Annotated in this window: 64 protein-coding genes and 1 tRNA gene (1 of these 65 only partly in view); 46 read left to right on the top strand and 19 right to left on the bottom strand. The window is 55.5% G+C overall.

Features of this window, described 5'->3' with window-relative positions; translation table 11 throughout:
• Positions 1 to 17: 17 nt before the first annotated feature.
• On the bottom strand, positions 18 to 1,892 hold the full coding sequence (locus tag CI070_RS09295) for an SLC13 family permease (RefSeq protein ID WP_094135296.1): 1,875 nt from the start codon (positions 1,890 to 1,892) through the stop codon (positions 18 to 20).
• A 131-nt stretch (positions 1,893 to 2,023) separates the two neighbouring features.
• On the opposite strand from CI070_RS09295, the gene gluQRS reads away from it, so the two are divergent.
• The gene (gene gluQRS, locus CI070_RS09290; RefSeq protein ID WP_094135398.1) at positions 2,024 to 2,869 is read left to right on the top strand and encodes a tRNA glutamyl-Q(34) synthetase GluQRS; all 846 of its coding nucleotides are present in this window, start codon (positions 2,024 to 2,026) and stop codon (positions 2,867 to 2,869) included.
• Positions 2,870 to 2,946: 77 nt separating this feature from the next.
• Here the strand turns inward: gluQRS and CI070_RS09285 are convergent, their stop codons facing one another.
• The 4 genes from CI070_RS09285 to CI070_RS09270 are packed head-to-tail and all read right to left on the bottom strand — an operon-like array spanning position 2,947 to position 5,533.
• Positions 2,947 to 3,402, bottom strand: coding sequence for a hypothetical protein (locus tag CI070_RS09285; protein ID WP_094135295.1), 456 nt, complete (start codon positions 3,400 to 3,402; stop codon positions 2,947 to 2,949).
• 5 nt (positions 3,403 to 3,407) lie between these two features.
• Positions 3,408 to 3,839, bottom strand: a complete 432-nt coding sequence (locus CI070_RS09280; protein ID WP_094135294.1) for a hypothetical protein — start codon at positions 3,837 to 3,839, stop codon at positions 3,408 to 3,410.
• A 40-nt stretch (positions 3,840 to 3,879) separates the two neighbouring features.
• Positions 3,880 to 4,806 carry a 1,4-dihydroxy-2-naphthoate octaprenyltransferase gene (menA, locus tag CI070_RS09275; RefSeq protein WP_094135293.1) on the bottom strand — a complete coding sequence of 309 codons (927 nt, stop codon included), beginning with the start codon at positions 4,804 to 4,806 and terminating at the stop codon, positions 3,880 to 3,882.
• A 19-nt stretch (positions 4,807 to 4,825) separates the two neighbouring features.
• Positions 4,826 to 5,533, bottom strand: coding sequence for a type I 3-dehydroquinate dehydratase (locus CI070_RS09270; RefSeq protein ID WP_094135292.1), 708 nt, complete (start codon positions 5,531 to 5,533; stop codon positions 4,826 to 4,828).
• Positions 5,534 to 5,607: 74 nt separating this feature from the next.
• On the opposite strand from CI070_RS09270, the gene CI070_RS13640 reads away from it, so the two are divergent.
• Positions 5,608 to 5,775 carry a hypothetical protein gene (locus CI070_RS13640; protein ID WP_179218283.1) on the top strand — a complete coding sequence of 56 codons (168 nt, stop codon included), beginning with the start codon at positions 5,608 to 5,610 and terminating at the stop codon, positions 5,773 to 5,775.
• A 158-nt stretch (positions 5,776 to 5,933) separates the two neighbouring features.
• Here the strand turns inward: CI070_RS13640 and CI070_RS09265 are convergent, their stop codons facing one another.
• Positions 5,934 to 6,854, bottom strand: coding sequence for a phage capsid protein (locus CI070_RS09265; protein ID WP_143245492.1), 921 nt, complete (start codon positions 6,852 to 6,854; stop codon positions 5,934 to 5,936).
• 225 nt (positions 6,855 to 7,079) lie between these two features.
• Positions 7,080 to 7,769 carry a polyphenol oxidase family protein gene (locus CI070_RS09260; RefSeq protein WP_094135290.1) on the bottom strand — a complete coding sequence of 230 codons (690 nt, stop codon included), beginning with the start codon at positions 7,767 to 7,769 and terminating at the stop codon, positions 7,080 to 7,082.
• Positions 7,770 to 7,957: 188 nt separating this feature from the next.
• Here CI070_RS09260 and CI070_RS09255 point away from each other — a divergent pair, with 188 nt between their 5' ends.
• From CI070_RS09255 to CI070_RS09240, 4 genes are all read left to right on the top strand, one after another.
• On the top strand, positions 7,958 to 8,647 hold the full coding sequence (locus CI070_RS09255) for an outer membrane lipoprotein-sorting protein (RefSeq protein ID WP_179218282.1): 690 nt from the start codon (positions 7,958 to 7,960) through the stop codon (positions 8,645 to 8,647).
• A gap of 146 nt (positions 8,648 to 8,793) precedes the next feature.
• Positions 8,794 to 9,756 (top strand): polysaccharide deacetylase family protein, encoded by a 963-nt coding sequence (locus CI070_RS09250; protein WP_094135288.1) that lies wholly within the window; start codon positions 8,794 to 8,796, stop codon positions 9,754 to 9,756.
• A 248-nt stretch (positions 9,757 to 10,004) separates the two neighbouring features.
• The gene (gene secD, locus CI070_RS09245) at positions 10,005 to 12,386 is read left to right on the top strand and encodes a protein translocase subunit SecD (protein ID WP_179218281.1); all 2,382 of its coding nucleotides are present in this window, start codon (positions 10,005 to 10,007) and stop codon (positions 12,384 to 12,386) included.
• A 212-nt stretch (positions 12,387 to 12,598) separates the two neighbouring features.
• Positions 12,599 to 13,615, top strand: coding sequence for a tyrosine-type recombinase/integrase (locus CI070_RS09240; RefSeq protein WP_164917349.1), 1,017 nt, complete (start codon positions 12,599 to 12,601; stop codon positions 13,613 to 13,615).
• Here the strand turns inward: CI070_RS09240 and CI070_RS09235 are convergent.
• The 8 genes from CI070_RS09235 to CI070_RS09195 all read right to left on the bottom strand — a co-directional run bounded on the left by CI070_RS09235 (position 13,594) and on the right by CI070_RS09195 (position 17,136).
• Complete coding sequence (locus tag CI070_RS09235) at positions 13,594 to 13,878, bottom strand: hypothetical protein (protein ID WP_094135285.1); 285 nt, start codon at positions 13,876 to 13,878, stop codon at positions 13,594 to 13,596. The two genes, CI070_RS09240 and CI070_RS09235, sit on opposite strands and share 22 nt — an antisense overlap.
• Positions 13,879 to 13,892: 14 nt before the next feature.
• The gene (locus tag CI070_RS09230) at positions 13,893 to 14,237 is read right to left on the bottom strand and encodes a hypothetical protein (protein WP_094135284.1); all 345 of its coding nucleotides are present in this window, start codon (positions 14,235 to 14,237) and stop codon (positions 13,893 to 13,895) included.
• A 73-nt stretch (positions 14,238 to 14,310) separates the two neighbouring features.
• Positions 14,311 to 14,637 (bottom strand): HNH endonuclease, encoded by a 327-nt coding sequence (locus CI070_RS14610; RefSeq protein ID WP_094135283.1) that lies wholly within the window; start codon positions 14,635 to 14,637, stop codon positions 14,311 to 14,313.
• Between the two features lie 3 nt (positions 14,638 to 14,640).
• A complete protein-coding gene (locus CI070_RS09220) occupies positions 14,641 to 15,378 on the bottom strand; it encodes a hypothetical protein (protein WP_143245491.1) in 738 nt (245 codons plus the stop codon).
• Between the two features lie 412 nt (positions 15,379 to 15,790).
• Positions 15,791 to 15,979 (bottom strand): hypothetical protein, encoded by a 189-nt coding sequence (locus tag CI070_RS09210; RefSeq protein WP_094135280.1) that lies wholly within the window; start codon positions 15,977 to 15,979, stop codon positions 15,791 to 15,793.
• The gene (locus tag CI070_RS09205) at positions 15,980 to 16,363 is read right to left on the bottom strand and encodes a hypothetical protein (protein WP_094135279.1); all 384 of its coding nucleotides are present in this window, start codon (positions 16,361 to 16,363) and stop codon (positions 15,980 to 15,982) included.
• Between the two features lie 12 nt (positions 16,364 to 16,375).
• Positions 16,376 to 16,903, bottom strand: coding sequence for a hypothetical protein (locus CI070_RS09200; protein WP_094135278.1), 528 nt, complete (start codon positions 16,901 to 16,903; stop codon positions 16,376 to 16,378).
• A gap of 29 nt (positions 16,904 to 16,932) precedes the next feature.
• Positions 16,933 to 17,136: a hypothetical protein gene (locus tag CI070_RS09195; RefSeq protein WP_143245490.1), complete on the bottom strand. Its 204-nt coding sequence runs from the start codon at positions 17,134 to 17,136 to the stop codon at positions 16,933 to 16,935.
• A 111-nt stretch (positions 17,137 to 17,247) separates the two neighbouring features.
• Here CI070_RS09195 and CI070_RS09190 point away from each other — a divergent pair, with 111 nt between their 5' ends.
• A complete protein-coding gene (locus CI070_RS09190; RefSeq protein WP_094135276.1) occupies positions 17,248 to 17,592 on the top strand; it encodes a hypothetical protein in 345 nt (114 codons plus the stop codon).
• 118 nt (positions 17,593 to 17,710) lie between these two features.
• Here CI070_RS09190 and CI070_RS13190 read toward each other — a convergent pair whose 3' ends face one another.
• Together CI070_RS13190 and CI070_RS09180 are read right to left on the bottom strand one after the other, a co-directional pair.
• Complete coding sequence (locus tag CI070_RS13190) at positions 17,711 to 18,634, bottom strand: hypothetical protein (RefSeq protein WP_143245489.1); 924 nt, start codon at positions 18,632 to 18,634, stop codon at positions 17,711 to 17,713.
• Between the two features lie 13 nt (positions 18,635 to 18,647).
• A complete protein-coding gene (locus CI070_RS09180) occupies positions 18,648 to 19,046 on the bottom strand; it encodes a hypothetical protein (protein ID WP_094135274.1) in 399 nt (132 codons plus the stop codon).
• A gap of 136 nt (positions 19,047 to 19,182) precedes the next feature.
• Between CI070_RS09180 and CI070_RS09175 the strand changes: the two genes are divergently transcribed.
• The 5 genes from CI070_RS09175 to CI070_RS09150 all read left to right on the top strand — a co-directional run bounded on the left by CI070_RS09175 (position 19,183) and on the right by CI070_RS09150 (position 23,450).
• Entirely contained in the window at positions 19,183 to 19,611 is a 429-nt protein-coding gene (locus CI070_RS09175; RefSeq protein ID WP_143247163.1) for a hypothetical protein, read from the top strand.
• Positions 19,612 to 19,711: 100 nt separating this feature from the next.
• Positions 19,712 to 19,787: transfer RNA gene (locus CI070_RS09170), tRNA-Glu, on the top strand.
• A 943-nt stretch (positions 19,788 to 20,730) separates the two neighbouring features.
• A complete protein-coding gene (locus CI070_RS09160) occupies positions 20,731 to 21,339 on the top strand; it encodes a hypothetical protein (protein ID WP_094135271.1) in 609 nt (202 codons plus the stop codon).
• Complete coding sequence (locus CI070_RS09155) at positions 21,332 to 23,077, top strand: terminase gpA endonuclease subunit (RefSeq protein ID WP_094135270.1); 1,746 nt, start codon at positions 21,332 to 21,334, stop codon at positions 23,075 to 23,077. Before CI070_RS09160 ends, CI070_RS09155 begins: the two co-directional genes overlap by 8 nt.
• Entirely contained in the window at positions 23,055 to 23,450 is a 396-nt protein-coding gene (locus CI070_RS09150; protein ID WP_094135269.1) for a hypothetical protein, read from the top strand. The genes CI070_RS09155 and CI070_RS09150 overlap by 23 nt, the downstream gene beginning before the upstream one ends.
• Before the next feature lie 391 nt (positions 23,451 to 23,841).
• On the opposite strand, the gene CI070_RS09145 is transcribed toward CI070_RS09150, so the two are convergent.
• Entirely contained in the window at positions 23,842 to 24,684 is an 843-nt protein-coding gene (locus CI070_RS09145) for a DUF2971 domain-containing protein (protein ID WP_179218280.1), read from the bottom strand.
• A gap of 150 nt (positions 24,685 to 24,834) precedes the next feature.
• On the opposite strand from CI070_RS09145, the gene CI070_RS09140 reads away from it, so the two are divergent.
• From CI070_RS09140 to CI070_RS09090, 11 genes are all read left to right on the top strand, one after another.
• Positions 24,835 to 25,125 carry a hypothetical protein gene (locus CI070_RS09140; protein ID WP_094135267.1) on the top strand — a complete coding sequence of 97 codons (291 nt, stop codon included), beginning with the start codon at positions 24,835 to 24,837 and terminating at the stop codon, positions 25,123 to 25,125.
• 2 nt (positions 25,126 to 25,127) lie between these two features.
• Positions 25,128 to 26,654, top strand: a complete 1,527-nt coding sequence (locus CI070_RS09135) for a phage portal protein (protein WP_094135266.1) — start codon at positions 25,128 to 25,130, stop codon at positions 26,652 to 26,654.
• A gap of 44 nt (positions 26,655 to 26,698) precedes the next feature.
• Complete coding sequence (locus tag CI070_RS09130; protein ID WP_094135265.1) at positions 26,699 to 27,817, top strand: head maturation protease, ClpP-related; 1,119 nt, start codon at positions 26,699 to 26,701, stop codon at positions 27,815 to 27,817.
• Between the two features lie 55 nt (positions 27,818 to 27,872).
• On the top strand, positions 27,873 to 28,835 hold the full coding sequence (locus tag CI070_RS09125; protein WP_094135264.1) for a hypothetical protein: 963 nt from the start codon (positions 27,873 to 27,875) through the stop codon (positions 28,833 to 28,835).
• Between the two features lie 89 nt (positions 28,836 to 28,924).
• Positions 28,925 to 29,245: a hypothetical protein gene (locus tag CI070_RS09120; protein WP_094135263.1), complete on the top strand. Its 321-nt coding sequence runs from the start codon at positions 28,925 to 28,927 to the stop codon at positions 29,243 to 29,245.
• A gap of 17 nt (positions 29,246 to 29,262) precedes the next feature.
• Entirely contained in the window at positions 29,263 to 30,039 is a 777-nt protein-coding gene (locus CI070_RS09115; RefSeq protein WP_094135262.1) for a hypothetical protein, read from the top strand.
• On the top strand, positions 30,036 to 30,500 hold the full coding sequence (locus CI070_RS09110) for a hypothetical protein (RefSeq protein ID WP_094135261.1): 465 nt from the start codon (positions 30,036 to 30,038) through the stop codon (positions 30,498 to 30,500). Before CI070_RS09115 ends, CI070_RS09110 begins: the two co-directional genes overlap by 4 nt.
• Positions 30,501 to 30,554: 54 nt before the next feature.
• The gene (locus tag CI070_RS09105; protein WP_094135260.1) at positions 30,555 to 30,932 is read left to right on the top strand and encodes a hypothetical protein; all 378 of its coding nucleotides are present in this window, start codon (positions 30,555 to 30,557) and stop codon (positions 30,930 to 30,932) included.
• A 31-nt stretch (positions 30,933 to 30,963) separates the two neighbouring features.
• Entirely contained in the window at positions 30,964 to 31,437 is a 474-nt protein-coding gene (locus tag CI070_RS09100) for a hypothetical protein (protein ID WP_094135259.1), read from the top strand.
• A gap of 26 nt (positions 31,438 to 31,463) precedes the next feature.
• Positions 31,464 to 31,961, top strand: coding sequence for a hypothetical protein (locus tag CI070_RS09095; protein WP_094167849.1), 498 nt, complete (start codon positions 31,464 to 31,466; stop codon positions 31,959 to 31,961).
• Positions 31,955 to 32,170, top strand: a complete 216-nt coding sequence (locus CI070_RS09090) for a hypothetical protein (protein WP_094135257.1) — start codon at positions 31,955 to 31,957, stop codon at positions 32,168 to 32,170. The genes CI070_RS09095 and CI070_RS09090 overlap by 7 nt, the downstream gene beginning before the upstream one ends.
• Positions 32,171 to 32,180: 10 nt before the next feature.
• Here the strand turns inward: CI070_RS09090 and CI070_RS09085 are convergent, their stop codons facing one another.
• Positions 32,181 to 32,357, bottom strand: coding sequence for a hypothetical protein (locus CI070_RS09085; protein ID WP_179218279.1), 177 nt, complete (start codon positions 32,355 to 32,357; stop codon positions 32,181 to 32,183).
• Positions 32,358 to 32,419: 62 nt separating this feature from the next.
• Between CI070_RS09085 and CI070_RS09080 the strand changes: the two genes are divergently transcribed.
• The 23 genes from CI070_RS09080 to CI070_RS08970 all read left to right on the top strand — a co-directional run.
• Positions 32,420 to 35,047, top strand: coding sequence for a tape measure protein (locus CI070_RS09080; RefSeq protein WP_094135255.1), 2,628 nt, complete (start codon positions 32,420 to 32,422; stop codon positions 35,045 to 35,047).
• Between the two features lie 35 nt (positions 35,048 to 35,082).
• Positions 35,083 to 35,814 (top strand): hypothetical protein, encoded by a 732-nt coding sequence (locus tag CI070_RS09075; protein ID WP_094135254.1) that lies wholly within the window; start codon positions 35,083 to 35,085, stop codon positions 35,812 to 35,814.
• Between the two features lie 3 nt (positions 35,815 to 35,817).
• Positions 35,818 to 37,677, top strand: a complete 1,860-nt coding sequence (locus tag CI070_RS09070) for a hypothetical protein (RefSeq protein ID WP_143245488.1) — start codon at positions 35,818 to 35,820, stop codon at positions 37,675 to 37,677.
• Positions 37,678 to 37,835: 158 nt separating this feature from the next.
• A complete protein-coding gene (locus CI070_RS09065; protein WP_143245487.1) occupies positions 37,836 to 38,456 on the top strand; it encodes a hypothetical protein in 621 nt (206 codons plus the stop codon).
• Positions 38,457 to 38,562: 106 nt separating this feature from the next.
• Entirely contained in the window at positions 38,563 to 40,632 is a 2,070-nt protein-coding gene (locus tag CI070_RS09060) for a hypothetical protein (protein ID WP_143245486.1), read from the top strand.
• Positions 40,633 to 40,634: 2 nt separating this feature from the next.
• Complete coding sequence (locus CI070_RS09055) at positions 40,635 to 41,042, top strand: hypothetical protein (protein WP_094135250.1); 408 nt, start codon at positions 40,635 to 40,637, stop codon at positions 41,040 to 41,042.
• On the top strand, positions 41,035 to 41,352 hold the full coding sequence (locus CI070_RS09050; RefSeq protein ID WP_094135249.1) for a hypothetical protein: 318 nt from the start codon (positions 41,035 to 41,037) through the stop codon (positions 41,350 to 41,352). The genes CI070_RS09055 and CI070_RS09050 overlap by 8 nt, the downstream gene beginning before the upstream one ends.
• A gap of 4 nt (positions 41,353 to 41,356) precedes the next feature.
• Positions 41,357 to 41,635: a hypothetical protein gene (locus tag CI070_RS09045; protein ID WP_094135248.1), complete on the top strand. Its 279-nt coding sequence runs from the start codon at positions 41,357 to 41,359 to the stop codon at positions 41,633 to 41,635.
• Between the two features lie 61 nt (positions 41,636 to 41,696).
• Positions 41,697 to 42,278, top strand: coding sequence for a putative peptidoglycan-binding domain-containing protein (locus CI070_RS09040; protein WP_232315860.1), 582 nt, complete (start codon positions 41,697 to 41,699; stop codon positions 42,276 to 42,278).
• Positions 42,279 to 42,297: 19 nt separating this feature from the next.
• Positions 42,298 to 43,668, top strand: a complete 1,371-nt coding sequence (locus tag CI070_RS09035) for a phage portal protein family protein (protein WP_179218278.1) — start codon at positions 42,298 to 42,300, stop codon at positions 43,666 to 43,668.
• A gap of 92 nt (positions 43,669 to 43,760) precedes the next feature.
• Positions 43,761 to 43,961, top strand: coding sequence for a hypothetical protein (locus CI070_RS09030; RefSeq protein ID WP_065529067.1), 201 nt, complete (start codon positions 43,761 to 43,763; stop codon positions 43,959 to 43,961).
• A gap of 6 nt (positions 43,962 to 43,967) precedes the next feature.
• A complete protein-coding gene (locus CI070_RS09025) occupies positions 43,968 to 44,570 on the top strand; it encodes a hypothetical protein (RefSeq protein ID WP_065529068.1) in 603 nt (200 codons plus the stop codon).
• 56 nt (positions 44,571 to 44,626) lie between these two features.
• Entirely contained in the window at positions 44,627 to 45,715 is a 1,089-nt protein-coding gene (locus CI070_RS09020; protein ID WP_065529069.1) for a phage protease, read from the top strand.
• 3 nt (positions 45,716 to 45,718) lie between these two features.
• On the top strand, positions 45,719 to 46,750 hold the full coding sequence (locus tag CI070_RS09015) for a hypothetical protein (protein WP_065529070.1): 1,032 nt from the start codon (positions 45,719 to 45,721) through the stop codon (positions 46,748 to 46,750).
• 21 nt (positions 46,751 to 46,771) lie between these two features.
• Positions 46,772 to 47,170: a hypothetical protein gene (locus CI070_RS09010; protein ID WP_065529071.1), complete on the top strand. Its 399-nt coding sequence runs from the start codon at positions 46,772 to 46,774 to the stop codon at positions 47,168 to 47,170.
• Between the two features lie 5 nt (positions 47,171 to 47,175).
• On the top strand, positions 47,176 to 47,610 hold the full coding sequence (locus CI070_RS09005) for a hypothetical protein (protein ID WP_065529072.1): 435 nt from the start codon (positions 47,176 to 47,178) through the stop codon (positions 47,608 to 47,610).
• Entirely contained in the window at positions 47,607 to 48,092 is a 486-nt protein-coding gene (locus tag CI070_RS09000; protein ID WP_065529073.1) for a hypothetical protein, read from the top strand. The genes CI070_RS09005 and CI070_RS09000 overlap by 4 nt, the downstream gene beginning before the upstream one ends.
• Complete coding sequence (locus CI070_RS08995; protein ID WP_065529074.1) at positions 48,082 to 48,288, top strand: hypothetical protein; 207 nt, start codon at positions 48,082 to 48,084, stop codon at positions 48,286 to 48,288. The genes CI070_RS09000 and CI070_RS08995 overlap by 11 nt, the downstream gene beginning before the upstream one ends.
• Positions 48,289 to 48,293: 5 nt before the next feature.
• A complete protein-coding gene (locus CI070_RS08990) occupies positions 48,294 to 48,875 on the top strand; it encodes a hypothetical protein (RefSeq protein WP_065529075.1) in 582 nt (193 codons plus the stop codon).
• A 67-nt stretch (positions 48,876 to 48,942) separates the two neighbouring features.
• Positions 48,943 to 49,350, top strand: coding sequence for a hypothetical protein (locus CI070_RS08985; protein WP_065529076.1), 408 nt, complete (start codon positions 48,943 to 48,945; stop codon positions 49,348 to 49,350).
• On the top strand, positions 49,347 to 51,554 hold the full coding sequence (locus CI070_RS08980; protein ID WP_065529077.1) for a hypothetical protein: 2,208 nt from the start codon (positions 49,347 to 49,349) through the stop codon (positions 51,552 to 51,554). The genes CI070_RS08985 and CI070_RS08980 overlap by 4 nt, the downstream gene beginning before the upstream one ends.
• On the top strand, positions 51,551 to 52,324 hold the full coding sequence (locus CI070_RS08975) for a hypothetical protein (RefSeq protein ID WP_065529078.1): 774 nt from the start codon (positions 51,551 to 51,553) through the stop codon (positions 52,322 to 52,324). The genes CI070_RS08980 and CI070_RS08975 overlap by 4 nt, the downstream gene beginning before the upstream one ends.
• On the top strand, positions 52,306 to 53,654 hold the 5' portion of the coding sequence (locus tag CI070_RS08970) for a hypothetical protein (RefSeq protein WP_065529079.1). 1,168 nt of this gene lie beyond the right edge of the window; 1,349 of the gene's 2,517 nt are visible here — the first part of the coding sequence; the start codon lies at positions 52,306 to 52,308; its stop codon lies beyond the right edge, outside the window. The genes CI070_RS08975 and CI070_RS08970 overlap by 19 nt, the downstream gene beginning before the upstream one ends.

Below are 53,654 nucleotides of genomic sequence, written 5' to 3'. Positions count from 1 at the left end.
TGGCCGGGAAGTATTTTTTACTTGAACGGATACAGCCAGCCGATAGCGCAGGTGAAAATAACCCAGAGGAGCAGATTGAGGGGAAGCCCCACTTTGACGAAGTCCTTAAATTTGTAGCCGCCCGCATTGTACACGTAAGTGTTGGTCTGGTAGCCGATAGGGGTGGAGAAACTGGCGCTGGCGCCAAACATGACGGCCAGAATGAAGGGAACGGGGTTGGCGTCGAATTGCAGGGCCATTTCATAAGCCAGCGGCCCCATGACGGCGGCTACGGCATTGTTGGAGATCATCTCCGTCAGAATGGAGCAGAGCAGATACAGACCGGAGATGGCGACCAGGCACCCCAACGGGCCTATGTTATCCACTACGCCGAACGCGATGGCTTTGGCAAGCCCGGTTTTGCTCATGGCTTCCCCCACGCACAGCATGCCCAGGATCAGGAAAATAATGCCCCAGTCCACCGCCTGGTAGGCTTCCTTCGGCTTGATGCAGCCGGAGATGATGACGATAAGAGCTCCGATGAATGCGAGATAGAAAGGGTTGAAACGCGCGAAGAATTTGAAGAATTCCCCGTATTGCTCAAAGGACCCCAGCAGGCCGATAAAAATGAACAGCCCCATAGCCAGGATGGCCCAGCCCTGTTTGCTGCGGTTGTGCGCTTCCGCGGGGCGCTGGCTCAGGGGGATGATGCGCTGCTTGGTCAGGATGCGGTTCATTCCTTCCTGCGGTCCTTCCAGAAGAAGCGTGTCCCCTGCCGCCAGCTTGGTATTCGGCCCCATGTCCGTGATGTTTTTGCCCTGCCTGTGGATAGCGAGCACGAAAATGTTGAATCGCTGGCGCAGCTTGAGTTCGGACAGGGAGAGTCCGGAGAATTCGGAATTATTGGCGATCATGCCTTCCACGATTTGCACGTCGCGCTGTTCCAGCGTTTCCAGCCCGCGGCTGTCGTCCCAGCCCAGGTCCACGCCTTTGGCTTCCCGTACCTGGTTGACTTTTCTGGCGTTGCACAGGAAAAGAATGCGGTCTCCTTCTTCCAGGTTGATGTGCTGCAGTTCCTCCTGCATGGAAAATCCCCTGCGGCGCACTTCCACGATTTTGGTGCCCAGCAGTTCGGATTGCATCAGGTTGATGGGGGTGGTGCCGATGTGGGGGGAATCCGCGGGAATCCTGACCTGGAGCAGGAAATCGCGCTGGATGCCGCCCGGAAGCATGGTGGACAAGGTGGGGCGGGATGGAAGCCATTTGCGGCCGATTGTCCAGAGGTAGAGCAGACCCGCCGCCGCATAAATCAGGCCCATGGGCGTTACCGTGAACATCTGGATGCCGTCATAACCCAGTTTCTGCACCTGGCCGAGAACGACCACGTTGGTGGATGTCCCGACCACGGAGCAGGTTCCCCCCAGAATGGTGGCGTAGGAGAGGGGGATGAGCAGTTTGGAGGCCGCGATGTTATGGTCTCTGCAGAAGGCCAGCACGATGGGCATCAGGATGACGACCACCGGAGTGTTGTTGACGAAGGGGGAAACCATGAACGCTCCCAGCGTGATGACCAGCAGGGCAGTCAGTTCCCTTCCCTTGGCTACCTTGTTGAACAGTTTGGAAAGGTCTCCTATCAATCCTGTTCTTTCCAGGGAAGCGCTCAGAATGAACATGCACACTACGGTCAGCGGTCCGCTGTTGGCAAAGCTGGACAGCACATCCCGCGTGTTCAGAATCCCCGTAAGCATGAGGACGGCGGTGCCTGTCAGGGCCGTAATTTCCACGGGCATCCATTCCTTGATGAAGCAGATAAATAACAGGACCAGCAGAATGCCGACAATCCATTGCTGGGCGACCGCTGATTCCAGCCAGCCTATAACGGAGGCGAAGTTGATGTTGAGAAGAGAAAGCATGGCTTGAAAGTTGAAGGTGTGGGGAAAGGGTCCAACTCTCCTACTTTCCCGGCCTCTGTCTGTCAAGCCGCAATAATTTCCCGGAAAGGGTTTGAAAAGGTTTCTGCGCTTTTTTATTGTTGGTGCGCCGCATGGATTCCCCCATCATAACAAGGTTTGCTCCCAGCCCTACAGGCAATCTCCATCTGGGGCATGCCCTGGCTGCATGGGAGGCCCGTTCTCTGGCGGACCGTTTTTCCGGGAAGTGCGTGCTGAGGATGGAAGATATTGACCAGACACGGTGCCGTCCGGAGTTCGTTCAGGGCATATTGAACGATCTGGACTGGCTGGGCATCCGCTTTGACGGTCCCATGATGGTTCAGTCTTCACGCTTCAGCGCTTATGAACACGCCCTTCAGACGTTGAAGGATTGGGGCGTGCTGTACCCCTGTTTCTGCACGCGCCGGGAGATTGCGGAGGAGGTGGCCGCCATGGGCGGGGCGCCGCAGGGGGGCTGCGTGGACGTATATCCGGGAACTTGCCGGATGCTTGACAAGGGGCGCAGGAAGGAGCTTCTCAAATCCGGCAAACCTTTTTCCTGGCGGCTGGATTGCCGTGCGGCGGCGCGGATTACCGGTCCCCTGCCGTGGCGGGACATGCGGTTCGGAGATCAGGTCTGCCGCCCGGAAGAACTGGGGGATGTGATTCTGGGGCGCAAGGACTGCGCCGCCAGCTATCATCTTGCCGTGGTTGTGGACGACGCTGCCCAGGGTGTCACCCATGTAAGCCGTGGTGAGGATTTATTCCCTGTGACGGGCATCCACCGGACGCTTCAGGCCCTGCTGGGGCTTCCTGTTCCGCAGTGGTATCATCACCGGCTGGTGAAGGACGCTTCCGGCAAGAGGCTTGCCAAGAGGGACAGGAGCCTGAGCCTTCAGGAGATGCGTGCCGCCGGGATGCGGCCGGAAGACGTGTTCCGGCTGATGCGGGAGAGCTGAGGGATTTTTCACCGGATAGGATGGGTCGCGTTGTTTCCGCCGGGAAAGGCTGGATTCAAGCCGGCGCCTGCGTTTTTTCAGCAGCCGGTCGGGCTTTTCTTGCCGATGCAGAGCAGGCATGCATAAGACGCCGACAGGGTCAGCAGGAGAAGGGAGTACAGGATGACCAGAAGATTCAGATGCCCCAGAGGAATGAGCCATGCGTGCGGTATGGCTGCCGTTCCTGCCAGTATCAGGGGAAGCCAGATAAAAGCCGCCTGGGAAAACAGGATGACGGCTGTGAAGGCCATCCCTGCGGCCAGGGTAACCCGTACCGCCGGAAGTACCGGCAGGAATGTTTCATGGATGTTTTTTTTCATGGCCCATGCCGTTCCCGCGAATACGGAGGCGAGAAACAGGGGGGCCAGCAACGCGGCGGAAGGGAGGATATCCCGGAGGGGCCATGCGCAGAGGGGGGAGACGGCCACCAGGAGGCCCGCGCTTTTAATCAGGAGGCCCCGGTGCGGCGGGGCTGGTGCCGCGTCGTGGTTCATATCCGTTAATCGGGCCAGACATTGCCGGGCGTGCTTCCCTGGGTAATGACGACTTCCTGGCCTATTTTCAGGGTAAAGTTGGGCGTTACTTCCTGCTGCACTTCCACGAGTTCGTTCGTATCCTTGAGCTTGACGCGCACGCGAATCATTTTGACGGCTTCCACCCTGCCGTCCACGATGGAGCCTGTGGCGGACGCCAGTTTTGAGGTCCCCATGCCGATGATGCCGGGAGTCATGGCTTCCGCCGCCGTTCCGGCCATGTTGGCGAAGGTGCCGTCATCCGTGGAGGTAAGGACGTTGATTTCCTTGATGCGGACCACGTTGCCCAGTTTGATGGTCGTCACTTTTCCGGTGGCGATTTCCAGATTGCTTTTTTGGGTGCAGGAGAAGAGGACGGGGAGAATAAGGAAAGCGGGAATGAATGAAAGCGGATTCATGGTGAACGTATGTTACTACGCTGGCAGGGGAAAGAGTTTTTCAGCGTGTGGGAAGAATTGTGTAGGTAGCCAGATACAGGAGCAGATGGAGGGAGGAGAGGGCCAGCACCTTGTTCATGCGGCTGTCCGCAGGCGTTTTGCGGATAAGGAGCATCAGATACCCGCCGAAGAGAATGGAGGGTATCCACATCCACCATGTGTGGGACAGGTTCAGGTGAAGAGCCCGGCTGGATGTAGGCAGCGTGATGTAGGCGGCCAGGATGAAGGACTGGGCCATGGCGCGCGCCTTTCCTTCCCCCAGCCGCACGGCCAGCGTGCGCTTGCCCGTGGTGAGGTCTTCCTTTCTGTCGCGGATATTGTTGACGGATATCATGACGGCGCACAGGAGGCCGCATTGAATACCCGTTACGATGCCGGCATTGTATACCGCAAGCGATTCCACCAGCGTGCCGGGAACGACGGGCGCCGTGCCTATCTGCACCAGAATGGTTCCCAGTACGGCAACCAGTCCAAAGAAGAGGATGACGAAGATTTCCCCCAGGCCTTTGTAGGCCAGCGGCCACGGCCCTCCCGTGTATCCATAGGTGAAGTAGAGGGACGGGATGCCGATGGCGAAGATGGGCCAGCCGCGCAGTTCGATGAGGGGAAAGGCCAGCAGGCACGCTCCCAGCAGGAAGAAGAAGCCGATGAGCATGACTGTTCCATGGGAGAGGGCTCCGCTGGCCGTCATGCGCACGGGGCCGGTCCGCCGTTCCGTATCGGCGTGCTTGGCATGGTCAATGGCGTCATTGAAAAAATTGCAGGCAATCTGAAGGCACAGGCAGGAAGCCAGCGTCAAAAAGGCCCGGGGAGCGTTCCAGCTGCCGGTCAGTTTCTGCACCACCATGCACCCTGCCCATACCGGAATCAGGGAGGCGGTTAGCGTCTTGGGGCGTGCCGCCAGAAAGGCGGAAGTAATGATATTCATGTGCGGAAAGTCTCCGTAATCAGCGGAGGATGGGGCCGAGGCGGCGGAGGGTTTCCTTAATGAGAGAGACGTGCCATTGCCCGGGGGCCGTTTCCTCTTCTCCCAGGTAGCCGTACACCAGGCAGGAACCCAGTTGAGCGTAAAGCAGGCGGGAGACGGGACCCATGGGGCCCATTCCCATGACGGCGATTGGTCCCTTGGGCTTGGTGAAAAGCTGCACTCCTGTCTGGATGTCCGAGGCGAGGCAGGGCGTGAATGCGAATTTGACGATATCCGCCTTGTAGGCGCGCGCCTTTTTCTCCTGTTCGCGCAGGTAGTCTACGCCCGGAGTAATTTGAAAATCATGGGTGGAGCCAATGACGGTGACGTTCCGTTCACGCGCTTCCATAATCAGTTCCCTGGCGTGGCGCATGGCGCTGATTTCAATGTCCATGGCGGCGGCGTACGGCATATAGGCCCGGAGCAGGGCAAAGCGCTCTTCTTCCGGCATGCGGCGCAGTCCTCCTTCCTCATGGCAGCGCACGGTGATCAGCAGGGGCATCTCCGGCCGGAATTCCATGACCTGCTCCGTCGCGAGTTCCGGGGGAAGGGCGTCCACACGCAGTTCCACTAAATCGCACAGGTCTGTTAAATCTTTTCCTTTCAGCGTTTTCCATAGCTCCCATGAGGTGACGGACGCAACGATTTTCGGCGGATAGGCCTGATGTTCACGTACAATCTGCTGCATACATCCTACTATCCCAGCAAAGAAAGGAAGGTCAATCTTCTATTAATGAGTACCGCTTCATTTTGGGGCAGAGTATGTCAGTTCACCTTCCTTCTCCCCTTTTGGAACTGTGTTTTTCCTCCTGTGCCAACCCTGCTGACGGGGGCCCGGCGGCGGAAGGGGAAAAATCCGTTCTGCTGCGCGTAGCGGATATGGCGGCATCTGCTGCGTATGTGATGGATTTTTCCTTATGGGGGCGTTAGGGCGATTTAGATGCTCTTTCCCCTGCGTTCCTTTCCCGGAAAAACTCGAAATAAGATGTTCCGTGCGCCCCTCATCTCAAAAGCAAAACCCCGGACCGCAGGCGGTCCGGGGCGGCTCCCCTTTTCCGGAGGGGGAGTATTATGATATTAGGGGTGGATTAGCTGGCTCCTTCGTCGCACAGGATTTTGACAAAGCCTTCCTCCTGAAGGCGCGTGGCGCCGCAGGCGAACTTGGCCCGGATTTGCAGGGCTTCCTCCATATCGTCTCGTACGGAAAGCTTCACTTTGAAATCATTCCATATGCCAAACTGGGCTTTGCTCTTTACCCAGGCCAGGCAGGAACGAACGCCCTCCTCTGTTTTTGGAAGCCTCTGGGTGCGGATGAATTTGAATCCCATGAAGGTATCTATTTTCCCTTCCACCAGGGCTTTTACATTATTGAAGTCATAACTGCTGACCTCCGTTTCCCGCAGCAGGTTCATGATCTGGGAACTGGTTACCGCAATGACGAGCTGGTCTCCGAACTGCGGGGCATCCTGGTTCCAGGCTTCGTTTTCCTCAAAAAGCTGGAGGGCTGCGCGCAGCTTGGCCACGGTAAGGTTGGTGGCGGCCTTGGTGCCGCTGTCCACGTGATTCACGGCTATTTGCTGGCTTTCCTTGAACGGAACGGCGGTCATGCCGTCTTCTCCCACGTAGTTCGTGTCCAGAAAGCCGGAGATCATCACGTCATCCATGCGGCGGCCCGCCGCGGCCTGGAGGCCTTCAATCGTCTTGCTGACGGGAAGGTCCATGTCTCCCAGGCGGGTGGCGTCGAATTCATCGTAGCCAATGGCTTTGGTGAACGTGCGCGGCCGCATGGAGCGGCGTGTGGTGGGAGCCTCGTTCAAAACGGTCTGTCCCACACGTGTGGTTTTTTCCGTGAAGTCCAGAACGCCGAATTGATCCAGAAATACTACCTTGCCGCTCAAGTCGCGCATGACGCTGACATACTTGTCCAGCCGGGAGGCGTGCTGCTGGAGCAGGGTGCCCCATTTTCTGGTGTATTTTACCTGATAATTATCGCTGATAGTTACTGCCATGATTGCAAATATAATGATTGTTTGGATGCAGGAACGGCAATTTGGATTATCGGGTCCGGAATAACCGGAGCGGTCCTGCCGCAAGCGGGAGGCGGCCATGTCCCCTGCGGGATTGCAGGCCGGTCCCATCCAGCGCTGACGGGTATGGACTACAAGACGGAAAAGCGCACCACGGCAGAATCGTGATGCGCTGTAGAAGGAATGAAAGGTGCCGCCTTTCTGCTGTTAAAGAATCATCGCATGCGGACGCGTAGCGTGATCCGGGCCGAAAAGAGCCAGCATGCGGCCCGTTTGCCCTTTTTCCATGCGGTAGGAGTAAAAGCGCTTGGTATCCGCCGCCGTGTCCAGCCCTGAATCGTGAATCTGTTCTTCCGGGACTCCCTCTTCAAGGAGCTGTGCCTTGATGGCCGTAGGGATGTCTTCCTCGTAATGAGGCGGGCGGATGCAGGGGGAAATGACGGCAATCAGGTTGGACGGTTCCACCCCAAGGTATTTTTTCATGGACTTGATGGTCTGGGAAACGATATTGCCGGCGGTTCCTGTTTTGCCTGAATGAATCAGGGAACGGTGGCAGTTTTCCTTGTCGTACAGCCATACGGCGGCGCAGTCCGCCACGTAAATGGCAAGCACGCAGTCGGAAACTCCGGAACAAATCAGGCCGTCTACGCCCTCCACAGGATAATTGGAGCCGATGTCTCCCACCAGGGCCACTTTCGTGCCGTGCACCTGTTCGGCGCGGCGCAGGTCTTTCCACCGCCAGCCCAGAGCTTCCACTTCCGCCTTATGGTACGGTTCCAGCCGTTCCAGCACGGTTTCGCGGTCTCCGGTAACGTCTATTCCCGGAATTCTCTCAATGAACTGGACGATTTCTCCGGGATAGGACTGGATAGGCTTCAAAAATGCTGGCGTTTCCATAATGATGGATCAGTAGATGTCGTTGGGGACATCTTGTCGTTTTGTATTACCTAGTCGAGCAAAATTTGGCGTTAAAATGTCACGGACGCCGCCCGGTGACTGAGAAAAGGTTTTTTTCCGCGTTTCCGGAGTGATATGAGCAATTCATGCTGCACGGGTATTTTTCACTTTCCACTTTTTTCGCGGGGATGGCCGCCGTATTTTTTTCTCTTACTGCCTCTTTGGCCCAGGAGACCTCTCCGGATGCCGGGCAGCTGCTGAAAAGGGTGCGCCAGGGGGCAACTCTTCAGGAAAACAAGGACATTAAGGGGCAAATACGCAAACGCGGCGTCAAAGTCCCCTTTTCCATGAGCCTGCGCGGCAATCTGATTGCTTTCCAGTACCAGGTCAATAATGTCTGGAACAGATTCGATCTGAAATTCAAGGACCGCGGCCAGGAGATCCTTTCCTGGAGGGACGGGAAAGCCGGCGTTTTGCCGGTTGCCCAGTATGCGGTGCCCATTGCGGGGACGGACGTAACGTACGAAGATCTTTCCATGCGTTACCTGTACTGGCCCCAGGCCAAAATTGTCCGGGATGATGCGGCAAGCACCGTCAAGGGGCGGGATTGCTGGATTGTCCAGATTCCGAACCCTAATCCCAGGGTAGGGCAATATGCCTGGGTGCGCGTCTGGATTGATAAGGAAAACGGCGCCATGTGGCAAGTGGATGGCATTGACCGCCGCGGGGAACTGGCTAAAAGGTTCATGATTGATTCCGTGATGAAGTTGAAGGACGGGTCCTGGTTTTTCAAGCGGATGAAGGTGGAGGTCCGGGATCCTTCCAATCCTCGCAGAACGGTTTCCGTCAGCTATATAGATATGGACAGCCCGGAATAGGTTTCCGGTCCCGGAGCCATTCCCTGCGGAGCTTTCGGATATTTTTTCCGGGGCATGGGGGAGGATTCCTTTTTCATGCCGCACGAATGGATGATTTAGGACGTGACAAGAAGGCGGGATGGGCGTAAATCCTCCAAAAACCTGTTATGAAGAAACATTTATTCCTTGCATGCGTCTTGGCGTTCGGCCTGTCCGCCTGTTCCCAGCACCAGGAGCGGCCGGCGGAGCCCGTTTCTCCGGTGAAAACGACCATTTCTCCCGTGACTGCTCCGGGGAAAAAGCCGGACCGGCCGGCTGTGAAATTGCCTCCCAAGCCCGTTCCGGCGCCTTCCGTAAGTCCGTCCTATAATAATACCCCGCTTTCCCCGCGCATTCCGGGGGTAACGGTCAACCGCGTGGCTGTGCCGGACAAGGTGGTGGCCCTCACCTTTGATGACGGCCCTCATGGAACCCTGACCTCCAAGGTGCTGGACATCCTGCGCGACAATAACGTCAAGGGGACTTTCTTTATGCAGGGCTGCAATGTGAAGGCCCATCCCCAGGTAGTGCGCCGCATGGTCAATGAGGGCCATGAAGTAGGCAACCATACATGGAATCACGTTTATTTGAGCAAAGTGTCCCGTGAAAAAGCGGAATCCCAGCTCCAGAGCACTAACGAAGCCATCCGCAACGCCTGCGGCGTTGTCCCCGTGGTCATGCGTCCCCCCGGCGGCTATACGAATGCCGGCGTGGCGTCCTGGGCCCGCCAGCGCTTCGGCTTCACTACGGTCATGTGGGATGTGGACACGAATGACTGGCGCAAGCCCGGTTCCTCCGTGGTGGCCGCCCGCGCCGTGAACGGCGCCAAACCCGGTTCCATCATTCTGGTGCATGACATTCACGCTTCCACGGTGGCGGCGGTGGACGCCATTGTGAAGGGATTGAAAAACCGAGGCTATGAACTGGTGACCGTTTCCGAGCTTATCAGGAGAGGCCGAGCCGCCGCCGGCCATGCTCCTTCCATGCCCGCGGCCCCTGCCGTACCGGATTCCTCTCCCCTTGCCGTTCCCGCGATTGCGGCTCCCGCGGAGCCTGCTTCCGTTCCGGTGGAGACGGTGGCCGGCATGTAATCCCCGGTGTTTTCCCTTTTCCTTTCAGCCCGGTTTCCGCAGGGAAACCGGGCTGTTTATTGCCTGGCCGGAGCATTTTTTCCAACGTTCCGGAAAGGATGCTTTTCCCTTAACGGGCACACGCACAGAAGGCTTGACCTGCTGGTGAATTTCTCCACAATCCTTTGCCGTATTATTCACCCCCAATCCGGATTGAAATGTCTATGAATCTTCTGGCATCTGCCGATACTCTACCCGCGTCTGGCGGAATGTCCGCTCCTCTCGCCTTTATCTACGATCTCTTCAATAACCCTCTTTTCATCTTCATTGGCGGTCTGGTATTGCTGGGCGTGTTTTTCTGGTATCTGGGTTCCGACCAGGACAAGGTCAAGCGCAATGCCGGAACGATTTTCATTATCGGCATTGCGTCTTTTTCCCTGTTCTCCCTTTTTCAGCAGGGGTTGAAATACGGCATTGACATTGCCGGGGGCGTCTCCTTCACGTTGAGCGTGGAACCGAATATCGGTGACGACGGCAAGCCTATTCCCCTGACGGACCAGGCCATGGAACAGGCATGCGTGATTCTGACGGACCGCCTTAACAGTACCGGGGCCAATGACGTCATTATCCGCCCGAAGAAAAAGGACAACCTGAACCTTATAGAAGTCCAAATCCCCGCTGCGGATCCTGCCAAGCGTGAGGAAACCAAGGCTATTCTGACCAAAGTGGCCAAACTTCAGATTCTCCCTGTCCACCCGCGCAACAATGAACTGGTGGCGGAGGGGCGTATCCGCGTTCCCGGATACAGGATGTATGAATATACCTTCAAAAACGGCAAGGGTGAGGACATCACGGAAAAAATATTCCTGGAAAAGCGTGAATCGCTGACAGGCAAGGATATCGTGCGCGCCGGGGTGGATCTGGCCCGTCCCGGCCACGTCAACGTCACCCTGAGCAATGAAGGGGCGGACAAGATGTATAACCTGACTTCCCGCATGCAGCTGGGCCATGACCGCATGGCCATTGTGCTGGATGATGTGGTCAAGAGCGCGCCAACGGTTCAGGCTATTCTTTCAAAAAGTTTTGAAATCAGCGGTCTGGATGCTCCCGGAGAGGCGGAAGCCCTGACGAAGGTGCTTTCCAACCCCCTCACCAACAAGCTCAATTTTGAGTCCGCCAGTGAAATTTCCGCCTCTCTTGGGCATACGGCCCTCCTTCAGGGGGAATACGCTGGCATCACGGGGTTAATCCTCTGCTTCATCATGATGATCATTTACTACCGCTTTGCCGGCTTGGTGGCTATCATGGGCCTGACGATCAATGCCCTGCTTCTCCTGGGGGCCATGTCTATCTTCGGGTTTGAGCTGACTTTGCCGGGTATTGCCGGTATTGTGCTGACTCTGGGCGTGGCGGTGGACGCGAACGTGCTGATTTATGAACGCCTGCGGGAAGAAAAGGAAATGGGGCGCCCCTTCCGCGTGGCTATCCGCAACTCCTTTGACAAGGCGTTCTCCGCTATCTTTGACTCCAATATCACCTCGCTTATTACAGCCGTCATCCTGTACTGGATGGCAACCGGCACCATCAAGGGGTTTGCCGTCACGTTGACAGTAGGCGTCATCACTTCCATGATCGGGGCGATTCTCGTTACCCGCGTCCTGTTCTACTGGGCGGATACCGTCGGCATGATGAAGGATCTTAAATTCCTCAACATCTTCAAGAAAAAGACGAACATCGATTTCATGGGCCAGAAAATCTGGTCCTGCTCTCTTTCCTCCATTCTGCTGGTGATATGCATTGTGGTTGGCTCCGTAAAGGGCAAGGATTGCCTGGGCATGGACTTTACGGGCGGTTCCTCCATTTCCTATCTGGTGAACAAGGGTGACATCTCTTTCCGGGAAGTGGAAAGCGTGGTCAACAAGCTGTCCCTGACCCAGAAGGCTACGGTGCAGGAAGTGGCGGAGTCCACGGACAGCAGCAAAGTGAATATTCTGATTAATTTCTCCGACCACGCCCAGGACAAGGAGGCTATCACCACGGCATTGGACAAGGCGTTCCCGGTGCTGGACAATGCTCCGTTCAGTGAAGAAACCATCGGGCAGTCCATGGGGTATGATACGCTCATTACTTCCGCCTGGGCCCTTTTCTTCGGCATTCTGGGAATCATGGTCTACCTGACGGTGCGGTTTGAATGGACCTTCGCCATCGGTGCGGTTATCGCCCTGACGCATGACGTCCTGCTGGTGCTTGGCCTGGTGATTCTCAGCGGCACGGAGCTGAATGTTATTCACATTGGCGCGTTGCTGACGGTGGCGGGGTACTCCATCAATGACAAAATTATCGTATTTGACCGCATCCGCGAATTCCTCCGCTTTTCCGACCCGAATGAAAGCGCTTCCCAAATCATGAACGAGGCCATCAACCAGACGCTTTCCCGTACTATTTTGACCTCTCTTTCCACGCTGGCCGTGCTGGTGTGCCTGTACTTCTTTGGCGGTCCTTCCATGGAAGACTTCGCCTGGACGATCTCCGCAGGTATTTTGATCGGTACGTACTCCTCCATCTTCATCGCTTCTCCGGCGGCACTCCTCTTCTCCCGGAAGCATGGGTTGCATGAAGAAGTCAGACAGGCCATGAAGGCCGGAGCCTGAGATTTGGCGTTGATTCATTAAGTCTCTGACAGGGGAAGGCATCATGCCTTCCCCTGTCTGTTTCTTGAAAAGAGAGGGATAGAGAAAGGCCTTGTCCGGAATAGAACCCGCGAGTTATTCCGGCATATATTCAGGGGGTATTTTGTCATGTTTTTACTAGGTTTTTTATGTTTGTTGTTGATGGATTTACTACGCTGTACTACGTTTCTCCTATGGCGTCCTACTACAAGCGCAAGGATAGTCCCTATTATTGGGTTGGCGTGATGCGTCCGGATGGGCGGCGGAAATACCGTGCGACAAAAATCAGGCATGACCAGCCTGGGGCCCTGCGGCGTATTCTGGAATATGTGCGCGGACTGGAGAAAGAGGAACAGATGGCCCGGAATGAAGATGGCCGCCAGTTGTTCAAGGCGTGGGTGCCGGCGTTCCTGGAAGAGTTTCAACGTGAAGGCACGCGCCGCCGTTATCAGGTGGCGTGGAGGCATTTGGATTTGTTTTTCAGGCTCCGGGATGTTCAGCATCCGGGGGAAGTGGATTATAACCTGTTGAAAGATTATGTGGCTTTCCGGACGGATGCGGCCATGGCTAAGGAGTACGGTTGGCGCGCGTGTACCCGCAATAGTGCCATTCTGGAGCTGAAGGTGCTGGGGCGCATCATGACGGAGGCGGTAAGGAAGGGCTATATTTTCGCAAACCCGTGTTATCACATGGGCTTGAGAAAAGACCCGGCGCGGGAGAAAAGGGAAATCACGAAAGAAGAAGAACGGCGCATTGTGGAAGCCTTGAAAGAGGCTCCGGAATGGATGCGGGATTCTTTCATGATTGCCATGAAGCAGGGATGCCGGCTGAAGGAAGTTCAGGTGCCCGTGGAACGGGTGGATCTGGAACATGATACTATCCGTTTTCTTGGCAAGGGGGGCCGGATGCACGAGGCTCCGTTGCATCGTGACGTTAGGCCGATTGCGGAAAAGGCCATGCGGGAGGGGCGTTCCTCCCTGGTTAAGTTGCCGGGGAACGCAAGCAAGCAATGGTGCCAGTTTTTTGACGATTTGGGGATGCCTGATTTGAGTTTCCATTGTACGCGGGTAACGGTAGTGACCCGGCTGGCGCGCGCAGGATTTTCTGAAGGGCAGTGTATGCAATATGTGGGGCATGCCTCGGAACTGGTTCATGCGATTTATCGGAAGCTTAAAGCGCGTGATGTGGCTCAATTAGGTGATGTTTTGTAGGCGTCAAGGTTGCGTTGCGGAATGCCGTGAGGGCCGGTAGGGCTTTTGCGTTCTTTGTACGGGCGGAATTCCGGGTTTGCTTTGAGCCATGCCAGGGCGTCTTTAATCAGGATGCGGCCGCCTGGGAACGGGCAGCCCCATTTTTTCATTGCGGAGGTGAAAGCCATGGTAACTCCAAGCGCGGCGGCAAGCTGGGTCTGGTTAAGCAGTCGCGGGGAGTTGCTCGGCAAGTTGCGGAGTTCTTCTTTTTCTTTTTGGGTCATTGGTGTGTGGGTGGTTAGAGGTGGATGATATAAGGGGTGATGGCCGTGGAGGGGAGGCCGTGGCGTTTGATGTGTTCGGCGTAGGGTGATGTTGGGATGTGGTGGCGGCAAAAGGTTCCGGAAGTCCGGTGGGTTTGCAAGTAACAGGTTTCCCCGTCCTTCCCGGTGCGGCGGCTGATGATGCAGGCTCCTAAATTGAGGGGGGTGGCCGTTACTGTAGTGTCGGTAATGTCCGCATCGGCGGCATTGATTTTGTAGTCAATTTCCTGTTCCGGTGCCCATAGCTGGCAGTTTCCGCAGCATTGGCAGGAGGTGAAGTTGTCTTCAATGTAACTTGTTTCTATTTTGTAAACATACATAATTTTTTAATTCATAATGTTTTAAGTGTTTTTTTGAAGATGGCGCCGTTTTGGCGTTTTTTAAGGGTGTAGTTTATGATAACTTTTTTATATTTAATAGATTATCTAATGGCGCCGTTTTTGTCTTTCGAGTTTCCCGGGCGTTTCTGATTCTCATTCCGAGATCTAGCCGGTTGTGGCAACGTTGGCAAAGAACGATTAAATTCGGATAGGCGTTGTTTTCCGGTCCTTCCAAGTATTGGATATGATGGACGGTGAGAATAACCTTGCTTCCTGTAATGGGGTGTGCCTGATGGTTTGTTGCTTGGCAGAGTTCACACTTGTTTCCGGCGCGGTGTCGTTCGCGGAGGCTGATAAACTTCCAGTCAGGCGGATATTTCGATTTATCTTTGATTGGCATTATTCACCCCTCCTTTCCGTCCTCCCACATGACCCCACAGGCGCACATGGTATGCTTATTTTCCAAGGTGAGGCGGGAGAGCTTGCCCGCCTTATAGTCCCGTATCAGGTCAAACAGGGTATATTTGCCCGTTTGGTCAAAGATGGTGCGGCCAAAACGTCGGCGGAACCGGCTTTCGAACCGGGCAGCCTTGGCAAACACGTCCGGCTTTTTGAGGTACAGATTGACGTAGTGGCCTTTTCCAGCCATTAAACACGCATCATTGCAGTTGGCATGGCCAAATCCCAGCTTGTAGGCTTTCGGGGGTTCTACACCAAGGGATTTTAATTCACGTTCGATCTCGCAATGGAAATGGTACGGTTTTTCCAGAAGTGGGAAGCAATACCGCTTGTGCGGAAAACGCTTTTTCATGCGTTCTGCGCGTTCAACTTCTTCGTGGGAAAATCCAATTACAATATGAGTGTCCGGTGTAGCGTGTTCCGTCATCCATTTGTTAAGGGGGGTGCGTTTGAGAGCAGAAGAGCATTCCGGGGCGTTAAAATCCGGTAGGAAGCCGGAATTCATGGCTACGTCATAGGGCGTGATAAGCTTGCCTCCGGCCCAGTCAGGAAGGGCGCGAACAATGTGCAGCGGTACTCCTAAAAGGGCCGCTCCCTGGACGATGAAGCGGTAATTGTCTGCGGCCTCATTCCCGGTATCTGCATAGAGCAATACCGTATGATCACGGCCGAACTTTTTCACGGCCAGTTGAGCGGCTTTCCAGCTTAAAAGTCCGCCAGAATAGTTACATATCGCTAAGAGTTCCCGGCCAAAGAATTCAGTCTGGTACATCACTCCCCCTCCTTTCTCGGTTCCCATTTAACAGGATCAGCCCATTGAGAACATTCCGCGCAGGGGGAATTTGATGCAAGTGATTTGAAATGTAGGCAATTATCGCAATACCTGTCCTCCATTGGCACCCACGCCCGGCATGCGGCTCGTTTCTTCCATGCGTCCCTAATGGCATCTTCAACGCCGTACATTATCCGGGGCTCTCCGTGATAATCGCTGCATTCCCCGGAGCCTTCCGTGAAACGCATTAAGCTTTTCCGCTCTTTCAGGATGCCGCGGGCTTCTCCATAGGCCAGGATCGCTTTCTGTTCAGGCGTCAACTTCATTTTTCCCGTCTTTTCCGGTTGAGTATTTTTCTTTTAATTTCCTTCCAGTTGTTGCCGATGGAGCCGGTGCATATCTCCTTGACTATGGAGCCGTCATACATTGCTTCAATGTGCATGGCGTCAATTTTCAAGTGGGCTTTCCATACGTTAAGGCCGTATTTCCTTCTTTTGGCTGGAGCTTTCATTCAAAAAGGTATTTCTGAATCTTCTTCGGTTAGTACTGCTGCATCCCTGATTTTCGTCCAAAGGTTCAACTGCTTTTGTTTTAATTTGTATTGTTCCTTAACGATATTTTTGTATTCCTGAATCAAAGGGCTTTGCTCTTCTTCCGGGGTAAGAAAGAAAACGATTTGGGGGGCGTCTTTGTTTCCGTCCGCGCGGCCGTCATAGCGGAATCTTTCTTCCGCGAGATACGGAAAGCCTATAGGACGAACTACAAAGTGATGTGTCTGGCGGCGATGCACAACACCAAAGGTCCATAATCCACATTCTTTTAATGAGTTGTCGAATAGAAAAAAACGGACGATTATTCCGTCTGTAATATTGCTAAATAATTTTTGTTTATTCATAGTGATATTTGATTAAGCGGTTTTCTGGTTGAGGGTGTATTGGTTCTTCAGGGCATCCCAAATCTTCAGAAGGGAAGAGGTTTGTTCCGGGGTGAGGTGATAGGCGGAGCGCAAAATGTGTTCTATGCGGTAGCGGGCCGCGTGGCCAGGTTCATAAGTTGTTTTTTGGAGCCAGAGGGCCGCGCGGGTGTAGTTGTCTTCAGGTGCGTCCGTATTTTTTTCTTCCGGCGCGGGACATAGGGGGGCAGTTGAAGGAGGAACAATAATACCTAAGTAAAGAGTGTTTTTTGTGGCGGCTATCGCATGGACGGTAGCCGCTGTTTTTTTTGTTTGATGAAACATTCTTACGTAAAGCAGGAGCGGCGTTGTTTGTTCAAGTTTGATGATGGGGGAGTGGGTGGTGTGGATGAATCCTTGATTTGAGAGTTTGGATAGATCCTGTTCGTCCAGGCAAATGTATTGAATGGCTTTCCCGGTATAGGGAGCTAAATCAAATTCCGTAAGGCTTGGCGTTTTGATGGAGTGTGTGATGGTGTTCATGTTTTTTTTCTTTGATGGTTTGGTTGAGGTCAGGCGGCAGGGGTGGGTTGTTTGGCCTGCTGGAATTTCAGGGATTGGAGATAGACCAGGTTTGCAAGGATGATGCCTTTCGGCACCGCGCTTGCCTGGGTGATGACGTCGAGCTTTTCGGCGTCTGCCGCGGATATGTCGGTATAGACTAGCACTTTTTCCGTGGTGCCCTGTCTGCTGGTGGTGGTTATTGTGTTGTCCATGCGTGCAAATTTCCACAAACAGGGAAACTTGTCAACTATTTGTTTCCCCATAATGGGAACATAGGTGGAAAAAGTGTTGCTTAATTTCCCGATTTGTGGAAACTTTGCCGCATGGAAAATTTCAAACAAACCGTAAAAGATTGGTTACGTAGCAAAGGGAGAAAAGTTGACTGGCTCGCGGAGCAATTGGGGGTGTCTAGAAAGACGGTTTATTCTTGGTTATCCGTAGAAAGACCTATCCCTAAAGGGCACAGAAACTACATAGAAAAATTGATAAAAGAGGAACAAAATAATGAAACGTCTCACAATGTTCCTACACAAGTTGTTTTAGAGTTTTCCCCGGAACAGTATGCTGTTGTAAAAGCAGAGGCGGAACGCCGGGGACTGACTGTTGAGGAATGGGCCCGGGAAGTGTTGCAATCTTTGGCAAATGTGACTGTTAGAGTTAGGGCTTAACACGGAAAGGTACAACTTTTGTATCCGTAGCCCTGAATGATTATCATAGGTTAGGCGGGAAGGGAGGATAAAAAAGCCGTGCCTGGTGAGAGGCACGGCGGAAGGAAATGCAGATATATTATAGAACTTCTCTTAGTAGCTCTTCGCGGTTTTTCCCCGATTCTATTTCCGCTTCTTCCCAAAATTCCTGTTCTGTGATGATAACAGTAGGAGAACCCGGTTCCATAGCATGGGCAAGTTTTCCGCCGATATTTCCGTGTTTGTAAGCTGTTGACCCTTCAGCGCACCATATCAGGAGGTCTGCTCTGGAGCTTTTGCTTGATATTCCGCCGCCTAAATTTTCCACAATTTTTTCTAAATGTTTCCGTTGCGCATAAGGTGATTTCCCGGTGAATAGGCACCAAGTCCTTTTGAAAGCCGGCCAGTTTTTTGATTCATGGGAGGCGGTGCGTTGGCGAGATATCCATGATTCTGATTTTGCAAGAAGAGTATCAGAACCAAAAGGTTTAAGAAAAAGTAACATGCGGATTTTCCCTTTTCCTGTTTCTAAATAACTGGTCATGATTTCCCGCGCGGTTTTATAGGGTTGCCAAGTAGATATTTTTTCCGATTCAGGAGGCAAAAAAGAAATAAGACGGGAGATAAGTTCTGCGGTGATTGAAGATGAATAGCTGAGGGAAAACAAGTGTTTAGCAAGGTGATTCCATAAATGATTGTAATACAGGAGTTTTTCTTTATCTCGGCTAATGGGATTTCTGCCTTGTATTATTTTAAGAGATAAATTCCAGAAATCATAAGGAGAGAGATTTTGTTCTTTTATAGCCCATAAAACTTCTGAAGCCCCTGGCTGTTTTTTTAATCTTTGAAGAGTTGGAAGCACTTCTGGAATATCATCTAGATTTGGAGAGAGATTTAACAAATCGCAAGCAAGCATATATCCTGTAAATTCAAACAGGCAAATATCTGTTTTGCGAGAACCGCAGTTGCGAATGAATAGGGGGTTATCTTCGTTGTCAGATAGCGTATATGAAATGGTTGCCATGATTGCAGGATGGTTATTTTTTGACGATACAGACAAGAAGCTTGATGATGCTGGCAGCAACAAGCCACCCCATGGAAAGAAGAAGGGCGAGCAGGATAATAAGGCCAAATCCTGCCAGAGGTATGCGGGATATTTCCGGTACTGGATAAGTGCGGATGCCGGTGATGAGAGTTCCGATAAAGGTTAGTACTGCAAAAAAGATGCAGACATTAGCTGTTCCGGTGGCAAGGGAAAGTGCGGATTCCTGTTCAGAGGCTTTCTCCTTCCCCTTTTTGGAATTGGGGGCTGTCTGGCTGATGACGGTGGGAATAGCCGTGAAACTGTGCTGGCAGTGCGGGCAAATGCAGGGTTTGCCTACATAGTGGTCCGGGCAGGTGATATTATTGTTGCAGTTTGGACAAATAGTGTTCATTTGCAGAATAGAAGATACTCCTATATTAGGCTTGATTATGACTGATTAGGCAAGTTTTTTCTGGATGTTGAAAGGAATTGACAAGCCATTGATATAATAGTTTCATTGATTCGTTATGCGTACTTTTACCTTTATCATGTTTTTGTGCCTTTTGTGTTCTTGGAACGGATATGCCGCCAGAGAAAAGGGTGAGATTATGCTTTTCCCTAAATCTGAAAGAGCGGTAGCAAAATCAGAGAAGAAGTATCTGGAATTTTACCGGAATTTGAATAAGGGGGTGTTAATGTATGAGGTGAAATTCGAAGAGAAAAAGCAATGGATTGAGAGGCCGGCTTCAGAGATGGGGAAGTTGGGAGAAAGAAGCCGGAAAGCAGGGAATGGAAAGATTGAGGTCTTAAAAAAGGTGAGAGTTAAGACGAGAGGGAAAAAGGTTGTGCTTGTAGGTTTTAAGAAGCCGCTTGCCACAGGGGAAATCATTAAAGTTACGGTCAAGAAAATAGGCGTTTATGAGCGGACGGAAAGAGGGGATGGCGATACTTGGGCCGTATATCAGTATGAAGAATAATGAGGACCGAGAGAGGTTTTTTGCCGTTCTGCGTAAATAGTTCTTGCCTTTTGGCCTCCGGTAGTATTTACTCCCTCGCGCAGTCCCTGCAAACCTAAAAGTCGCGTTCGTCTAGCGGTCCAGGACTCCCGCCTTTCACGCGGGCAACACGGGTTCGAGTCCCGTACGCGATGCCAGTTTTCTTTATTCTTTCCGGCGTCATGAACTGTTCATGACGCCTTTTTTTTGTGTTCTTCCGCGTCGTTGCCGCGTGCCGTTCTTCCCTTTCTCCCGCCTTCTTCTCCTTGTCCGTTTTTAGGGCGTTTTCACACTTTCATTTTGGATTTGGGGAGCGTCGTTCCTGTCCGGGAACGGCGCGCTTTTGTGCGAATTGAAAGGGGGCGTGGGGTTTTGAAGAGTGCTTCGCAAGGAGGAACATGCCGGAGCGGGGCAGATAACGGCGCGTTTTTGAAACGTGGTCAAGGATGACGGCGCAGGGAATAAGCGGTTGATGATAAGGTGAATATGTATCTTATAGCGTACTTGCGTACTTATTACCGGATAATAACGGATAGAAGAATGATATATAAAAAAGATTCCGAAAAGAAAACACGGGGCAAGGGCGCAAACGGCACGCAGGCAAGGCCGGAATGGGGAAGGCAGGGCCGCCATGCGGGCGCATGATGGCAGGTGCCGGGGGGAGTGCGGCAAGGAATCTTTTAATTGAGGGGCCCTGATCGCGGAGTTCGGCGGACACAGGGAAAAGCGGGAGTGTTCATGAAGGGATTTTTTTAGCGCACCATGAAGGGGGATGGCCGTGTTTTTGTTCGCGTGGGTCTGCGGTTTTTTCGCAAAAGCGGACGGATGGCGGCGTTTTTTTCGTCTTCCGGGCGGCGGACGGGGGAAAGCGGCTGATTTGGAGGGCATTTTTTCGTTTTTGAAAATTTCGCTTAATAGTAGAGAGAGCGAACGCCCGCCGTCGTGAATAGGTGCACGGCGGAGAAGAGTAGCGCGGCGCGGGAGGCTTCCCCCGGTGAATGAGACGAGCATTTGCCGGGTCGCTGGGGCTCCGGGAGCATGCAGGCTCCAGCTGGGGCTTGTCCGGCTTTCCGGGCGTTCGCTTTCTCATGTATTCGTGATATGGGACAGAAGAGAGACAGAGTAAACGGCGCGCTGAAGAAGGCTTTCGCGGAGAAGAATGGAAAGTCTTTGCGTTGGGCGCAGATAGAAGCGGCCAAGGATTCCCCGGCATGGAGGGCTTTTCTGGCGGCGCAGTTTCCGCCGTCCTCCGCGGAAGCGGCCGGAGGCGGCGGAGAGGGCGCGCCCATGGGCGGAGCGTCCGATTTGGCGCGGGCCGGGGAGGCGAAGGAAAGCGCATGGCAGATTTTGAAGAGGATGGAAGAGCAACTGGAAACGGCCGCCCGGTCCGGTGACGTGGGGCTGATTGCGTCGTTCACCCGTGCCGTGCGCGAAGCGCGCGCGAATTGGGAGCGGGCCGGCCTGCATGAGCAGAGGCTTCAGGAGGCGGCCGGAAGTCTGGTGCCGGTTCACGTGTTTCACGAGATGCGGACGCGGGGCGTTGCGCCGCTGGCGGAGCTGATGGCGCAGCAGAGGGATTTTATCGGTTCCCGGCTGGAGGCGGCCGGGCGGCCGCGTTTTTATGAAGCCTGGGACGAATGGGCGCGGGAGTGGAACAGGAAGATTGATGACCTGAACGCGGAAATAAACGGATTGTTGAATCATGTTTAGCAAGTTGAAGATTCATGAGAAGCCGGGCGTGGTGGAGTGGGCGGAAAGATGCCTGGTCCTGCCGCGGGAGACTTCACCGAACGCGCCGGGGCGGTTTTCCACGGCGCGCATGCCGTATATGCGGGAACCGCTGGAAAGCATCAGGGAAGAGGGGTTGCAGCATATTTACTGGTGCTTCGGCACGCAGTCCGGCAAGACGGTTTCGCTGTTGATTGCGGCAGCGTATTTTATTGACAATGACCCCGCGCCCATGTTGTGGGCGTTGCCTACGGAAATTCTTGCCAGGTCGTTTTCACGGGCGCGGCTCCAGCCGCTCATATCCAAGAATGATGTGCTGGCGCGGCATAAGCGGCGTGATCCTGACGCCTTCACGGCGGCGGAAATGCGCCTGGATTCCATGGAGCTTTACATGGTGGGCGTATCGGAGCCGGGCAATTTGTCCAGCAGGCCCATTATGCGCTGCGTGATGGACGAGGAAGCGAAGTATAAGCATGAGAATAAGGAAGAAGCGCACCCGGTGGACCTGATTGAAGAGCGCGCGAAGGGGTTTCACCGGTATCAGATTCTGCATGCGTCCACGCCTTCTTCTGAAGATTCTTATTTCTGGCAGAATTTTATTACCACGGACATGAGGAAGTTTTATGTGCCGTGTCCGCGCTGCGGGGAAATGATGCCCCTGGAGTTTAGCCGGAATACGGTGCAATGGGAAAGGCGGGAGGATCTGGAAGGGGATGCGCTGGCGGATTGGGTGCAGGATCATACGTTTTACGTGTGCCCGCATTGCGAGGGCCGGGTGGAGGATTGGGAGAAGATTGGGATGATGGAAAAGGGGGAGTGGCGGCCGACGAATCCGAACGCCTCCCGCGCGCGGCGGGGGTATCACCTGAATTCCCTTTATTCCCCGTTTGTGACATGGGGGCAGATGGCGCGGAAGTTCATCGTGGCTCAAAATGACCTGTTCCGGCAGGTGGCCCTGCACAATTTCCGGAACGGCTGGGAGGCGTTGCCGTTTACGCAGTATGAAATCAAGGTGGGGGATGACAGCGTGCGGGGGCTGCGCGGTGTGTGCCGGCGCGGAGAGTTGCCGCGGCATTATTATTATCTGGTCGTGGCGTATGACCCCGGCCAGAATCAAACTCACTGGGTGGCGCAGGCGATAGGGCGCGGCGGGGAAACATGGGTGGTTGATTGGGGAACCCTGCTGGGCATCAGCACGACGGACGCGACGCCGGGCATAGGGGCCCATTTTGAAAGCCTGGAGTGGGGCGGGGTGCGTCCTGATTTTGGGCTGATTGATTCCGGGGATTGGGCGCAGAAGGTTTATGACGAGTGCTATAAGTATTACGGCAAGCTATGGCCTACGAAGGGGAGCGGCGCAAATTTCGGGAGTTGGAATGTGAGTGAAGTGAAGTCGCATCCGGGGCTGGAGCTTTATTTGTACGTGGACCGCACCGCCAAAATGGAGCTTTACGCGGGGCGCATCCAGAAAGGGGCGGCTCCGGCCCTGCATTTGCCGGAAGATGCGGATCAGGATTTGCTGGCCGGATTGTCCGGGCAGCAGCTTGAGAAGCCAAGGGGCGGCGGGCTGGCGCAATGGCGGAAGCTGCCGAATGACCATTATGGAGACTGCGTAAAAATCGGGCAGGTGTCCTGGTGGGTGCGGCGCGGGGATTTTTACGCGGAAGAAATGAACGCGATTGAAGAAAGGAAGCAGAATGAGGGAGTACCGGAAGAATGACGTGCTGGAGAGGCTGAAGGCGGCTTTGGAAGCAGGGCTGTATAAGGCGCGGTTGCTGAAAAAGCATGGGCTGCCTCCGGATACGCCGGCGCGGCTGTTGGAGGGGGAATGGCTGCACCCTGAATGCGCGGGGCTGAATGCGGCGTGGAAAGATTTTTGGGACAAGCGGCAGGCGTTTTTCTGGACGTTGAAACAGTACCACGCGGAGCGGGGCCGGGAGGTTCCGGAATTGGTGAAGGTTCTTTTTGATGCGTTCGTAGAACGGTTGTCGCTGGCGTTTGATGAAGAGGCGTTGAGGGCGGCTTTTCAGGATGTGCTGGAACAGGTGGAGCAGTCTGTTACGGATGATGTGCAAATGGAGTTTAATTTTTAGTGCGGGTTTTTCCCGGCGGTGTGGTATAGTCCGGGCCGTTGACGGCAGGGAAGGGCCCTGCCGTAACGCTTAACCCCTAAATAGAAAGGTTTATATGCTCTATGTAAACCCCCTGTTGCTTGAGTGGCTGGGGCAGGTGCTTGTGCTCCTGCTCGGCTAGTCAAGCCCTCCCTTCCGGGTGCAAGCGGGAGGGAGGAAAAAGGGGTTGACGTTTTTCTTATATATGCTATAGGAGAATCAGCAGGGATTATAGAGCATCCCGCCTTTCTAAATAAACCCCGCGCCGTTGCACCGGTGCGGGGCTTTTTTTGTGGAAGATTTTTCAGGAGATCCCGAACCAGGCGGACCGGTTTGATGCGGATGGTGTTCAACTGGAGAGCGGGGAAGAGTGTTATTCTCCGTTTCTCTTAAGCTCTTTTAAGAAAGCTTCGTGTTCATCCGAAATGACTTCAAACGTGTTGTTGGTTGGTTTGACCCTACTGACATTTATTTGATCATCATAAGAAATTTCATCGCTATAGGTGATTTTTATACCATTTTTTTCTCCTAAAGTAAGAGCGTTGATGCGTGATTGCGTCAATCCTTCAGGATAAGGGCAGTGCATCCCCAACATAACGCTTTTTATATACAGATTGAATCCTCTGATGAATACTAAACTATCTTCTACTTCTGCGGGAAATGAAGTTGGGATAATAATGCGTTGTTCTTTTTCATATGTCCAAGATTCATTTTTTGTAATAAAAATAGGGTTTATTTTGAATTCTATTTGATCTCCAGATGTAGTATATCCTGATAAAATTCCATCGAATTTGGCACGTTCGTTCTGATAGTCAATATCCCATAGTATAACATAATTAGTTATTTCTTTTGTTTTTGGATTTTGTTTCGAAAAAAAATAGTCTCCTTCATGTTCTACCATCAATCGCCTATATATATAGGGATGCTCTTCTTTAGGATCTGATATTCTATTATAACTTTTTTGTTCCGGGAGCGAGGGAAATCTGAAATGCACACAGCATCCTTTATGGTTATCAGCATAGTGTGCCCACATGGTGGGTGATTTATAGGTTTTGGTAAAGCTCAGGAAGCCGTATTCCTTACGCAAATGATTGCTATCGAAAGAGGTATATCCGTCTGGCAATTTTGTTGGCGGGGCTGACATGAATTCGAATGGATCATTGCATTCTTCCGGGAAAAGGACTTTGAGGCGCCCCTTTTCCAATGTTTTAATCATGTTCTCATAGGACATGAAGATGTAGGCATCAATGTATTTTATATTCTCTCCTGTCATGGGAATATATGGAAAGATATGTGAGAAAGGAAGTCAATGACATTCGGGCGTTGTGGCGGATGATAGCGGGTTTTGAAAAAGCTCCTGAAGGGTATGAACCCTATTGTACAGGCTTATGTGGAAAATTATGATTTGCCGGATTTGCAGGGAATGCTGCGGGAAAAGCTGGCGATTCTGGAAGGGCGCAAGGAAATAACCGGGGCCTCCACAGGCGGCGGAACGTCCTACACCGCGCAGGAGACCATGAATTTAAAGGACCATATAGCCTGCTTGCAGGAGGCAATCACGGTCAAGAAGATGGAGGAAGGGGATTTTTCCGGCCTGGCCGCCGCGGATGACGGCGTGCGGGAAGTGCGGTTTGACCATACCATAACACGCTTTTGACCATGGGCAGGAACAGAAGGAAGGTGTATGCCGGGGCGCGCCGCGGTCATGGCGCGCGGGTGAAGATGAACCGGGAACCGGAAACGGCGCGGAGGGAGATGTGGGGAGGGTATGCGGCCGCGTTGCAGTTCGGAGGCTCCAGCGTGTTATACTGGCCTACGCTGGACAGCCGGTTTGAAGTGGATTCCTGGACGCTGGACCGGGTTTGGCGGAATGCGCGGAATCTGGAAGCGAATTCCGGGCTTGCCGGGAAGGCCGTGGCGGATGTGGTGGAGTTGCTGGGCTGGCTGGTGCCCCATGCCTGCACGGCGGATGAAGACTGGAATCATGAGGCGGACCAGATTTTTATGAATCGGGCCGTGAATCCGGAATTGTTTGACGCCCGCGGAGAGCTGAATTTTTTTACGGCGCAGATATGGAGCGAGCGGCAGCGCGTGATTGACGGCGATATGCTGACGGTGCTGACCAGCGGGCCGGATGACGGCGGGGCGTTCGCGTTTTACGAGGCCCCACAGGTGCAATCTCCGGCTGATGGGGGGAAGGCGTGGAATTGCGGCGTGATGCGGGATAAAAACGGGAGGACGGCAGCCTATGGGCTGCGGCATCCGGACAAGGGGGAGGTGACGGTAATTCCGGCCCGTGATGCTATTTTGTACCGGCATAACATGGGCGGAGGGAAGCCGCGCGGCCTGTCCGATTTGCACCGCGCTATCCGGAATTTGCATGATGAGGCGGATATTGTGGGGTATGTCAAGCAGTCTGCCAAGCTGGCCGCCTCCGTTGGGCTGGTGGAAACGGGGGGCGCGGAGAAACGGCCGGGCATGGGGACCGTGGGCAAGGTGTCCGTGGGGCCGGACGGGCGCAGGGTGGAGCAGGTGTTGGGTGGGCCTACTGTCCACCAGCTTCCGCCCGGCCGGGATTTGAAGGTGCTGACGGATAACAGGCCGTCTCCTAATGTGATGGCGTTGCTGAAGCATTTGATGGATGAGGTGGCTTATGGCATCGGGCTTTCTCCGGCGTTGCTGTGGGAGCCTGACAAGCTGGGAAGCGGCGGCATCCGGTTTGTGATGCAGAAGCTGAAGCGTTGGCTGAAAATCAGGCATGCCTACAGGCAAATGTGGTGCGTGCGGGTGTGGCGTTTCATGCTGGCGCGGGAAATGGCCCTGGGACGGCTGCGCTTGTGCCGGGATCCGTATTGGGTGCGGTGCCTGTGGACGCCCATGAGCGACATGACTATTGACCTGGGCCGGGAAGGGAATCTGATGATTAACCTGGTGGATTCCGCTCTGGCGGATCAGGATGGCTGGTGCCTGGCCAATTACGGATGCACGTTTGAGGAAATAGTGAAGAATAAGATACGGAATCTGAAGATGGCTAAAGAAGCCTGCGCCCGGAACGGACTGACCCTGCAAGAGGTGATTCCGGGAGCGAACCGCGGCGGGGTAGCCGCGGCGGCGGAGAAACCGGAAGAGGAAGAGCCGGGAACGGGCGGCGGGGAAGAGGAAGATGGCTTGCATCCCCATGAATAGCAATTTTGAAAAAGCTCCTGAAGGGTACAGAACAGTAATAAGTGATGAATAAGATTGTTTTTGCGCAGATGGCGGCACGTCTGGAAGGCGGTGCCGGTGAACAGAAAAAAACGGGCATGCTTGCCTTTTCCCGCATCATGGAGGCGGAAGAGAAGGTAGGGGTGGCTACCATTTCCGGTTATATCGGTTACGGCAATGCCACGGTTGACGAATTTACGAAGCACCTTGAAGAGTTGAAGGCGGAGGGGTGCACGAAGTTTGAAGTCATCCTGAATTCCATGGGCGGCAATTTGTTTGAGGCGTCCGGGATTTACGACATTATCAAGGGGTGCGGGATGGAGGTGACGGCCAAAATTTACGGGGTGGCCGCTTCCGCCGCGACGCTGATTGCCTGTGCGGCGGGCCGGGTGCTGATTTCGGAAAATTCCCGTTATATGGTCCACCGGGCGCGCGGGTGCGCGGTGGGGACGGTGGAAGAGATTGAGGCTTACGCGGCGGATCTGAAGGACGCGGAAGGGCAAGTGACAGGCATTTACGCGGAGCGTACCGGAAAGAGCCCGGAAGACGTGCTGGCCGTGCTGAACGCGGAGACGTGGATGAACGCGGAAACGGCCGTGAAGGAAGGCTGGTGTGACGAAGTGATTTCTCCGTCCGCTGCGGAGTCCGGCCAAAAGGAAACGGCCGCGCCGGGGAACGAAGAGGACGGCGGCGGGGAAGGGGAAGGCCCTGACGAAGAAGAGAAGGGCGGGCCGCCGCAGAATTACACGGTATTGCGCCGCATGATGGCCGCCGTGGGGCTTGCCGGGAAAAACAGCGTGGAGGAACTGGAACGGGAAGTTGCCCGGCTGGTGGCCGAAAACGAAAGGCTGGCGGCGGAAAATGACGGGTTCCGGGGCATGCAGGGGCAGCAGGCGCGCGTGATGGAGGCGCACGAGCGGGAATTTGAGCAACGCGTGAAGGAGGCCGTTGTGCGGGAAATGGCGGCTATAGGGGTTGCTCCGGTAGGGCTGCCGCCCGCGGAGGGAGCCACGGAAGAGACCGGAAAGAAAGAACCTGCCATGACGAACGAAAAGCTGCGGGAGATGGCCGCGCAGGATGCGCTGGAATGGATTATGGGGCATCCGCAGGAGGCCGCGCGGCTGGCGGAGCAGCCGGGGAAATAGCATCTTGGCCGCCATAGATAGATTTTTACTAACAAAACGCAAACATAAATAAAATATGAACAAGAAAACATTGATGAACATCCCGCGGAATGCCGTGATGGAAGGAAATGATGTCGCCGCTCTGAACTGGACCATTGTTTCACAGGCGGCTATTGCCACCCTGGAAGAAGAATTGGCTTCAATCAGCCGGTTTTCTCTGGACGTGTCCGGCGAGTTCAAGATGGACGGCGATTCCGTCAAGGTGGAAGTGATTGACGGAGCCGGGGAGGCGTTGAAAAATACGGAAGACTGGAATCAAAGCGAGCTGAAAACCGGCTCCGTTTCCGTGACGCTGAACCGTTATTCCCGTCCGGCTGGCCTGTCCTATAAGGAAAGAAAAAGCGGGGTGCAGCTTGCGAATAAGGTGCAAACGCTTGTGCGGACGGTCGCCAAAGCGTTTTGGAAGGACCTGATGGCCGCCATAGCCGATTCCGGGGCGGAAGTGGTGAATATTGGCCCGCGGGCCGGGTTCAAACCGGAAATGATGGCGGATGTGATTTGGCCGTCCATGACTAATGGCGCGGATGCCGTTTATTTGGATCGGATGTATTATTCCAGGCTGATTCCCACGAATGCGCTTGCTCTTAACCTGGCGGACGGGGCATATTCCATTCCGGGGGGAATTCACTACGTGGAAGGGGTGAACGTGCTTGCCGGGAATGCCGGGGTTGGTTTTGCGACGCGGCCGGACGCGCTGGCCGTTGCCGTCCGTCTTCCGAACATTGATCCGAAGCTGAAGTTGGAAACGCAGGTGGTGGAATCTCCTAAGCTGGGGATTTCCCTGCTGCTGAAGTGCTGGCCTGACCAGGGGACGGAAACGGTTTACATTTCCGCGGAGCTTTTGGCCGGCGTGGCGGTGGGCAATAAGAACCATTTGCGACAGCTTTCCGGCGCAGCTCCGGAGACGGCGGCGGAAGGTGGAAGCGTTGAGGACGGCGGCGGGGAAGAAACGGGGCCGACTGAAGAGGAAGGGGCCTGACGGGTTTTTGGCGGAATCATGGGATAAAAGAGAGCAAAGGACCGGCGCGCGGGGTGTCAATTCCGTGCGCCGGTTTTTGTTGAACGGATATGAGCTTATCAGGAGAAATAAAAAAATTGCTGGACCTTGGGGATCATGAGCAGGAAGAAGCCTGGGGGGAGCGCGTGACGGTGGACGGCCAGGAATGCCGGGGCGTTTTTGCGCCGCTGGAAGGCTGGTATGAGGTGGAGCTTGGCGGCCGGGTGTGCAAGGTGCAAACGTCCCTGCGCGTGCGGCGGAAGGCGTTGAAGGGCGTTCCCGCGGCCGGGCGGAAGGTGGTGGCGGTCCGAAGCGGTAGGGCCTTCCGCATTGCGCGGGTGCGGGACTGGGCCGGAGACGTGGCCCTGGTACTGGAGTTGTCCGAAGTATAGGCCGGAAGGGGGGGCGAATGGCGCAAGTCAGGTATAAAGTGGATATTTCCCGCGTGCTGAAAAGGCTGGCGGAGGTGAAGAAGGTGGGGGCTGACGGCATCCGGGAGTTGACCCTTGAATATGCCAAGCGGGCAGCGAGCAAGGCCATACGCACCACGCCGCCAAACAGCCTGAAGAATGGCGGAAACGGAAAAAGAGCGTTGGAGGAACATATTGCGCGGGATATTGGCGGGGATCCGTTGGAAACGGATGTGAGGCTGAAGCGCGGTGAGGATGGAAGGCCGGTGCCCTATGCTTACCCCAGGAAGAAGCGCGGCGGGGTGTTGCTGGGGGTGCGCGGGAAAAAGTTTAAGGGCGTGGCTACCGTTTCCGCGGATGCTTTTTTGCGGAGCCATACCCTGCTGAAAATGGGCCGGAAAAGCAGCGTGCGCGTGCTGAAGGGCGGCGGCCTGATGTCTCCGGGAGTGGCGCAGGCGGGAGACGTGCGAAGGGCTTTGGCGGAGCGGCGGCGGCACGTGGGGAGGATGGCGGCCGGGTGGCTGCGGGGCGCGCAGGTGGCCGGGCTGAGGAAGGTGCCCGCGTGGATCGCGCGGCACGCCTCCCATTATGACGGCGCGGCGTCTTTGACGGTTCAAGGCGGCCGGGTGCGGTTTGAGATGGAGAATTGCCCGGAATATCCTGACCGGGGGCAGCTTTCCCGCGTGGCGGCGTATGCGCTGAATTCTGCGGGCCGGGATATGCGGAAGGTAATCAAGGGGTATGTTGCCAAGTTGAAAAAGGAGCTTAATTCATGATGACACAGGCAGATTGTTTGATTAAGGCGGTGATTGCGTGCCTGAAGGCGCGTTTTCGGAAAGACAGGGGGAACACGGAACGGGGGATTCCAGATGGGTTCCCGGTGCCGTTGAAGATGGCGGTGGACGAAGACCGGGAAGGGAAGGAATATGCGTTGTTCCAGGCGGCGGAAATGGAGGAAATTGTGGCCGGGTACAGAACGTATCACGCCGGAATATCCGTGGATCTGCATTTGGACGCCAATGACCGGACGGCGGATGAAATACGGATGTTGCAGGCGTGGATGGAAGAGCGGCTGAAGGAAGTGGACCGCGCCGGGTTGAATGCCGTGGAGAGCCCGCGGCCCTATCGGAATTTCCTGGTCATAGGCAAGGTGAGGCTGGGGCCCGCGCAGGATGCGGCGGCGGAGGAAGGCGCGTTTGCGGTGACATGGAAAATGACGGTGCCCGTGCAGTTTTGAAAAAGCTCCTGAAGGGTAGATAGATGAACTTTAACATGAAAGGAAATTGATTATATGCCTGCACATATTGGAGACGTGCCCAAATACGGTATTGATGAACCGGAACAGGGTATTTTTGTTGAGTCGATCGACTTTGACGGCCAACAGGAAATTTATGAACAAAAGGATAACAAGGGGAAAAAGTGTGGTTTGGTGATTGTGGACGAAGAACTTTCTTTCTCTATGTCCGGCGCGATTCTTACCACGGGGGCGGCGTCGTTGAAAATGGGGGCGTCTTTGACGCTTGCTAATGAGATTCCGCAGATTTGGAACACCACGCCCGCCGGAACTACGGTCTTCCTGAAAGGGGTGAAACGCAGTTTGAAGAATACGGACGCGCAGAAGATGGACGTGAGCGGAACTGTTTACGGGTTCGGAGCCTCCGCATCCTGAAGCCTGAATAAAAAGTTAGATAGTAAGATTGATGAATGCCGCAGACAATAAAAAGCTGGAAAGTGATGTGGTAGTTTTTACCGAAAACGCATCCAGATACGAAACGGAAAACACCATGCTTGCCGCGTTGCTGCTGACGCTGGGGGTAAGTATGAAATGCACAGCCGGAAGCGTGCTGATAGGCAGCGGCGCGCGCCTTTCCGCGCCGGGTGGGGTAATTACCTGGCAATTTGAGCCGAAAAGCGAAGACGGAAGGTTTAGGACGGAGGAAGTAATCAGGCGTTTCGGGGATAAGAATTGGCTGACTGACCCGGAAAATGAAAGCCCGCTGGCTTATGTGGCGTGCGCGTTCCACAATTACAAGCGGTTATTGGATTTTGTGAAAAGCCAGGTGCCGCTTGCCGTCATCCGCAAGGGGAAAAGGAAGGCCCTGGTGCGGCTGGATGCGGATCCGTATTGGCAGGGCGTGGCGGAGGGTTTTCTTGGCGGCCGGCCTTTAATCTAACTTAATTGACAACCAAAAAAAGCAAGATGGAACTACAGGAACAGGAAAGGCGCGCCCTGACGGAAGCGGCGTTGATCGGGGGAAATGAATTCCGCTGGAAGAGCTACCGGCTGCGGTGCATGACCCTGGGAAGCATGATGCAGTTGCAGCGCATCGGGAATCCTTACAGCCGCTTGGGGGAAATTAACCTGGGCTCGGATGAAAACGGGCGGCATCCGTCCATGTGGGAAGCCCTGGGCGTAACCGACAAGGCGCAAATTGTCTATTATCTGGCAGAATTCCTGTGGGTACACATGGGGAGCCGGGAAGAAGTCAGGGAAGGGGTCTTTGCGCCGGAGGAAGAACGGCGCGCCCTGGTGGAAGCGGCGGCCATGGGCATTCCCGGCCGGGATTTGGTGGAACTGGAATGCGCCGTGCTGGGGGACATAGAAGTGATTCAGGCGGGAATGGTGAATCCGGAACCGGAAGGGGAGGATGAAGAGGACCCTTTAGGGCGTGGCCGTCCTGGGGCGCGGCCATGCTGATGACGGTGGCGCGTGTGACGGGTTGGCCGGAACGGGAAATTCTGTGGGAAATTCCGCTGGCGCGGCTGGTGCAGTACGTGCATGCGGTCTGGAGCTATGACGCGACGCCGTGCCGGTGGAGCTGCTACACGGAACCCTCCGGGCATGTGGGGGACGTGCTGGAGCAGGCCAGGGAAGCGTGGAGAAAACAGGTGGAGGGGCTGGAGTGATCCGGCCTCTTCATTTTTTGTGGCAGATGAGCCAGAAAATAAGGATGGGAATAAGGATGATAGCCCAGCTTACCGGATCTGTCAGTATTTCCAGAAGAGGCAGGAAGAAGCCAAGAAGGAAAATGATTCCGATAATGAAGATGATTACAAGACCTGTTTTTTGTAACAGATACAGCAAGATTTCCATGATGGAGGAAAACACGAAGTCCATTTAATGATTTTTTATATTATCAGTCAATGTAAAATATTATGAGCGAAGGCGCAGTTATTAAAATAGATGGTGATGCGAGCGGCTTTATTGCCGCAACGGAGGAAAGCAGGAAAGCGGCAAGCGGCATGTCCGAAGCCTTACAGGGGGCCGTGGGCGGAAGCACGGGGGAGGCCGTGAAGGGGCTGAAGGGTATGGATCAGGAGGGCCGGAAGGCGTGTAAACGGCTGAATGCCGGTCTTATCAATATGAGTGCCACCATTACGGGGGTAGGGGCCGCCATTAACGGCCTGCGGGCCGGATGGGGCAAGTTTTCCGCCATGCTGGCGGGTGGAGATGACATAGAAAGAGTAACCCGGCGCATGGAGGCGTTCACGGGCGGCGCGTCAAGCGCGGCGGGCGCGGCGCGTGATGTGGTGGATTTTGCTGATACGCCGCCGTTCGGGCTGGCGGAAACGCAACGGGCGGCGCAGTTGCTTCTTGGGTGCGGCGTCAGGGCAAGCGAATTGAAGAGCACATTGGAATCCCTGGGCAATGTGGCGGCGGGCAGCGGAATGAGCCTTGAGCAGATAGGAGTGCGGCTTTCCGTAGCTTTTCAATCTGGTAAAGTAGGAATGCGTGATTTGAGGCCTTTAATGGAGAATGGGGTTGATGTCCTGAAATTGTGGAGCAGGCAAACGGGAAAGACCAGGGCGGAATTGCAAAAGATGATGACGGAGGGAACAATTGGTTTCCGGGATTTGAAGGGGGCTTTAGTCTCCATGGGATCTGCCGGAGGGCAGTTTGCGGGAGCCATGGAGAAAAATACGCAGGACATTGAGAACAGGGTGGAGACCCTGAAAGGCAAGGTTGGGGCCTTGAGCCGGGTTTTTGCGGAACCGGTAACAGGCGGCATCAAGGATGCCATGGACTCCATAGGCGCGTCATGGTCCGGTCATGGGCCGGAGGTGGAGCGCGGCTTGAGGAAAACGGGCGAATTGCTGGGGCAAATCGTGAAAGCGGCCGCGCCTATTATTTCCGTAGTAGGAAAAGGGCTGGCAACGGTAGCTGCAGGCGGCGATCGGCTTCACGGGATGCTCCGGAATGGAATTTTAGCGTGGGCAGCGTGGAAGGCGGCCGGCAGTTCCGCCGGGGCAGCAGTAGGTCAGGCTGTGCTGTCTGCGGGGAGGACGTGGCAAACAGGATTTAATAATGCGCTTGTGTTATCCGGGCAGAGGACGCGGAGCGTAATGGGGGATATCCGGGCATTAGGGGCTTCTGCTCGTTCGCAGGCGGCGCGGATGGGGGCTGCGTTTAGGGGGGTGGGTGCAAGTTTGGCTTCCGGCTTGAAGGGGCCGGCCATTATGGGGGCTATTGCGGCTATTTCCGTAGCCGTGGAAGAGCTTTACAAGGCGAGCCATGAGGCAAGCGGGGTGGCCTCAAAGGGAGAAATGGACAAAAAGAAAAATTTCAAACGGTCGAATGATGATTTTGATGAACGCGTGTGGAAGATGGCCGGGGAGGCGTCCAGCAAGCAGGACGTGGGGCGCGTCATGGATGAATATGACGCCGAAATTAAACGCCTGAAGCGCGAAGAAGAAGACCTGCTGGCGGAAGATCCGCTGGGGAGAATGACGGTTGCGGTGCAGGATAGGCTGGTGCTGTTGCAACGTGAGCGGAAGGAGTTGCAGCAGATGGCGGAAGCGAACGCGAAAGCGGCGGAGACGCGGGAACGGGCGGCGCAGCGCGGGCAGCAGACGGAAGAGGCACGGAAGAAGACGCTGGAAAAAATCAGGGAAATACAAGATGAATTGTTATCCCTGGATTATGACCGGGCGGAAGAAGAGAGGGAGAGGCGGCGCAGCGGAATGGGGCTGGAGGACCGGAAAAAAGACCTGCTGGGAGGATATGGGAGCATTGAGGGCCTCAAGAAGGCCATTGCGGAGCAGAAAGCCCTGCTGGATGGCGGGGACGCCGTGGACGGCATGTTGAATCTGGAGGGGGTGGAGTCCAGAATCAAGAGCCTGTATGAATTGCTTGGCAAGGTGGAAGAGGTGGATCGTGAAATAGTGGAGCGGAATAAGGAATGGGACAAGGCGGAAGCCAAACACCAGAAGCAGGCTGCCCTGCTGCGCGCGGAAATTCACGGGCAGAAGGATAAGCTGCGCGTGTTGCAGGAGCAGGCGCGCGTGCTGGAGCTGCAAAACCAATATGAGGCGGATGGCATGAGCAAGGCCCGCGCCGGCGCGGCGGCCCGTGAAATAGCCGCCCTGGAGCAGAACCGGAACCGGGCGCAGGCCGGGCGCGAATACCGCCGGCAAATGGCCCTGTTGAAAGCTCAGGCGGAGGGAAACAAGGCGGAAGAGCGGCGGCTGAAGATGGCGGAGCGCATGAAGGAAATTTATGACCAGCAGCGCGGCTTGGGGATAGACAGGAAGACGGCCATGAGGCGTGCCCGCGGCATGGCCGGGTTGGAGGATATGGTGGAGCGGCGGAAGGACCGGAAGGAAGGGAGCGGACCCATAGCGGACAGTCTGGCGCAAGTGGGCGGCGGGGGCCGCTCCATGATGGGGAGCATGCCGCAACTTACGGAAGCGAGGAAGCAGACAAATTTGCTTCAGCAGATCGTGAAAAACACGGGCGCGGGGCGGAGGGGAACCCTGAAAACGGCGGCCGTGCTAGGATATTGAAATAGCCGCTAAATGATAGAGAGAGAATAATAAATATGGGAAGAAAAATTAACATTAAGAAGCGGGAAACGCATGAAAAGACGCTGGAAATAGAACGGGGGGATGAAGGGGAAGTAAGGGCTGTGGGGAGGATTGTTTACACGGACAATCAGGAGGGCTGGAATGCCCGTTGCCCGTCAATAGGGTCCGCTTATCCTGATGATGCCGCTTTGAGGCTCAAAAAGATAAGCATGGAAGGAATGGAGGGGGATATGGTGAGGGTGACGCTCTATTACGAGTTGCCGCGGGAAACTTCTTTTGAATTCGGTGGAGGGGAGGAAGTGGAATATTCCATGGATTATTCCTGTTCTGAACAGCCGTTGCTGACGCATCCGGATTTTCAGGATATAGACGGAGAAGAAAAAGATGCGTTGATGGCTATGGCGTCCGGGGCATCTCCTAAAGATACGTTTGGGAAAGAGGATAAGGTGATTGAGGATGTTGTGAAATCGGAGGCCGGAAAGAAGGCCATGGAAAAAATGCGTAAAGGTCAGGTTAGTTTTTTGTGTCCCGGTGGGGTGTTTTCCGTCACTTCTACCGTGCAGGCGTTGAGCATGGCCGGGGTCGGGAAAAAAGGGGCTCCGGGCAGCGGCGCGCCCGCGGTAGGCGGAAAATATAATTGGATTAAGGAGGGCGTGAGCGGCCGCAGGACGGGGACCGGGAATTGGCGTCAGACGGTTTCCTGGAGGTTAAGCGGGCCGGATGGCTGGGATTCTGATTTGTATTGACTTATGATTAGCTGGCCGTTTTTTAATCAAGGGGAAGAGTTGAGCGCGTCTAAATTAAGGCGTCTGGTTAAGGGGTGCCGGGAGTTGGAGCAGTTGGCGAAGTCTTGCCGCTTGCAGAGCGGTGTAGGTTATACGTTTAACCGGGGACTGGGCGGCACGTCCCTAACTATAAGGCCCACGGGGGGGAGGAACAAAGCAGGAGCAGGCGAGCCGTTTACGCTGAAAAGGCTGGAAAAGGTGGATGCGGGATATAAGGCTTATTTCTGGCCCGGCATGGTTTTTGAAGTGCATCCGGGCGGCGTGCGGCGCATTAAGCCGGAACTTAACGGGGAAAAGATGGATCAGGCGGAGGAACCGCCTTTTTTGGCCGTTAAGGGAGGGGATAAGGTATTTTTATATCTTGAGCGGAGCGCGGATAACCATGATTGCATTACGTATGCGGAAGTGACGGCGGAGGAAATAGGGCTGGCGCGCGCGGTCAGAATTTATCTTGGGGAATTCGAGGAAGAAACGGATGAAGCCGGAGAAAAGATCCTGAAGTATCATGAGGCGTGGAGCGGCCATGTTCATTATGCGCAAAGCTCATTGAATGAAGGTTGGAGGGTGGTAGTTGATACGGACGAAGAGGGCGCGCCGGATATGGCCTATGTGAAGAAGGGCGATATTTACATAGCCGGGCAACTGGCGCAGCGCGGCGGGGGAACCTGGGAGGTGGCGCCGAAAGAAGAGGGGGAAATTTGGCTGGAAGTGAAATGCACCGGGGATGGCGTCATTACAAGTGCCGAACTGAAAGAAACGAAAGGATCTTCCAAGCCGCTCCAGTATGTAGCGGAACCGGATGATGAAGAAGCCGAAGAGGAATTCACTTATTGCTTCCTGTTGGCGAAGGTGGAGAAGCTTGAAGAACCCTTGCCGGAGGATGGAAATTTGCCGTCTCTGGTATCGGTAAAACAGTATGCCCTGGGAGCGGTTTATTGCGGGGTTGCCCCTGATGAATTGGGGTTGAAAGCCGGGAAAGGTATTGAAATTGTGGATTTGGCTGAAGAGCGGAAAAAAGAAATTGCCGCTCTTATCGAGGACGCAAAGGAACCTACCGGCGGAGACTGTTCCCTGATTTATGAAGAAGAGGAAGGCGCGGGGGAGGGTGAAGAAGGCGGTAAAGAAGGGAACAAGGGAAAACCTTACAAATTCAAGCTTTTGTGTTCTTCTGATGGTTCTGTACTGCTCAAAGAAGAAGATGGACGCATTTATTTTTCCGCATCCGGTAAAATGCCGGAAGCGGGGGATGGTCTTGAATATGAAAAGCAACAGAACGGAGAAGGAGTTGAGGAAGAAACTGATATATTAAAAATAAAAATTGATTCCTCCGTAGATTCCAGCGTGGATGATGGCGGGAAATGGCCGGTGAATTTGTCCGTATCTCCTGCCGGGCTAAAGGGGGAATTGGATTTGACTGTGGACTCGCAGCAGCATGAGGTGGGCGGAGGCTATAAAGTGGGCTTGTCCGCAGAGGCAGGGGCTCTTTCCCTCATAGTCACTCCTGGGGGCGAAGCGGAAGAATTGAGCTTTCGCCCCCCTTTGCGGAAAAATGGGAAATATGTGGTGCTGGATTATGAATCAAGCTGGTCTGATGCCGTCAACGGTGTGAAGGCAGGCCTGTTCCTGCGGAATAATAAATTGGCTGTGGAGCTGTATGCAGATACGGAGCCGGATGGCTCTGATAATCTTATAAGCGATTCATGGACCGCTCTTTTATGCGATAGCGACCACGCAATACGCCTGCACCGGGACGAAAACGGGAAAATCTATATCCAGCAGGGGGAATGGATTGTGACCTCCAAAATTTATTCACCGATAAATTGATAAAAATGAACTACGCAATATTCTGTTACAGGGAAGACTATAAATGCCTTGAATTGTGCGTTAAGCAAATTCGGCGGGCGGATTGTAATGCCAGAATTTATTTATTTGATGACGGGGCGCGCCCGTTAGAGCCGGGGCAGATACCCGCGGGGAAGGATGTGAGTTACAAGGTGACGTATTTTCCCCGGCGTGGAAATTTGAATGGTCTGGAATGTGTGCGGGGCATCCTGGGCTGCATGCTGGATATACCGGGCAAAGAGCCTGTGGTGAAGATAGATGCAGATACCTTGCTTATGGATAAAGCTGAAATTGTCCGATCCCTGAAAGAGCGGAACAAGCTTGCCGGGGGTATGCAATGTGCCGAGCCTCTGGCGTGGAGCGGTTGTTGCTACTGGATGACCAGGGCTGCCATGAGGGATGCTCTGGAGCTATTGGCGCAAAGGGAATGGCCGGAGGGGAAGCAGAAGTACCCGGAAGATGTGACGATCTCTCAAATTGTGGCTTATCTCTACGGGAGGGAAGGAGTAGATATGCTGGAGTTCCGCGGAGGGCGTCATTTAATCGGCGTGCGGACATGTGATCCATCCCTGCTGGTCAAGATTGCGGAAATTGCCAAGAGCGGGGTATGTGCCGCTCATTGCGGGCAGATGTCTTTTTACCGGCAATTTCAAGAGCAATATGGGGAGACGCTGCGTGAAGCGTGCGCGCGGGTGATGTGGTGGATATTGCATGCTAGCGGTCCTGATTCCAAGACTTTTGAAAAAGCTCCTGAAGGGTAGGATGGAGCTTTATTTGGATATTGAGAGCGGGATTTTTCGGAACCGCGCGGGTGATGAAAATATGAATTTGTGCGGGGTGCGTCTTGTCCGCAGGCAGGATGTGCCCGTGTCTTTATCCTTTTTGGGGCGTGAGCTTGAGGCCGGGCGCGTTACGTTGGCGGCCTATCATAAAAGGAACGGGCAGTTATTGGCTTACCAGGAAGGGCAAATAACGGGCGGGGCCGTGGAAATGGTGGTTGATTTTGATACACAGGAAATACGGGTGGCGGCCAGGGAAGCGGAGGGCAAAACTATAGAGGCGCGGGTGGCTGTGCTGGTGGAGACGGAGGAAGGGAAAGGTGTTTATCATTCTCTTCCGTTGAATTTCTATTTGGAGCCGGGGTTGATAGGGGATGAGCATTTGCCGAATTCTGCCCGGCCGGAATGGGAAATGATGTATGAAACTGTGTTGGAAAGAGCCGAAGAAACGGAAGGCTATGCAGGTTCCGCTTTGGCCTCCAAAAGGGCCGCCGCCGCTTCCGAGGCCGCCGCCGGCACGTCCGCAACCAACGCGGCCCGTGACGCTAAGAGTGCCCATGACGCTAAAACGGCTGTGGAGTCGCTGGCTACCACTTGGCCGGAAACGGTCAGCAATGGAAAGCAACAGATTATTGAGGCCAAGAATGAGGCTGTTACTGCTATTCAGGACAAGCAAGCCAATTCTGTTCTTGCCGTGGGGAGAGCACAAAAAACTGCTACGGATAAGATTTCCGGAGCGCAGGCGGACGCCGTTTCCGCCGTTCAGGCGGCAGGACAGGAAGCGCAAGGAACAATCACGCCCCTTGTCCAACGTGTCGAAACCGCTAAAGAGGCTATAGATCAGGCGGAGGGTCGCATCAATACGGCCGCGACTAATGCCGCGAATTCTGCCACTAGCGCGGGCAACTCTGCAACAGCGGCGGCTAATGCTCTGGCGGCTATTCCGCAGGTGGACGCCGAGGGAAATATGACGCTTGCCGGCAATATTACTGTGATGTCGGCGTCCATTAACGGGCCATTTGTCGCAGGGAGGCCGGATGGCACCGTTAGCGCGGGGACTTGTAATCAGATTTACGGCATCACGAGATTTTGGCAGTCCCTTGATGTTCGGGACGGGGGATGGTGGCGGGGGACAATGATGTACGAATCGGGCATGCTTAACATTGCACAGGGGGCAAGCCTGAACTGTATTGGACCTGCGGCATTTGCAAGTACACTTAACGCCAACGGGGGCGTCAATATTCCGCTGGCCGTGGGAGCGTCAACGGATACGGGGGCGGTCAATCGCCTGTACGCGGCGGGAATGGGCGGAGTGACGGACATTTTTTCCCTTCATTTTTTCCTCAATACGGACAGCATCACAGCGACGGGGCCAGCGCAAACTTCTGTTCTTGTTGCTGGGCTGTACGCCCGGACGAACGTCCCCGCCAATACGCACAGCACGATCGTTTGTACTTTCGCGGGCCCGGCCGGGCAATGGAATTATTCAAGTTTTGCAGGGTTTGCCATTCCCTGGCAATTAACGTCCGCGGGCAAATTGACCGTGGGCATTGGGCGGGGGTCAAAGACGGTACGGAAAGATTTAACGCAGGAATCGTACAGCATCATCCCCGGCAATGAACTGGCCTATAATACCGGCGAAATTCTGGATATTACGTTTGACAATGCGCGCAATGCGGCGCGCGGTGGGTATGTCGTGCGTGTCCGGGAAATCTACGCAGCCGAGACCGCGCGGATCTGGAAGGTAAAGACCACAACCAGCTTTATCCCGGCGACGCAAAACGAGCCAATTCCTTATATTGTCAATAAAGTCATTTATCATCAATATGCCCCCCGATCGTACAATGCCGGGGATTATGGGGACGCCTATGGCTCATTGTATTTGCTGACAGGAGGGGGAAGCAGTCAGCAACTTTGGAAGATTGCCGCGGTGCGCGGCGTGACCACCTTTGAAACGGGCACGGGTTTTTCCTCCATTGTGACGGATATACCGGGAATTTCCGGTGGATCTGTCAGCGTGTTTGTTGGGGCGGCGGAGCGCACCAACTACCAGCCCGGCAACGTCAATCCGGTTTATTACGCTCTGGAAGCTTTGGCTGTCAATGCCATTGAATCCGAGGAAACGGCTGATTTTGTGGACATTAACATTCCCTTGTAATCATGAGTAACGCAGAAATACAGATACATTTTCCCCGGCCCGGCGAATGGGAAGAATTTACCTTGACGCCCATTTACCAGGCCGCGGGCGGTTATAGACCTCCGGCGCGCTTTACGCAGGACAATATACCCGTGGATCAAGCCCCGGCTATGCGGGCGGTAGTTGCCGCTCTGGTAGGACTGGGTGAGGACTGGCAAGCGGGGCAGGTTTGGGCGCGGTTGAAAGAGATTTGCGCCAGGCAGGGGGATGATCCTGTGCGGACGGTGGAAACCGTGGATTTGACCGTTGAGGCCGTCAACTCTCAAGGAGGCCGCCGGATTTTCACAGCCCGTGACTACCCCGAATTTACGGTTGCTTCACCCGCCGCCGTGGACTTTTTCAAATACTTCACAAAGCAAAACCATGAGTAAATTAAGTGACGAGCAAAAGCAGGCCGCCCTTGAGGCGGGGAAGCAGGGCATGAAAGATGCCTACGAAAAAAGCAAAACTAAAACCGGCCTGAAGTGGTGGGAACGCCTTTTGTGGGTAGTCCTGGCAGGTGCTGCCTATGCGGCTTCCGCTCTGCTGGGTGGCTGCGGCCATTCCGTTGACGTGACGCCGAAAAAGACGGTGGTATGCAAGGACGGTTCCTGCCTGGTGCTGGAGCCGGGGCATATCTCCTATTCCCAGGCCCAGCCGGAAACGGACGTTCCGCCCGTCGTTCAACCCCTTAAGAAGTGAGGCCATGACCGGTTCCTTTGTCAACGTGTCCTTGCTGGGGGCCAATGCCGTGTCCGTGCTTGCATCCGTCACGGCGGGCAACCCCTTTTTGGAGTACATTCAAAACGGGGCGAGCGTGGCCGCGGTCATGGGAATTTTTCTGTGGCGAGAAATGAAACGGGCGGAACGTTATGAGCGGCTCTATGATGACGAACGCAAAAAACGCATTGATGCGGAAAATAAGTGTTCCGGCTGTGAGTTCGTCCGCAAGGCGCATGAAGAATTTCTGGACAACAGGGACTAGTTCCAACTGTAAAGTTTTTCTTACCAGTTCTAACCAATTCTAACAGAAATAATTGATAACGATGAATACTACAGAAAGAAAGATGGCCGCGGCTATCCTCCGGTTTGAAGACAGCCGCGTTACCGGGCCGGATTCCCTGCGCGTTTCCCGCCTTCCCGCCGCCGACAAGGGCGGCAAGTGGGAGATTTGCGGCATTTGCGACGGCATTGAACCGGACGTGTTTAACAGATTGAAGGCCCTGCTGGATGCCGGAAGGCGTGAAGAGGCCTGGGAGGGATGTCTCCAGTACGTCCTGGACAATACCGCCGCCGTGCGTTCCTGGCTGGGTTCCGACGCTTTTCCGGCCACGGAGTTTATGTTGCGGGACCATTTTTTCAATTCCGGGAGCAGGAATACCGGGAAGATTTTGCAGCGCGCGCTGAATGTCCACGGCGCCGGGCTTGTGGTGGACGGGATTGTCGGCCCCAGAACCCGGCAGGAGTTGCAGGACCAGCTGGTCGCCACGGGTGAAGCGGTGTTCCTTATCTCTCTGCAGGAGAAGCGTCAGGCGTTTTACCGCTCGTGCAAGCAGTTCCCGACCTTCGGGCGTGGCTGGCTGAACCGCTGCGACGATGCGTTCAGCGTGGCACAGGAGCTTGTTTAATTTTTACATCACTCCCCCTATGAGCAAGAAACCCCGCAGCCAAAAGGCCGCCAGGAAAACCAAGACTGCCGACATTGAGATTTTCGAAGATCGTTCCCCTCAGGAAAGAGGATATCTTGGTTTTTACACCAGCATCACGCCCAGGGTGCTGAAAAATGCCCGCGAGAGCATCCAGACGGGCAATATGCTCGACTTGGAACGCGTGTTTCGTTCGATGAAAATCGAATGGCCTCGGTTGCGGGGAAACCTGCGGAAGCTCCGCGAAAAGGTTCAGGCATTGGAAATTACCGTGTCCCCCTGGGCCGAGAAAGGCAAAAAGCCGACACCAATGGCCAGCCGGCATGCGGATTTGGTGGAATCCGCCCTGTATTGCTGCCGGATTGAACAGGGGAAATGGGAACTGGATCTGGACGGATTGATTGGGGCCTTGGCGGAAGCTCCGGAACGCGGAGTGGGTGTGCTGGAAATCATGTGGAACCCTGGCCATATCCGGGCGCCCCGCGCCTATTGTCCCATTCCTTCCACATTTTACAAATGGTCCAGCTACCCGGCTCAAATCGACCGTCTTGTACTATGTCCGGACGGAGTAGGGTGCGGTCCCGAAATGGAATTCCCTCCCAACAAATTCATTGCCTCCCTCAACTGTGACGGGCTTGACCATCCTATCTACGGCGCCAACCTTCTGGCCCTGGTCGGTTGGTTCGGCGCGGCCAAATTCGGCTTGTCCTGGTTCATGGAATTCTGCCAGATATTCGGATCTCCTCTGCGTCATGGAAAAGCATCGGGAACCCTGGCGCAGAAGAAGCTATTTGACCAGATGGTGAAATTCGGACAAACGGGCATCCTTGTAACGGACCCGGATGCAGACGTGCAATTTCATGATGCCGTAAAAGGAGGCAACCAGCTTCCGCACCTGAACATGCTCGAAGAGGCCAACAAGGCATGCGACATTCTGATTTTGGGTCAAACCCTCACCAGTTCCGTTTCCAGCACAGGCGGCAACCGTGCGTTGGGTGAGGTCCATGAAAACACGGAAAACCAGGTTGTCCTTGCCCGCGGGAAATACGTTGCCGGCGTCCTCAACCAGCAGCTTGTCCCGGCCATCCTGGAACTTAACCTGGGAAGATGCCCGGAACATCTGCCCTTCATCTCTTTTAAGGATCCGTCCTCCGGTATGAGTGAAGCAAAACTGGGGTGGGTGGAAAGGGCAACCAGAATTGTTCCCGTCGCTGAAGAACAGGTTTACGACTGGCTTGATATCCCCATGCCTGAAGAAGGGGCGAAACTCTACCAGCCGCCATCTTTTGGGGGATTCGGGCCGGAAACGGGAGAAGTGGATGACCTGGACCGGGAATCCCTGGTTCATGCGGCGCGTAAAAAAAAACGCTGAAGCACATTGACGAGGTCAACCGGATTGCGGCCCGTATCGGGCGCCAGACGGACCAGGCGGCCCATGAACTGACCTCCGGTGTTGCCGGATTCATGGAAGACCTGATTGCCGCCGTAGAAGCCGGGGAAGACCTGGAAACAGTCATCCGGTCCGCCCGTAGGCAGGTGCCGTCCCTGTGGGACAAAATAGATACCTCCAAGCTGGAAGAGCGGCTGGTCAAGGTCCAGCATGCCGCGCTGGAAGCCGGCTGGAACTCCATGCGCGAATCCAAAAAGGCCAACGGGAAAGGATGACGGGCCATGAACATTGAAATTGATATGAGCGGCTTTGATGCCGCACTTGACGATGCCATGAAGGTAGCCTCCCCGGAAACGCTGGAAGCTGCGAACCGGGAAAGCGGCGAATATCTGCGGGACTATCTGGCTTCCTGGTACGACGGCAAAGGGCGGGAACACTGGATCAACAATTCTCTTCCTACGCATGGCCCGGGACGCATGGCGACAGGCTGGTTTTCCAATATTGCCCGTAAATGGTTCCTTTCCTCTGCGGATGCTTCCGGAGCGGTTATCTCCAATCCCGACGAGGACGGATCCCTGCGGCATAAAATAAAGGGAGGGACAATTACGTCCAAAAATTCCGGGGCGTTGACCATTCCCCTTGTTCCGGAGGCCCACGGGCGCCGGGCTGCCGATTACCAATCCGAAATCGGGGAATTGTTCACCATCCCCAACAAAAACGCCCTGTTTGAAGCCGTGGACGGCGGGGGAGTGCGTGCGGTGTATGCCCTGCGCCAATCCATCACACAGGACCCCTGGCCGGACGCCATCCCGACCGGCGAAGAACTGATCAGCGCCTATGGCGTCAAGCTCATGGACGTTCTGGCGGCGTCTCTTGATGCCTGAAACACATATCCAGCCCCGGCTATTTACGCTTTTCCGTTTCATGCCATGCTTGGGGCATGGATTTTGAATTCAACGTTCCTCTTGCGTTTGGCGACGCTCCGGCCTGTATCGTGTACATGCCGGAGGGGGATCATTTCATCAATGCATCCATTGGAGGACGGCAGAAAGTGATTGTGGACCGCTCCTGCCTGGAGGCTTTGCAGCGGGATCTTGCGTTGAAGCTCACTCAAAACGTGCGGCCCGTCTGCTACTTTGACCACAAGACGGGACCCGCCTCCTTTATTCCTGCTTCCTTTGACTACATGGATGGCGTGGGCGTCATCCTCAAGGGGGAATGGACGGAAAGCGGCAGGAAAGCGGTGCTGGGGCGTGACTACAGCTATTTTTCTCCGGCATTCAAGCTCAACACGGCAACCTGCCGCCCCATAGGACTTGAACCGGATGACATTGAGGTTGGCTCTCTGGTGAATGACCCGGCCTTTGAGAATATTGCCCGCATTGCGGCCGGTAAGGCCAGACTTGAGAATTTCACGGTTCTTGAACCGGACATGCTTTTGAATAGCGGCGGAGAGGATACCGGTGCTGTTCATGACCAAACAAATAACACAAATACAACAATGTACGAACTACTGGTTAAATGCGGCGTCCTCACCAAAGAGGAAGCCGCATCTGATAAGGCCGGCAAGATCGCAGAGGACAAAATCAACAACCTGAAGAAGAAATCTGAGGGAGTCGAGCAGTCCAAAACGGAACTTGAAGCGGCCCGAAAAGAGGCGGAAGACGCCAAAAAAGAAGCAGCCACCTGCAAGGCGGCCAAGGCCAGGCTGGATGAAACCGAAGCCAAACTGAAAGCGGCGGAAGCCGAGCTTGCCGAGGTGAAAGCCTCCAAGGCGGCTCTTATCGACGCGGAAATTGAAGCCGCCATCAAGGCCGGCAAGATTGCTCCGGAAGATGAAGATGCCAAAGAGGCCTTGAAGACCGCTCTAACGGCCAATATCAAGGCCGGCAAAGCTCTGATCGCCTCCATAAATCCGAATCCTGCTTTTACGACGGTGGTCGCCGGAAAGGCCAATAACGGCAACGGCGGGAATGAGCCTACCGGACGTGACCGCATCATTGAAAACATCAACAAGGAAAAGAACTAAGCCATGTCATTTTTGACTCTACTGGACATTCAGAAACGCAATGGTTCGGAATCCGACATCGGATTGATCGAAGAAGTGGGGCGCTCCGCCCCGGAAGTAACGCAGCTTGCTTCCGTCGTGGGCTCCAAAACCATCGTCAAAACCTATGTACGCACCGGCATTCCCCGAGCCCGGTTCCGCCCGGCCAATGCACCCATCGGTTACACGTCCTGCACTTACGAATCAAGGAACGTGGAACTGTTTCCCATTTCCTCCATCGTTTTTGTGGATCATATTACGTTGGAAAGCTCTGACGACGGGGAAGCCGCCGTCCTGGCTGATGAAGCTTCCGGGATTACGGAGGGGGTTCTTCTTTCCCTGGGAGCCCAGGGTTTTTACGGAAAGAAAATCGACAAGAACGGTTTTCCCGGACTTCCCGATTTCATCGACGATACGATGATCATCAGCGCAGACAGCTCCAAGGCCGCCGACAATTACGACGGGACGTCCGTATTTGCCGTTGTGGAGGGTCCTAAAGGCGTGCATTGGCGCTGGGGGCGCGACAAGGGAATTACTCTTGGCACGTTCAAGGATGCGCTTATTCCCGGCAAGGATCCGGAAACGGGCGAGCCGGGTGCCATTCCCGGCAAGGTTGCCGATTTGACCGCCTTTGTCGCCCTGGTCAACAACTCCAAGCTGTCCGCCGCACGTCTGAAGAATATCGGCACGGCAGAAGGAACGACGCTGGATGACGATAAATTGGCGGAACTGCTGGCTTTGTTCCCGGCAGGCGTCCGCGTGACGAAATTCATCATGAACCGCATGGCCTTGGAGCAGCTCCGCAAGAGCCGCAGGGTGGTGAGCGTTTCCGTGGACGGCGGCAAGGCGGGAGGGGATTCCTCCGGATCCGCCCCGATTCCGACCCACGCCCACGGCATCCCGATTTTGGTGACGGACTCCATCGTCAACAACGAAAGCGACCTGTCCTCCATCACGGGCATTTCCTACTGGGGCAAGCATGCGCCGAAGAAAGTGAGCAACAAAAAGAACCAATAAGACGGAAAGGAACCTTAGACAGTGAATCCTATCAGACACACCCGCAAGGACGAATTGCTGACGGCCCGGATGAACATGCCGGGCACGGGCAAGACGGCCTATTCCGAAGTGCTGGATGCGGGTCAGACGGGCGGCATTGATGAAATGTCCATCGTCATTGAGCACGAAGACCTTCCGGCTCTGGCTGCCGGAAAGAAGATCACGCTGACCCTGGAAGCCTCCGGGGATGGCGATAGCTGGGCCGAGGTGCCGGGGTTCTCCCTGGCATCTGCGGCGGGAGAAGAAGCGGGAGCTCTTGCGAACAGCATTGCCGGACGGGCTCCCTATGGCATGGGACGCTACATCCGGCTCAAGGCTGTGGCAGACACCGCCAGCGGCGACAATACCGCCGCCAAATGTGAACTCTCCATCCGCGTGTAACCGTCATGGCGCTGGTCCAGATCACGGAAAACACTCTGCGGGCCTTCCTGGCGGACGCTGAAATCGCGGCGTTTGACTCGGCAGGAGCGGAAGGGGATTACCCGGAACGGGCCGGCGCCCTGATCAGGACGACGTGCAACCTCGTCGCCGGAATCGTTAATTCTTCCGGGAAATATCCCATCCTGGCAACAGGTCAGGACAGGGTGCCGGAAGAACTGGAACACCCGACGCTTGTCTGGATCCGTCACGCCATGCTGGCCGATTTGCCCGACATGGGCGACCTGGAAGGATCCCCCCGCGCCAAGCAGTACAGCACGGCAAGCGAGATTTTCCGGGCCGTCCGGGAGGGCAGGTTTTATCTTGCCCCCTACGATTCGGAGAGTGGCGGCGTAGAGGTGTACGGAGCCGGGCAGCCCTATCAGAACTGGTGTGAACTATGAGTGCTTTACCCGCAAGCCCGCGCATCGCCGCCGGGGAAAAAATCTATCGGAAAATCATTACCCTGTGTGCCCGTTACAACAGCGGGGAGGATCCCGGCATTGTCATGCGCGGATGGGATGCCGACCTGAAAACCCTGATTACTCAAAAGCTGTCCAGGCTGGGAATCTGCGTGCTGGTATGTGCCCCGAAACGAAAACCCCTGCAGGAACAGGGAGGCACGAATGCCGTCATTCTGACAACAAAAATCGTCATTGAAAGCAATCCCCTCCTGAAAAAATCCGACGCAACCGCCGTCCTCGGCTGGGATGCGGACGATCTGGCAGACCTGCTCGCCATCGGGCTTGACGGGCATCGGGAACCGGGCTGGCTCACCTGCATGAAGCTCAAAGTCACAGGCACGGAGTCAAGCCGGGTACAGATGGCCAACAAGGCTGTTACGCTCACCCTTGAACAAACCACCATATTGAAACATGGCAACTAAACCCACCATCGCCGCGGCCCAGGAGGCCGCTACTGCTCCGGCGCCCCGCATCGTCAAATGCCGGGTGGCCGTCAACAAGCTGGAACTCCCTCACGGCATCGCCGCGCGGGGAAAAATCGTCCACATCCCGGAAGACGTGTACAAAGTCCACGCCGACGCCGGGAAAGTGACCTTTATTGACTACGTAAGAAGCTAACAACCATGTCAGAACTCTACAACAAGGAAATGCTGGTCGGCACCTTTCTCGACCTGTGCCCGTTCGGAACGACAGTCACGGCCGGAAGCGGCACGGACACGGTGGACGAGCATTTCAAGCCGGCGAAGGACTCCGACGCCTGGATGATTGCCAACGAAGTCATCGACTACAAAATCACGCCGACCACGGAAGACGACGCCCGCACGGTATTTTCCCGCGACACGACCTCCTATGTGACGCGGAAGAACACCAAAGTGACGGGCAACACCATCGAGATTAACTCCACGGAGGTTAATCCGGTCTGCTGGCAGGTGATTTACCAGTGCGACAGGCTGGAAGCCGGGAAGGAAGTGCAGCCCTTTTCCCGGAACATCTACGGGCAAAAGGTATGGGCGCGCCTCACCAAATACCAGGAAGACAAAAAAGAAATGATGGTCCTGGAAGTCGCGGCGCTGCTCAAGGTGGAAATCCCCACGGAAAACAACAAGCTGATCACGCCGAAATTGACGCTTGAAGTGATACCGTCCTCCCTGAATTCCCTGACGCCCACGGAAGAAATCGCCTTCCCGGCCTCCGACGGGGCATGACAGCCGGGGCCGCCCCTCTGTTTGCATGGGGAGGGGCGGCCCCTGTTTCCTCCACCATTATTGAGGCATGGACACGACCGTCTCTCCCTTTTCCATTACCTTTGACGGGCGCCCCGTCGTGCGCGCCGGGGAATTCCTGCTCGACTCCCTGCCGGAACACGCTTTCCCGGTGCAGTTCGGCACGTCCGCCACGCCGATCATCAACAGCCCGTTCCCCAGGCTGGACGCATTCGGCAACCTGTCCCTGTCCTTCACCATCTCCACCGTGCGGGAATGCGCCTCCCACATGGACGCGTGGAACGCCTTTTACGAATGGCTCAACGAATGGAAAACGGCGGGGAAAGGGGAATGGGCCTGGACCGACGCCTGCGGCCGTGAACAGCGCTTTGAAGCCATCATCGCCGACGCCGAGCCGAAGGTTCAGGGCCTGCGCCTTATTGTCTCCTACAACTTCACCCTGGGCCGCCCCCTATGAAAACCATTGACGTATCTTCCGCCGACTTCCTGGACATGGCCGAAAGCCCGTCCTACAACCGGCTGTCCTTCGGGGGAGCCTCCGTCTCCTTCCGCGTGCCTGTCTCCCGGTTTGCCTCCTGCCCGTTTGAAGAAGGGGAAATAGTGAAAGTCGTCTGGCGCGGGAAAACCCTGCTCATCGGCCCGGTCATCGACCTGGAACATTCCCTTGAAGGAACCTCCGAGAGCTGGGACATCAGGATTTGCGATTACTGGTGGAACCTGAGCAACATCCAGTACTTCGTGAATGGCCGCGCCAACGGCATCTTTGCCGAATACCGCCGGGGCACAGGCGGAAGCGGTCAGGAAAAACAGGCGACCGCGAACATCCGGGACGCCCTCTCCGGAGTTCTGGACCACGCCGTCAGCACGGCCCTAGTTCCCATCAAATACGACCTCCGGATAGACAAGGATGCCGAAATCATTCCGTTTGCCTACTCGTCGGAAACGTATGCCTCCCTGCTTTCCCAGATCCAGAAATGGCGCCCCAATATGGCCGCGTGGTTTGAATACGGCGCGGACGACTCCGCCACGCTGGTCATTGCCGACCATGCCGCCCTGCCGGATGTCGTGCTCGACTTGTCCGCCGTGGACGTAAGCGCCCTGTCCCTCAAGGCGCGTCCCGATCTGGTGCCTCCGGCCGTGGGGCTGACCTGCAACGCCTCCGTTGTCTCCCGGATTCAGCGCGCGCTGGCCGTCTATCCCTCAGGCGCCTCCCTGTCCCAGCCCTATGTGGTGACGGCGGAAGTGGACGTTCCGGGCGGCGTCAAGGTCTCCGACACTGCCGGGCAATACAGCCCTGCGGAAACGGACTCGCTGGGTTACGACGCCCCGCGGATGATTGTCCGGGGAGACAAATTCCCGACCGGCACGGCCCAGTGGGCGGCCCGCGTCAAACGCTGGGCTCCGGCCCTGGAGGATTGCGCCGGCCTGGAAGTGGCGGCCAGTCCGAAAATTACGTCCATCACGCCGGCTGACGCGGAACACCGGGGATACAGCAATGCGGCCATCACCCACGAACTGACCTCCGGCCAGATAAACGGCAGGAGCGCAAGAATCAAATGGGGCAAGGTCCGGGTGGATTTGCGGGTGCGGGCGACGGAGCCCCCCGACACGGTGAAGCAATATTTTCCGGAATACGGCGGAAAATCCGGAACCGGGGACCGCTGGATCGGAACATTGACGTTTGAAGTGACCACGACGAATGTCGGCTACGCGTCCTACCGGGTGGACAGGGCAGGGACGGTGGAAAACGTATCCGACGACGGCGGAAGCCCCGGAGACGACGAAACATCGGGCAGCTACGACACCTCCGCACTGTATAAAAATTTCCTGAAATCCTACTACGAAGCCACCCGCGCGCTGCCCTATGACGGATCCGCGACCGTCCACGACGACTTTGACCAGGTCTGCGGGGGGCGCCTCTCCATCACGGGAGGATTGAAAGAATGGGAAACCATGCGGTCCGTCATCCAGGAAATATCCCTCGACCTTAAAACGGGAGTTTCCGACGTGACGGTGGGGGCCCCGGAACAGATCTCCCTGCAGGACTCCATCGACCGGAGCCGGCAGCTTGCCGAGGCGCTGCGCCGGACGGCCTGGGCGGACTCGTCCACGTCTTCCGGGGGAGGTTCTTCGGGCGGGGGATCCGGCAGCGGAGGCGGAGGCTCTTCCGGAGCGGACGATGAAGTCCCGGAGCTTCCCAGCGTCGGGCCGTCCGTAAAACTGCTGCAGGCCCAGGAGCCTCCCGCGTGGGGAACAAGCGCCGTTGAGGTGGGATTCCAATGCCGCCTGTCTTACGGGAGCGACGGCAAGGTGTCCGATGCCTACATCCGCCAGGGGAAGGCCGTTTATGCCGGCAGCTACATCGGGGGGCTGCTTCCGGAAGGGGACGGCTCCGGGGGATGGGTGAAAAGCCCCGTCACTTCCGGGGAAATCTGGCTCAAGATCCAGTTGGACAAGGACACGAAATACCTCGGATCCTCTCTGTCCGCCGCGGGCGGCGTCTCCGACCCCGTCAGGCTCGCGGAGGAAGACCGGAAAACCCCTTATGAATATTATTTCCATCTGGCCACCATCGACGGCAACAAGGTGGTGCAGCACCAGGCGGGCACGGTTTATCTCCAAATCCACCCGGGAACCTTCGGCCCCTCCGGAATGTCATGATCAGGATATACACCTTCACCTATGCCGGAGACGCGCAGGAAGCCGTGGCCTGCGTCCGGTGCGCCAGGACGGCTCTTCCGGAGGCGGTAGTTACGGTGGTGGACGACAGCGCCGCCCCGGTGCCCCCGGAGGACAAGAGGGCCCTTGTAGCGCATGGGGCGCGGTATCGCCGGAGTTCTTTCCCCCGCTGCGGCAACCTGCGCGGCCCGGAGTGCGTCCGGGGAATTATTGCCACGCTGGCCGGGGGGGCGGCGGATGGCGACACCGTCGTCAAGATTGACTCCGACACGGCGCTTCTGTCGGGCGGCTGGGTCAGGGAAATGAAACACAACGGGCTTGCGCTGCACGCCGCCGGGTACCTGGTCCCCCGGAACCCGTCCGAACGGTCCGCCTACGGAAATTGCTACGCCCTGAGCGGACGGGCGTCCAGGATGGCCGCCGAAGCGCTGGAATGCGCCGCCATCCCCCCGCTCGCCCCGGAAGACCTCACCATCTGCCGGGCCGTCATGGATGTCTGCGGCCGGGAGCGTGTCCGGCTTGACGAGCCGTGGACGCCCCTGAACCGGGCCGGGCGGTGGTCCTGGTGGAACTGGGACAGCCGGACGGCGAACCCGGAGGATTATGCCCGCAGCTATGACGTGGTGAGCGTCGGCAATCCCCGGCCTCCCCACGTTCCCAAAAACGCCCGCCGGGAAGTCATGCGCGCTCTGTGCGACGCCCGTTTGAATCTCAACAGCCAATCAATAGAACCATGTCAGACAGAAACCTGAACATCAATATCAGAACGACCGCCGACACCTCCGGCGCCACTCAAGCCGCCGCATCCTTGGACAGGATACGGGAATCCGGCGAATCCATTTCGCAGACTTCCGGCGTGATGGACCGGATCGCAGATTCTCTTTCCCGTGTCAAAACGGCTGCCGGGGAAACCGGCGACGCCATGAAGGACGGCATGGGCGCGGAATATGAAAAAGCCCTGGAAAACGCCAATTCCAAACTTGACCAATACGCCGACGCCCTGACCGCCGCCGGCTCCCGGATGAAAGCCGCCTTTAACGACAACCCGGGATTGACCGGGTTTATTGACGAAGTCACCAACGCCGTGCTGACCTCCGAGGAATTCAGGAAGAAGCTGGAACAGGTGGATGACGTCTTTGAAGTCCTCAACAACAAAATGTCTGATTTGGATCTCGGGGCGAAATGGGGAGATGACCTTGACGAAAACCTTCAACAAATCATCGACGGCTACAACAAGGAAATGGACGCGGCCGACAAGGCCGCGGAAAAGGCGGAAGCCGCGGAGGCCCGGAAGCAGCAGGCAGCCGCCGCCACGGTGGAACGGCTGGAGGCCAACAACCGCCGCGCCTCTGCCACCTATGAGGAATTGCAGGCCGAATTGGAATCCTACATTGCCAAGTTGGAAGAAGCCCGGAAGGCCGGGGACAACGTGGCCCAGGCGGACGCCCTGAAGAATATCCAGGACCTGGGACGGCGCATCAAGACGGCCGGAGATGCCGGGCAACTCACCTCCACGCAGGTCAAGGGGCTGGCGGGGCAGATTACCATTGCGGCAACGCGCATCCTGGGCATGTCCAGCTCGCTCCGGGGAGCTATCCCGTTCATTCATTTATTCGGAACCACCATCAAAACGGCGATGGGGCCGCTGGGCTGGGCCATGCTGCTGATCCAGGGGCTGACCGCCGGCATTACCGCTTTGATTGACCACTTCAAGGCCAAAAGCGACGAATTGGAGCGGCAGGCGGAACAGGCAACCGAAAGGATGAAAAAACGTGCCAGGGATACTGCCGAATCTATCAAAAAGAGTTATGAAGCTATCCAGGACTATAACAAAGCCGACCGAACACAGGAAATCAACAAAGGGTTTGAAGACTTTGTGAAGGGCATTACGACGCAATACCGTTTGCAAACGCAGGAGATTGAACGGCAAATCCAGCTACGGAGGGAGGAAGCCGCCCGCCAGAAGGGGATTGACACGCAGGAAGCCGAACTTGCCCGCGTGAAGTTGGACAATGACTTTGAAGACGGAAAAATCACCGAGAGGCAACGGGACTACGGCATGATGATGATCAACCAGAATCT

It is taken from the genome of Akkermansia muciniphila, assembly GCF_900184965.1.
Taxonomy (GTDB): Bacteria; Verrucomicrobiota; Verrucomicrobiia; order Verrucomicrobiales; family Akkermansiaceae; genus Akkermansia; species Akkermansia muciniphila_A.
This window is presented reverse-complemented; position numbering and strand designations above follow the sequence as displayed.

Bases quoted from the DNA above. Each gene is read 5' to 3' on its own strand.
- CI070_RS09020 (WP_065529069.1), top strand. From the start codon at position 44,627: ATGGATTTTGAATTCAACGTTCCTCTTGCGTTTGGCGACGCTCCGGCC.
- CI070_RS09125 (WP_094135264.1), top strand. From the start codon at position 27,873: ATGAACAAGAAAACATTGATGAACATCCCGCGGAATGCCGTGATGGAA.
- CI070_RS09090 (WP_094135257.1), top strand. From the start codon at position 31,955: ATGCTGATGACGGTGGCGCGTGTGACGGGTTGGCCGGAACGGGAAATT.
- menA (WP_094135293.1), bottom strand. From the start codon at position 4,806: ATGAATATCATTACTTCCGCCTTTCTGGCGGCACGCCCCAAGACGCTA.
- CI070_RS09280 (WP_094135294.1), bottom strand. From the start codon at position 3,839: ATGAATCCGCTTTCATTCATTCCCGCTTTCCTTATTCTCCCCGTCCTC.
- CI070_RS09260 (WP_094135290.1), bottom strand. From the start codon at position 7,769: ATGGAAACGCCAGCATTTTTGAAGCCTATCCAGTCCTATCCCGGAGAA.
- CI070_RS08975 (WP_065529078.1), top strand. From the start codon at position 51,551: ATGATCAGGATATACACCTTCACCTATGCCGGAGACGCGCAGGAAGCC.
- CI070_RS09040 (WP_232315860.1), top strand. From the start codon at position 41,697: ATGAATACTACAGAAAGAAAGATGGCCGCGGCTATCCTCCGGTTTGAA.
- CI070_RS09295 (WP_094135296.1), bottom strand. From the start codon at position 1,892: ATGCTTTCTCTTCTCAACATCAACTTCGCCTCCGTTATAGGCTGGCTG.
- CI070_RS09195 (WP_143245490.1), bottom strand. From the start codon at position 17,136: ATGGACAACACAATAACCACCACCAGCAGACAGGGCACCACGGAAAAA.
- CI070_RS09160 (WP_094135271.1), top strand. From the start codon at position 20,731: ATGGGACAGAAGAGAGACAGAGTAAACGGCGCGCTGAAGAAGGCTTTC.
- secD (WP_179218281.1), top strand. From the start codon at position 10,005: ATGTCCGCTCCTCTCGCCTTTATCTACGATCTCTTCAATAACCCTCTT.
- CI070_RS09140 (WP_094135267.1), top strand. From the start codon at position 24,835: ATGAACCCTATTGTACAGGCTTATGTGGAAAATTATGATTTGCCGGAT.
- CI070_RS09120 (WP_094135263.1), top strand. From the start codon at position 28,925: ATGAGCTTATCAGGAGAAATAAAAAAATTGCTGGACCTTGGGGATCAT.
- CI070_RS09080 (WP_094135255.1), top strand. From the start codon at position 32,420: ATGAGCGAAGGCGCAGTTATTAAAATAGATGGTGATGCGAGCGGCTTT.
- CI070_RS08985 (WP_065529076.1), top strand. From the start codon at position 48,943: ATGGACACGACCGTCTCTCCCTTTTCCATTACCTTTGACGGGCGCCCC.
- CI070_RS09045 (WP_094135248.1), top strand. From the start codon at position 41,357: ATGACCGGTTCCTTTGTCAACGTGTCCTTGCTGGGGGCCAATGCCGTG.
- CI070_RS09285 (WP_094135295.1), bottom strand. From the start codon at position 3,402: ATGAACCACGACGCGGCACCAGCCCCGCCGCACCGGGGCCTCCTGATT.
- CI070_RS08980 (WP_065529077.1), top strand. From the start codon at position 49,347: ATGAAAACCATTGACGTATCTTCCGCCGACTTCCTGGACATGGCCGAA.
- CI070_RS09005 (WP_065529072.1), top strand. From the start codon at position 47,176: ATGGCGCTGGTCCAGATCACGGAAAACACTCTGCGGGCCTTCCTGGCG.
- CI070_RS08990 (WP_065529075.1), top strand. From the start codon at position 48,294: ATGTCAGAACTCTACAACAAGGAAATGCTGGTCGGCACCTTTCTCGAC.
- CI070_RS09255 (WP_179218282.1), top strand. From the start codon at position 7,958: ATGGCCGCCGTATTTTTTTCTCTTACTGCCTCTTTGGCCCAGGAGACC.
- CI070_RS09075 (WP_094135254.1), top strand. From the start codon at position 35,083: ATGGGAAGAAAAATTAACATTAAGAAGCGGGAAACGCATGAAAAGACG.
- CI070_RS09095 (WP_094167849.1), top strand. From the start codon at position 31,464: ATGGAACTACAGGAACAGGAAAGGCGCGCCCTGACGGAAGCGGCGTTG.
- CI070_RS09000 (WP_065529073.1), top strand. From the start codon at position 47,607: ATGAGTGCTTTACCCGCAAGCCCGCGCATCGCCGCCGGGGAAAAAATC.
- CI070_RS09105 (WP_094135260.1), top strand. From the start codon at position 30,555: ATGCCTGCACATATTGGAGACGTGCCCAAATACGGTATTGATGAACCG.
- CI070_RS08995 (WP_065529074.1), top strand. From the start codon at position 48,082: ATGGCAACTAAACCCACCATCGCCGCGGCCCAGGAGGCCGCTACTGCT.
- CI070_RS09070 (WP_143245488.1), top strand. From the start codon at position 35,818: ATGATTAGCTGGCCGTTTTTTAATCAAGGGGAAGAGTTGAGCGCGTCT.
- CI070_RS09265 (WP_143245492.1), bottom strand. From the start codon at position 6,854: ATGGCAGTAACTATCAGCGATAATTATCAGGTAAAATACACCAGAAAA.
- CI070_RS09110 (WP_094135261.1), top strand. From the start codon at position 30,036: ATGATGACACAGGCAGATTGTTTGATTAAGGCGGTGATTGCGTGCCTG.
- CI070_RS09230 (WP_094135284.1), bottom strand. From the start codon at position 14,237: ATGTATGTTTACAAAATAGAAACAAGTTACATTGAAGACAACTTCACC.
- CI070_RS09085 (WP_179218279.1), bottom strand. From the start codon at position 32,357: ATGGAAATCTTGCTGTATCTGTTACAAAAAACAGGTCTTGTAATCATC.
- CI070_RS13640 (WP_179218283.1), top strand. From the start codon at position 5,608: ATGTCAGTTCACCTTCCTTCTCCCCTTTTGGAACTGTGTTTTTCCTCC.
- CI070_RS09130 (WP_094135265.1), top strand. From the start codon at position 26,699: ATGAATAAGATTGTTTTTGCGCAGATGGCGGCACGTCTGGAAGGCGGT.
- CI070_RS09035 (WP_179218278.1), top strand. From the start codon at position 42,298: ATGAGCAAGAAACCCCGCAGCCAAAAGGCCGCCAGGAAAACCAAGACT.
- CI070_RS09270 (WP_094135292.1), bottom strand. From the start codon at position 5,533: ATGCAGCAGATTGTACGTGAACATCAGGCCTATCCGCCGAAAATCGTT.
- CI070_RS09200 (WP_094135278.1), bottom strand. From the start codon at position 16,903: ATGAACACCATCACACACTCCATCAAAACGCCAAGCCTTACGGAATTT.
- CI070_RS09210 (WP_094135280.1), bottom strand. From the start codon at position 15,979: ATGAAAGCTCCAGCCAAAAGAAGGAAATACGGCCTTAACGTATGGAAA.
- CI070_RS09190 (WP_094135276.1), top strand. From the start codon at position 17,248: ATGGAAAATTTCAAACAAACCGTAAAAGATTGGTTACGTAGCAAAGGG.
- CI070_RS09030 (WP_065529067.1), top strand. From the start codon at position 43,761: ATGGAAGACCTGATTGCCGCCGTAGAAGCCGGGGAAGACCTGGAAACA.
- CI070_RS14610 (WP_094135283.1), bottom strand. From the start codon at position 14,637: ATGCCAATCAAAGATAAATCGAAATATCCGCCTGACTGGAAGTTTATC.
- CI070_RS09135 (WP_094135266.1), top strand. From the start codon at position 25,128: ATGGGCAGGAACAGAAGGAAGGTGTATGCCGGGGCGCGCCGCGGTCAT.
- CI070_RS09145 (WP_179218280.1), bottom strand. From the start codon at position 24,684: ATGATTAAAACATTGGAAAAGGGGCGCCTCAAAGTCCTTTTCCCGGAA.
- CI070_RS09115 (WP_094135262.1), top strand. From the start codon at position 29,263: ATGGCGCAAGTCAGGTATAAAGTGGATATTTCCCGCGTGCTGAAAAGG.
- gluQRS (WP_094135398.1), top strand. From the start codon at position 2,024: ATGGATTCCCCCATCATAACAAGGTTTGCTCCCAGCCCTACAGGCAAT.
- CI070_RS09175 (WP_143247163.1), top strand. From the start codon at position 19,183: ATGTTTTTGTGCCTTTTGTGTTCTTGGAACGGATATGCCGCCAGAGAA.
- CI070_RS09155 (WP_094135270.1), top strand. From the start codon at position 21,332: ATGTTTAGCAAGTTGAAGATTCATGAGAAGCCGGGCGTGGTGGAGTGG.
- CI070_RS09150 (WP_094135269.1), top strand. From the start codon at position 23,055: ATGAGGGAGTACCGGAAGAATGACGTGCTGGAGAGGCTGAAGGCGGCT.
- CI070_RS09205 (WP_094135279.1), bottom strand. From the start codon at position 16,363: ATGAATAAACAAAAATTATTTAGCAATATTACAGACGGAATAATCGTC.
- CI070_RS09025 (WP_065529068.1), top strand. From the start codon at position 43,968: ATGAACATTGAAATTGATATGAGCGGCTTTGATGCCGCACTTGACGAT.
- CI070_RS09180 (WP_094135274.1), bottom strand. From the start codon at position 19,046: ATGAACACTATTTGTCCAAACTGCAACAATAATATCACCTGCCCGGAC.
- CI070_RS09015 (WP_065529070.1), top strand. From the start codon at position 45,719: ATGTCATTTTTGACTCTACTGGACATTCAGAAACGCAATGGTTCGGAA.
- CI070_RS09055 (WP_094135250.1), top strand. From the start codon at position 40,635: ATGAGTAACGCAGAAATACAGATACATTTTCCCCGGCCCGGCGAATGG.
- CI070_RS09250 (WP_094135288.1), top strand. From the start codon at position 8,794: ATGAAGAAACATTTATTCCTTGCATGCGTCTTGGCGTTCGGCCTGTCC.
- CI070_RS09240 (WP_164917349.1), top strand. From the start codon at position 12,599: ATGGCGTCCTACTACAAGCGCAAGGATAGTCCCTATTATTGGGTTGGC.
- CI070_RS09235 (WP_094135285.1), bottom strand. From the start codon at position 13,878: ATGACCCAAAAAGAAAAAGAAGAACTCCGCAACTTGCCGAGCAACTCC.
- CI070_RS09050 (WP_094135249.1), top strand. From the start codon at position 41,035: ATGAGTAAATTAAGTGACGAGCAAAAGCAGGCCGCCCTTGAGGCGGGG.
- CI070_RS13190 (WP_143245489.1), bottom strand. From the start codon at position 18,634: ATGGCAACCATTTCATATACGCTATCTGACAACGAAGATAACCCCCTA.
- CI070_RS09100 (WP_094135259.1), top strand. From the start codon at position 30,964: ATGAATGCCGCAGACAATAAAAAGCTGGAAAGTGATGTGGTAGTTTTT.